This is a genomic window from Pseudohongiella spirulinae (assembly GCF_001444425.1).
In the GTDB taxonomy this organism is placed as follows: domain Bacteria; phylum Pseudomonadota; class Gammaproteobacteria; order Pseudomonadales; family Pseudohongiellaceae; genus Pseudohongiella; species Pseudohongiella spirulinae.
In genome coordinates this window covers 1,495,636-1,553,306 of the sequence record NZ_CP013189.1, presented here as the reverse complement: position 1 = coordinate 1,553,306, position 57,671 = coordinate 1,495,636, and the positions used below count along the sequence as shown (strand labels likewise).

The window sequence follows — 57,671 nt, the reverse complement described above, 5'->3', positions numbered from 1 at the left end:
TGTTTGTGCCTGCAGAATTAAAGCAGCCAGCGGCAAGTCTTCTGGATAGGTAATTTTAATATTGTGCCTGTGACATCGAACAACGACTGGAGAGTATCCTTGCAACTCCATGGCAGACGCTTCGTCGGTGACGTTGAGTCCTCGCAAGCGGCATTGCACAAGCGCATCCAGAAGCGCATTGACTCGAAACATCTGAGGCGTGCAGGCGGCCCAAACCCCGCTGCGATCCGGTGTCTCTTGCACATGACCTGATTCATCAACCCGTTTCAGAGTATCTGTTACTGGTACCGCCAATAAACCACCGCAAACTCCGGTCAATTCACACGCAGCAATCAGAGCTCTAATATCAGCGGACAGGACACAGGGTCTGGCTGCATCGTGCACCAACACCCAATCAGCGCCACACCCGCTATCATGCAGGTATTGCAGAGCGTTTGCCACACTCTGCCAGCGTTCCTGCCCTCCAGGCAATCCCCTGAGCAGCGTTTTATTATCCCGCGATAAACGTTCAACCAGTGCCGGGCCCTGTGTGTCGTCCGGATTCAGAACAACGGTCACCGAGGCTAGCTCAGGAATCTGCAACAGAACCTCCAATGTCCGCTCCAGCACCGACCTGCCCGCCAGATCAAGGTACTGTTTGGGGCTGTCCGACTGCATTCGACTGCCCTGGCCTGCCGCAGGCACTACTGCATGAATGGCCATACGCTATTCAATCAACATATAGAAGGTTTCACCTTCGCGAATCATTCCCAGGTCACTTCGGGCTCTTTCTTCTATGGCGTCAACGCCATTTTTCAGATCACGCACCTCATGCTCCAGCATCTGGTTACGTTGGCGAAGTTGCTCATTTTCTGCCTGCTGCGCCATCAATTGCTGTTCCAGCAGTCGATGCTCGCGGATACCTCCGTCACCTGCCCACAATCGCCATTGCAGCAGAATCAGTAACACTACCAGGCCGGAAACAAGCATCTTCATGTCGACCTCCGCGGGTTGACCGATGGTTTCAATTGAACTGACTGAACTCCTGTATGCCCCGATAAATCGCTCTGGCTCCCAGCTCCTGCTCAATTCTTAACAGACGATTATACTTGGCAACCCGGTCCGAGCGACACAAAGAACCTGTTTTGATCTGACCGGCACCCGTAGCAACAGCCAGATCAGCAATTGTCGTATCTTCTGTCTCACCTGAACGATGCGAAATAACAGCGGTGTAACCGGCTTCACGCGCCATACGGATGGCCGCCAATGTCTCGGTCAGGCTACCGATCTGATTGAACTTGATCAAAATCGAATTGGCGATTTTCTGCTCAATGCCACGTGCCAGAATTTCCGTGTTTGTCACAAACAGGTCGTCACCTACCAACTGAACACTGCTACCTATTTTGCGAGTCAGCAAGGCCCAGCCATCCCAGTCACTCTCATCCATACCATCTTCAATTGACAGAATATTGTACTGACGCGCCAGGTCTGACAAATAGTCAACGAATCCTGCAGCATCATAAACCTTATTCTCGCCCTTCAGGTTGTACTTGCCATCACGGTAGAACTCGGACGATGCACAATCCAGAGCAAGACGGATGTCACTGCCCATTTTCAGACCGGTCTTGTCAACGGCTGTAAGAATCGCATCCAGAGCCGCCGCATTTGAAGGAAGATCCGGTGCAAAGCCGCCCTCATCTCCAACTGCCGTACTGAGTCCCTGCGCTTTTAGCACCGACTTGAGACTGTGGAATATTTCCGCTCCATATCGCAACGCTTCAGCGAATGTTGGTGCGCCAACTGGCTGAACCATGAACTCCTGTATGTCCACATTGTTATCGGCGTGCTCCCCGCCGTTAATGATATTCATCATCGGCACAGGCAGCGACATGGCATCACGGCTGCCATTTAATTGCGCGATCCAGGCATACAAAGGCAGATTATTCGACTGGGCCGCCGCTTTGGCGGCCGCCAGTGACACGGCAAGAATTGCATTGGCACCTAAATTCGCCTTGTTGGGTGTGGCATCCAGGTCAATCATGCACTGATCAATCACCGACTGATGATCTGCATCGCGCCCCACCAACGCTTCACGGATTTCATTATTGATATGCCCCACCGCCTTCAGCACACCCTTGCCACCATAGCGTGATGTATCCTTGTCACGAAGTTCCAGCGCCTCTCGGGAGCCAGTGGATGCTCCGGAAGGCGCGCAGGCAGTTCCGATCACACCCGAGTCCAGCAGGACGTCTGCCTCGACGGTTGGGTTACCGCGCGAATCCAGAACTTCCCTTGCCTTGATATCTTTAATAATCGCCATAGTTTTTTCCTGATCTCTTAAAGCAATAAATATTTTAATTGGTATCCACAGCCGGGAAGGACTTCACCAGCTCATCGATAGCTTTGATCTGTTGTAGAAACGCTTCCAGTTTATTCAGTCGTAGTGCACACGGCCCATCACACAGGGCCTGGTCCGGATCCGGGTGAGCCTCAACAAACAGTGCAGCCAGCCCCTGTGACATGCCTGCTCTGGCCAATTGTGTCACGTCCGCCCGACGACCATCAGCACTGGTCGCCAAACCGCCGGGTTTCTGTAAGGCGTGAGTCACATCAAACATGACTGGATAGGCGAACTTTTTCATCACTGAAAAGCCCAGCATATCAACTACCAGATTGTTATATCCAAAGCTGGAACCGCGCTCGCACAGCATCAGTTTAGTGTTACCGGCCTCTTCGAACTTGCGCAGAATGTGTTGCATCTCCTGTGGTGCCAGGAACTGCGCTTTTTTAATATTAATAAAAGCACCTGTTCTGGCCATCGCAACAACCAGATCAGTCTGACGCGACAAAAATGCCGGCAACTGAATGATATCTGCCACTTGAGCAACGGCCGCCGCCTGCATGGGCTCATGCACGTCGGTCAATACCGGAACGTTAAAACGAGTTTTAATATCCTGTAAAATCTTGAGCCCGTTTTCCAGACCCGGACCACGGTAAGAATGAATCGAAGAGCGATTCGCCTTGTCAAACGAGGCTTTGAACACATAAGGGATGCCAAGCTTCTCGCACACCCGGACAAACTCATTAGCCACTTCCATCGCAAGCTGATGCGACTCAAGAACATTCATGCCGCCAACCAGCACAAACGGTAAATCATTACCAAAAACAACTGATTCGTTAAGACGCAAATGCTTTGCAGGCGAGTCCATGCTCATGACTTTTCCTTGGCCTGATGAGTCAGCGCTGCCTCTATGAAACCTTTAAACAGAGGGTGACCGTCACGTGGCGTGGAGGTAAATTCAGGATGGAACTGACAAGCTACAAACCATGGGTGATCTGGCACCTCTATCACTTCAACCAGACCACCGTCCATAGAACGACCTGCAATAATCAAACCGGCATTCTGAAGAGTGTCAAGGTAGGTATTGTTTACCTCATAGCGATGCCGGTGACGTTCGACGATCACATCTTTCCCATAACACTGATAAGTTGTTGATGTCGGCTCAAGACGGCACTGTTGCCCTCCCAGACGCATGGTGCCACCCAGATCTGAATTCTCATCGCGGGTTTCCACACCGCCTTCGGCCGTTGTCCATTCACTGATCAGCGCAACAACAGGATCTTTACAATCAGGTTTGAACTCTGAGCTGTGGGCGTCCGGCAAACCGGCTACGTTGCGGGCATACTCGATAACCGCAACCTGCATACCCAGACATATCCCAAGATAAGGGATGCGATTCTCCCGGGCGTACTGAACAGTCAGTATCTTGCCTTCCACACCTCGAAGCCCAAAACCTCCAGGAACCAATATGGCATGCACTCCATCCAGCAGCCCTGTGCCATGAACCTTGACGTCGCTGGAGTCAATATATCGAATATTAACCTTGGTGCGGGTCTGAATTCCGGCATGCGATACTGCCTCGATCAATGATTTGTAGGCATCCAGCAACTCCATGTATTTGCCAACAATGGCAATCGTGACTTCCTGATCAGGATGTAGTTTCGCATCAACAACCCGATCCCACTCTCGAAGATCTGCCGGTGGACAATTCAGGCCAAACTTCTTCACGACAATTTCATCCAGCTCCGCCGAACGTAATAGAGAAGGCACCCGATAAATTGTATTGGTATCAGGCAAAGAGACGACTGCCGGTAAATCGACATTGGTGAACAGCGCGATTTTACGCCGGGAGGATTCGGCAATTTCGTGCTCCGAGCGACAGATCAGAATATCTGGCTGTATACCAATAGAACGAAGCTCTTTGACAGAATGCTGTGTCGGCTTGGTTTTGGTCTCACCGGCCGTAGCAATGTAAGGCACCAGTGTAAGATGCATGAACAAGGCGTGTTGCGATCCCAATTCAACCCGCATTTGACGGACAGCTTCAAGAAACGGTTGCGACTCGATATCACCCACTGTGCCACCGATCTCTACCAGGGCCACGTCGGCACCTGCGGCTCCTTCCACCACGCGTCGTTTGATCTCATCCGTGATATGCGGAATAACCTGAATCGTTGCGCCCAGATAGTCGCCACGGCGCTCACGTCGTATCACCTCTTCGTAGACACGACCGGTAGTAAAGTTATTACGCGCCGTCATGGTCGTGCGAATAAAACGTTCGTAGTGGCCGAGATCCAGGTCAGTTTCTGCCCCGTCTTCGGTTACAAACACTTCACCGTGCTGAAAAGGACTCATTGTCCCGGGATCCACATTGATATAGGGATCCAGTTTCAGCATGGTGACTTTAAGACCGCGTGCTTCGAGAATTGCACCGAGCGATGCAGAGGTGATGCCTTTGCCGAGCGAAGAAACAACTCCACCGGTAATGAAAATATATCGCGTCATTAACGCCCCATCCTTAATCATTGATGGGGCTACAGATTACCAGAACAGCCCCTTATCGACAAACTAATTGTAACTTTTGTGGCTATTCTTTCAGCCAGACCGGCAGCCAGCCTGAAGCCTGCTCATGGCACAGAAACTGCTCATCAAAACCAACCCCTGCCACCCAGGCAAGTTGGTCATCCACCCACAAAAGGGGTAGTCGTTGTCGCTGAGAGACCGGCATCCTGGTCTCCTGTAGAATCTTTTTTAATGCCCGCTGTGGGCGTCCCGGCAGGCGGATTTTCTCACCGCCCTGCCGATAGGAAATACGGTACTGCCCCGCAGGTAAAGTCATCGCAGGTGTCGAAACCTGACGCATCTCCAGACATCCGTTACCTGGCAACACCAGGGGCGGGAAAAATCCATCCGTTGACCGAAGCCACCGCGTTGCCGAAGGTAACTGAGAATTCTCGTCCTGCTCCGGCATCAACAACAATTTGCCGAACTCCCGCCTCACTTGCCAACCCTGCCATTGCAGCGAGGGCTGGGCATGCTTTGACGCGGTCACGATCTCTTGCAACAGCGTTCTCAGCAGTTTCTGCGATGGCCACTTCCCTGCTGCCGACTCCAGCCAGTGTCGCAGTACCAGATACTGATGAGTTGTTGGCAGGCTCTGTAGCGCTCTGATATCAACAGCGCCATCTTCTGACACGACCCCATCAAGTCCATGTCGCGCGAGATCAACTGTCAGCCTGTCAAGATCACGACACAACTGTGCAGAACGACCGACGCTGCGCTGCCAATCCGGCCAATGTGTGCTCAACAGCGGAGCAATTGACTGCCTGATAAAATTGCGCCGGTACCGCCCGTCCAGGTTACTTTCATCATCAAACCAGCATAATTGCCTGCCCCTGGCGTATTGATCCAATTTGACGCTCTCGGCGTTCAGCAATGGGCGCCACACCCATGACTCTCCCAGTTCCCGGCCTTGCGGAATGCCGGCGAGGCCTCGCGGTCCACTGCCACGCAACAGATTGAGCAGCACCGTCTCGGCCTGATCGGCCTGGTGATGGGCCGTCAACAGGACATCATGCGGCCGCAGAAGCTCAATAAAACATGAATAGCGCGCATCTCTTGCCAACTCTTCCGGACTTTGTCCTGTCGATGTATCAAGCTGCAAATGCCTGACAGTCAATGGCACCCCATAGTTCTGACAAACAGTGTAGACATGTTGTTCCCACAATGCGGCGTTGACTGACCAACCATGATTAACGTGAATGGCCGACAATTCAAAGGGCAGACGATCGGCTAACTGCACACACAGATCAAGCAGCACCATCGAGTCACGACCACCACTCACAGCAATAGTCAGCCGTCGGCCGCACGGCCGAACGCGTGACAACTCATCAATACTGGATAGAAACAGCGCCTGCAGATCCATGCCCTGTCCTCACAATGAAACGCGTAGTCTGCAGTTTAACGGGGAAGTCAGTCTGAATCAGCTGCTGATGCCATAACTCATCAGGCGTCGATATCGACGCTCCAGCAGATTATCGATCTCCATATTCTGGAGTCGCTCTACCTGGTCGATGAGTGCTTCCTTTATTGAAGAAGACATCGCCTGAATATCACGGTGAGCACCGCCCATGGGCTCTGCAATCGTGGAATCAACAATGCCCAATTCCTCAAGGCGCGCAGAGGTCACGCCCATTGCTTCGGCGGCATCAGGGGCATGATCGGAAGATTTCCACAGAATTGTCGCGCAACCTTCAGGCGTAATCACCGTATAAGTCGAATACTGCAGCATATTAAGGTGATCTGCGATACCAATAGCGATTGCCCCGCCAGAATTGGCCTCGCCTGTCACTGTCGCAATCAGCGGTGTCCTGACGCGCGACATCATGGCCATATTCTCTGCGATAGCCTCATTAATGCCCCGCTCCTCAGAGTCGATCCCCGGATAGGCACCCGGTGTATCGATAAAGCTCAAAACGGGCATTTTGAATCTCTCAGCCATCTCGATCAGACGACGCGCCTTACGATACCCCTCGGGACGAGGCATACCAAAATTATGGCGAACTTTTTCCTTGGTACCGCGGCCTTTCTGGTGACCGATTACCATCACCGGCTTACCATCCAGACGAGCAACACCACCCACCAGTGCCTGATCATCAGCAAACAGTCGATCGCCGTGCAGCTCATCGAAATCCGTGAAGATATGTTCAATATAATCATAGGTATACGGTCGCAACGGGTGACGTGCTACCTGTGAAATCTGCCATGGCGTCAGATTGGCGTAAATCTTTTCAGTCAGCTTGCTGCTCTTTTCCTGCAATTTCTGAATTTCTTCACCAATATTGAGCTCATTATCATCACTGACAAGACGCAATTCATTGATCTTGACTTCAAGATCTGCGATGGGTTGCTCAAAATCGAGGTAGTTTGGATTCATAATGCAATAGACCAGCCGTTAACAATCGAATTACCGGCCATGATAGCAAAATTCAACTCTACTGATAAGCAATAGTCACCGTCCCCGGTGCACACAACTCGCTGAGCTCCTGCAACAGACTCTGCTCGGGTCGGACATACCATTGATCGCCTAACATCAGCCAGCCGGAGACATCGGCTCTCTCGTAACGAATGCGCACCTGGCAGGGTCTGGGCACATCGGCACGGTCGTCCGAATCCGGTTCAGAGGAATCCGACTCAACTGGCAGAAATACCTCGCAATACGGTCTCAGACAATCGGCAAGCCGGCGACTGAAATCCACAGCGAGGCGATCAGCCTGCACCGTCAACTCCAACGCACTGGCAAAACGCTGTCTCGCCTGCACAAGATTCAATACCTGTTTCGCACGGCCTCGCAAGCCGCCGCTGAATTCGTCGGCTGATACCTGACATTCGACCAGCAGGATAGCGTCCTTTTCAAGAACTTCTCGATACTGCTCATATTCCCGTGCAAACAAGGACACTTCCAGTCGCGCACTCCTGTCATCGAGAGTCAAGAAAGCAATTAGATCGCCGCGCTTGTTACGCATGGTGCGAACCCCGACCAGCAATCCGCCCACCCACTGTGCTTCGCGCTCCGGTTTTACATTAACAAGTCGATCTCTGGTCAATCCTGAAAGCTCAGACAAAAACTCATCAATCGGATGTCCACTCAGATACAATCCCAGGGTTTCTTTTTCTTCGCGCAACCTTTGCTGCTGGCTCCATGGTCGGGCCGACAACAAAGTTCCGGTATTTTCCTGATCGGCGACAGGGGAGATATCACCAAACATATCCAGCACACCGGCGTCTTTATTGCGAAGACTCTGTTCGGCGGCCTGCACAGTATCCTGCAATGAAGCCATCAATTGTGCACGCGCCTGATCAGGCATAGCATCTACAACACAATCCAGGGCGCCCGCTCGAATCAGGGCTTCAAGTGCCCGTTTGTTGACACTTCGAAGGTCAACACGGGAGCAAAAATCAAGAAAAGATGCAAATGGACCACCCTGCTCACGGGCATGTATAATCGCACTTACCGGACCTTCACCCAGCCCTTTGATCGCTCCGAGGCCATAAACAATTTCGCCCTGCTCATTGACCGTAAAATTATAGGCCCCTATGTTGACCGCAGGTGCCACAATAGGCAGTCCCATCTGTCGACATTCTTCAATAAGCGTTACTACCTTGTCGGTATTCTGCATATCAGCCGACAGAACGGCCGCCATAAAATAAGCTGGATAGTGATGTTTTAACCAGGCTGTCTGATAGGAAACCAGCGCATAGGCCGCAGAGTGAGATTTGTTAAAACCGTAGCCGGCAAATTTTTCCATCAGATCAAAAATAGAGCCGGCCAGGGCCGGATCCAGCCCGTTCTGCGCAGCTCCTTCAAGAAAGATACTGCGCTGCTTGTCCATCTCTTCCTGTTTCTTTTTACCCATTGCCCGGCGCAACATGTCCGCCCCGCCCAGGCTGTAATTGGCCAGAACCTGCGCAATCTGCATCACCTGTTCCTGATACAGAATAACGCCATAAGTGTTCTTAAGCACCGGTTCCAGGTCAGGATGGGGATAGGCAACATCGGCCCGACCATGTTTACGATTGATGAAATCATCAACCATGCCCGACTGCAACGGACCAGGGCGAAACAGTGCCACAAGCGCGACGATATCTTCGAAACAACTGGGCAACAGTCGCCGGATAAGCTCTTTCATCCCGCGTGATTCGAGCTGAAAAACCGCCGTAGTCTCAGCTCGCTGCAATAGCTGATAAACCTGCATGTCATCCAATGGGATAGAAGTAATATCCAGAGGTTGCTTGATGTGAGCAGGCTCCTGAGCGTTTATCATCTTAACCGCCCAATCGATAATAGTCAGCGTTCGCAACCCAAGAAAGTCGAACTTCACCAGACCAGCGGTTTCAACATCGTTTTTATCAAACTGGGTGACCAGACCCTCACCGTTCTCATCACAATACAGCGGTGAAAAATCGGTCAACACCGTAGGAGCAATCACCACACCACCAGCATGTTTGCCGACATTGCGGGTGATACCCTCCAGCTTGAAGGCCATCTCCATAATTTCCTGGGCGTCTTCGTCGGAATCTACAAACTCTTTCAGGGCAGGCTCCTGCTCCATCGCCTTGCTCAGAGTCATACCAACCTCAAAGGGAATCAGTTTGGACAGTTTATCTGCCAATCCATAAGATTTTCCTTGAACTCGTGCCACATCTCTTACAACGGCTTTGGCAGCCATAGTGCCGAATGTAATAATTTGAGATACCGCATCCTTACCATACAATTCAGCCACATGCTGAATCACACGGTCGCGGCCTTCCATGCAGAAATCTACATCGAAGTCGGGCATTGATACCCGCTCCGGATTAAGAAATCGTTCGAACAGCAAATCATATTTCAGAGGATCAAGATCCGTGATACCCAATGCATAGGCGACGATTGAGCCCGCCCCGGACCCCCTGCCCGGACCAACAGGAATATCATTATTCTTGGCCCATTGAATGAACTCCATAACAATCAGAAAGTAACCTGGAAAACCCATCTGGATGATAACGTCAAGTTCAAATTCCAGCCGTTCCAGATAAGGCTTGCGCCCTGCAAATATTTCATTCTCCGACATCCCCTCGACAGAAAAATCGCCTGCCAGACGCTGTTCCAGACCTTCCAGGCTCAGTTGCCGAAAGTATTCATCCATGGTCATCCCGGCAGGTACGGGATAATTAGGCAAAAACGGCTTGCCAAGTTCGATGTCGAGATTACACCGCCGGGCAATCACAACAGAATTTTCCAGGGCCTCCGGAATGTCAGAAAAAAGCTCTGCCATTTCGCTGGGCGACCGCAGATATTGTTGTTCGGTATAATGTCGAGACCTGCGTGGATCATCCAGTGTGCGTCGCTCATGAATACAGACTCGCACCTCATGAGCTTCAAAGTCGTCAGACTTCAGGAATCTCACGTCATTGGTAGCTACCAGTGGACAGTTATGCTTCGCGGACAACTCAATCACCGCCTGGATATACGCATCCTCACCTGGTCGGCCACAACGCTGAAGCTCAAGATAAAAACTATCCGGAAACAGTTTCATACTGTTATACAGTACTTCTGCAGCGCCCTGCTCATCACCATCGAGCAATAATCGGCCAATCTCGCCGTAATGTCCGCCAGAAAGCGCAATAAGCCCTTGCGACATGCCTTGCAGCCAGCTCTTCTGAATGACGGGTACACCCTGTCCCTGATTTTCAGTGTAGGCTCGCGAAATGAGCCTGGTGAGATTGCGGTACCCTGTCAGATCTTTAACCAGCAATACCATCGGGTATGGTCGATCAGGGTTGTCCGGGTTTTGCAGCATCACATCGCAGCCACAAATGGGTTTGATACCTGCCGAGATAGCACCACTGTAAAACTTGATCATGGCAAACAGATTAGTCTGGTCCGTCACCGCTACGGCTGGCATGCCCATTTCGGCAGCAGCCGATATCAGCGGCTTGACCCTGACCAGCCCGTCCACAATGGAATACTCTGTATGAACATGCAGGTGTACAAATTGCGGCGTATTCATACTTGAGAACTCAACTCCCTGACCGGTGCAAAACTCATACGGTGCGCCTCGCTGGGACCCAGGCGGTGCAAGGCTTCGAAATGTTGTCGGGTCGGATAACCCTTATGTCTGGCAAATCCATAACCAGGATGCGAGGCATCAAGCTCGAGCATAACATGATCTCTCGCCACTTTGGCCAGCACTGAGGCTGCGGCTATACACTGAAGTTTACTGTCACCCTTTACAACGGCTTCAGAATTATAGGGCCAGACAGGACACCGATTACCATCAACGAAAATCATCGATGGTTCAACGCCAAGAGATTCAACCGCCCTGTGCATGGCCAACATGCTGGCCTGGAGAATATTTATCCTGTCTATCTCGGCAGCTTGTACAAAAACAATCGAAAAACTGATGGCCTGCTCACAAATCTGCTCATATAAAACCGATCTCTTTTTCTCGGTTAGTCGTTTTGAATCGTCCAGCCCCGGAAGCTGGCAAGCAACAGGCAGTATAACGGCAGCCGCACTGACCGGCCCGGCCAGGGGGCCCCGCCCGGCCTCATCGACACCCACCACATAACCTTGTGGCAACTTTCCCCAGCGGGCCTTGAAGAATTCCTCGCCTGTGAGTAAACAATTTTTTTCCATCAGAGTGTTTGTAACTGTTCGTTAATCAGATTAACGATAGAATCAGCTGCCTGCTTGTCCGCTCCCAGCCGTATTGATTGATGTATACCAATGAACTTTTCACGTAAACCAGTCACTTGCTCTGGATTATCCAGCCAGTACTCCATCTCCTCCGACAATCGGCCAGCCGTCACATCATTTTGCAATATTTCCGGCACCAGACTCTCAGCCGCCAGCAGATTCGGCAGAGATATCCAGGAAACCGTTAACATGCGTGACGCCAGATGCCAGGTCATGGGTGCCAGCTTGTAGCAGACAACCATTGGACAGCCCAGCAACATGGCTTCCAGCGTCGCTGTCCCCGATGCCAGCAGGACGAGCTCACTGGCGGCCATCGCCTGGTGGGACTGGCCATCAAGAAGCGTTATTCTGCCAGCCAGTGCCGGATATTCAAGCACCGCTGCAGCCAGCAGTTGCTCAAATTGTTCACGACGTGCCGAATCGGAGCAAGGTGCCAGAAAACGGAGTTCCTGGCGTTTACTCAGCAATAATCCTGCAGCCTCCAAAAAAACAGGGGCCAGACGTTGAACCTCAGCTCGACGGCTGCCAGGCATCAGGCATATATATTGCCCTTCATGGTCCAGGCCAAGTTCTTCACGATTGCGCCTGACAAGCTGGCCATGGTCCGCCAGCGGCTGGATCCGATCAGCGAGGTGATGACCGACACAGACTGCGGGAATCTTATGCTGTTGATATATATCCAGCTCGAATGGGAAAAGTGTCAACATCAGATCAACACTCTGCTTTATGGAACGGATACGCCCCTTACCCCAGGCCCACACACTGGGGCTGACGTAATGTGCCGTTTTGATGTCGGCAGCGTGTAATTCTCGCTCCAGGCGCAAATTGAAGCCAGGGGAATCAATACCAATAAATACAGCGGGTTTTTCCTGGCGATATAGACATACCAGATCACGTTTCAGTCGCAGCAGCTCTGGCAAGCGTCCCAGCGGCTCGACAAAACCCATTACAGACAAGCGTTCCATGGGTACCAGGCTCTGAAACCCCAGGGCTATCATGCGTGGCCCGCCCACACCAACAAAGCGGGCCTGCGGATAGCGCTGCAACAGAGCCTGCATCAAGCCCGCACCCAGCATGTCTCCGGATGTTTCCCCGGCCACCATTCCAATCAGCATGATTTACCTGTTGGTTGTCAGAGAAGCGCTCTTGCCTCTTGATCGCCCATTAACGGTGGATTCCTTTCGCCGAGCCGGTTATCGACTTCAGAAATACGGCAATGGCGGGATTATCTGCAGCAATGGCTGCAATTTGCTGCCTGGCCTCTTCCAGACTCAGTCCTTTTTTGTAGACAGTCTTGAAGGCTGTCCTTATCAATCGCACTGTGTCTGCATCGAAACCCCGACGCTCAAGCCCGACCGTGTTTACACTGCGTACCGCCGCCGGAGCGCCACTCACGATTACATAGGCCGGCACGTCATGCGAAATGTGGGTCATTCCGCCTACCATGGCGTGAGCGCCGATTCTCAAGAACTGATTGACTCCGGCGAAACCACCCAGGATGGCCCAGTCGTCAACTTCTGCATGACCGGACAATCCGGCATTATTGGCGAACACTGTATTGTTACCAACAATACAGTCATGGGCGATATGCACATAGGCCATCATCAGATTACCGCTGCCTATTCGGGTGTATCCGCCCCCGGAACCTGTTCCCCTGTGCAGGGTACAACCTTCACGGATGATGTTGTTGTCACCAATTTCCAGCCAGGTATCTTCACCAGCAAATTTTTTGTCTGCCGGATCTTCGCCAACGGAAGCAAACTGATAAATCTGATTACCGCTGCCCATACGAGTATTGGCCTTTATCACAACATGTGAAGCAATCTCACAGCCGGCACCAATTTCTACATTTGGACCAATTATGCTCCACGGACCTACGGTTACGTCATCCGCGAGACGTGCGGACGGATCAATTATTGCTCGACTGTCGATCACTGTTCACGCTTCCTCTCTGCGCACATAATTTGCGCTTCACCCACTAATTCGCCGTCAACGGAGGCGCGACACTGAAACTTGTAGATACCACGTTTGCTGGTCAGAATTTCTGCTTCCAGTGTCAGGCGATCTCCGGGCACCACTGGGCGCTTCAGACGCACCTGGTCCGCACCCACGAAATAATAGAGGTAACCATCCTTCGGTTTCTTTTCCTGACTTTTGAAACCCAAAACCCCGGCAGCCTGAGCCAGTGCCTCGATAATCAACACCCCCGGCATAATGGGATAATCCGGAAAGTGGCCATTAAAAAACGGCTCGTTAACCGTCACATTCTTATAGGCGACAATGGACTTACCCAGCTCCATGCTCACCACCCTGTCTACCAACAGGAAGGGATAACGCTGCGGCAGGTATTCCTTTATTTCTTCAACATTCATCATATCTGATTTCCCGATTTCATCGCCTGTCATTCAGTCAGGCGCTTTTCAATTTGTCGCACTGTTTTCGACAGCCCAGCCAATTTTGTAAGAGCCACAGCGTTACGGCGCCATTGCGTGCTCTCCTGCACCAACGCACCCGAAGCATAAACGCCGGGTTTATCTATGGATTTAGATACCATGCTCATTGCACTTATACTGACCTTATCCACAATGCTGAGATGCCCGGTAATGCCAACACCACCACCGATCAGACAGTACCTGCCGACATGAGTGCTGCCGGCCAAAGCCGTGCAACCGCAAATCACAGTGTGGTCACCGACAGTGCAGTTATGACCAATCTGAACCTGATTATCAATTTTTACCCCGTTGCCTATGCGGGTGTCATCAAGAGCGCCGCGATCAATCGTTGTACCAGCGCCGATTTCAACGTCAGAGCCGATGAACACCGATCCCAACTGCGCGATTTTTACTGATTTCTGCCCATCGAATGCATATCCGAAACCGTCAGCACCGATCACCGAACCACTGTGGATTGTGACACGATCACCAATGTGCACAGAATCATAAAGCACAACATTGGCATTAAGTCGACAATAATCACCCAGCACAGCATTCGCGCCGATTGATACCCCGGCTCCAATTGAACAATGAGAGCCGATCACCACTCCACTTTCAATGACAGCGTGCGGCCCGATTCGGACATGATCGCCAATACAGGCCTCAGCACTGATAACGGCTGAGGGATGAACACCTGTTAATGCACTTTCGTCTGTGTTAACAACCCTCAGACCAGCGAACAATTGAGATGCGTGGGCATACGCAAGATAGGGTGATTCGGACAACAGGCAGGGTTTATCCAGCTGTTCTCCGATCTCCGGGGTAACGATAAAAGCAGAGGCATTAGACCGCGGCAATTGACTGGCATATTTCGGATTAGACAGAAAGCTCAACTGGCCCTGGCCAGCGCTGGCCAGGGTAGCAAGACCAACGACCTGCAGCTCTGAGGCTTTGTGGCCTGCCTCGTTAAGAGCCAGGCCCAGGTTCTGCGCCAGTTCAGCCAGCGTAATGGATGCCATTACCGCTAAACCGGACGATCAGCGAGCCAATTCGTTCAGTTTGGCAGTGACCAGCGCGGTGATATCAAAACTGTTGTTAAAATAGGCAACGGCTTCAGCGTTAAGAACAATGTCATAGCTGCCTTCCTGAACTACAGCTTCAATAGCCTGTCCCAGGAACTGGCGCTGACTTTCAATAAATTGCTGCTGGCGCTGGTTCCAGGCATTCTGCAGTCGCTCGGCGATAACCTGCATCTGCACCTGTTTTTCTTCGGCATCGGAATTCAATTGACGAAGCTCATCTTCGCTCATGATGGACTCGTCGCGCTGAGCTCGCTCGATGATTTCGCGCAATTCGCCATTAAGCCGCTCAAGCCGCTCTTCATCAGTACGGAATTGACTACGGGTGTTTTCTTCCAGCGCACGGGCGGCGTCAGTATTAAACAGCGCCTGCTCCAGGTTAATGATACCTATAACGGGCTGCGACTGAGCCCATACGCTGCTGCTTGCCAGCAACCACATTGCGACCAGTATCATCATCTTTTTCATTATACTCACCCTATTGCTTAAGCATTTAAACTGTGACTTTTCCCCGGCCGACCGACCGGTCGCGCATTATAACACTGTGATCAGAATCCTGCTCCAATGGTAAAGTCAAAACTTTTGGTCTGATCACGTTCGTCTCTGCTGAATGGTTTGGCAAGATAAAACGTCAATGGACCAAAAGGAGACAAATAAGTCACACCCACACCCACTGAATAACGCAACTGACCCACGTCAAAATCGCTGCAGCTATTGAAGCGCTGCTGTCGCAACGTGCAGTCCGTTGAGAAAACACTGCCAACATCAACAAAGAAGCTCGACCTGATTTGTCCGCGATCCTGAACAAACGGCATCGGGAAAAGCAACTCAAAAGATGCAGTTGTCAGAAGATTTCCGCCAAAATTGTTACGGTCACCATAAATATCAAAAGTCTCGGTCGCAAGCTGAACCTGCTGCAAGCCATTCTCATCCAGCACAGGCTGACCATTCTGATCAAAAACCGGCACTGTCAGATAACCACGGCTACCGTCATAACCAGCGGCCACGCCAGCTTCATTGACCCGAATCACACCGTTCTCGTCACGGGCAAGATTGGTGAAGTCTGTCCGGTACTGCACAGGAGGTGTACTCCGCGGCCCCAGGCTGTTCTCTTCAAACCCTCTAACCACGCCATTATAGGCTAGCCCGCCAGCAAAATAGTTCTGGAAAAACGGCAACTCTTTTGTGTCCCCGTAGCCATCGCCAAAACCAAGATTGGTTCGCACGTGAAACACCCAGCTATTGCCATAAATAGGTCGGTAATATTGGGTGTTATAACTGAGTCGGTAGTATTCCAGGTCACTGCCGGGCAAGGTCACCTCGGCAGATGCCTGCTGAAAACTGCCTCGGGTAGCCAATTGTCCCCGATTCAGAGTATTTCTGATCCAGTTGGTTGTAATCGTGAAGTTATCAAACGAGCGGCCATACTTATCAATGAAACCCGGATCCGTGCCCTGATTCAGGAACTCAGACGACAAATCTGACACACTGCGAGTGACCGCATCGCGAACAGGTCCTTCCCAGGGGTTCAGAATGGCAGGCTCGATAATATACCTGTCAACATTAGTCAGTAAGCGAGGCGACGCCTCGATTTCCTGAACCGAGAAACCGGAACCTGAAGTCAACTCAGTATGACTGTAACCCACCGTGTAGCCAATTTGCTGAATCTCGTTAATAGGATAGCTAAAGCTGAGCGAGCCGCCATAGGAAGTCGTAGAAAAGCTGGCAACGTTCTGGAAGGAATCCTGCTTCTGGGCGAACAGGCTAAATCCGCGGCTCACACCATCGGGCGTGTAATATGGATCGACATAGCTGAAGCGAGCGCTGGAGCTGAAATAGCTGCGGTTAAGCCCCACGGACACGGTACGACCGGTACCCAGAAAATTTTCCGCCTGCAGATCGGTGGCGATAAACCAGTCACCACCACCACCAGAACCGACACTGAACGAAATGCTGCCGAAATTCTGCTCTTCAACGTCAAATTCCACATCAATTTGATCCGTTGTGCCTGGTACCTCAACGTTTTGTACCTCTACCGTCGAGAAATAACCAAGCCGCTCCAGGCGTATTTTTGACAATTCTATCTGTTGACTGGAGGCAGGTGCACTTTCCAGCTGGCGCATTTCACGTCGCAGTACATCGTCTGCCGTGGACACATTGCCTCGATAGCTGATGCGGTTAACATATGTCCGGGCGCCAGGTTCAACGTAAAAGATCACTTCGACTGTTTGATCGTCATCATTGACTTCCGGTACACCTTCAACATTAGCGAAGGCATAACCAAGGTTACCCAGGATTTGCGTCATATACTCTTCACTGGCAGTAATCAGCGCCTGCGAGTAAGTCTGACCGGGTCCAACCAGCGTGTAGGCCCTTAATAGAGCTTCGGCATTAACCAGATCACCAACCAGGTCGACACGGCTGACCTGATATTGCTGGCCCTCGTTCACATTAATAGTGATATAAATGTTTTCATTATCCGGGGTTACTGAAACAGGCGTCGAGTCGATGTTGAAGCGCGCGAAGCCACTGTCCAGATAGTACGAGGTAATACGTTCAAGATCGCCTTCCAATTGTTCACGCGAATACTTGTCGCGACCGCTGAAAGGCAGATACCACGGCTTTACTCCCAGATCCATCAAATCCAGCAGCTCATCACTGTCATATTCGTTATTGCCAACCAGGTTAACGTTGCGGATACGGCTCTCCTGGCCTTCGTTGACCGTCATATCAATGGCTACCCGATTTCTGGGCTGCTCTGTCACTTCAATATCAACCGTCGTGCCATATCGACCCCGGGATGAATAAACTTCCTGAATACCCTGACGAATCGCTTCAAGTGTTGAGCGGGTAAAAATACCGCCTTCAACAATCTCGGCTGATGCCATATTGTTCAGAATATCCTCTGTCTGAAGTACCCGGTTACCTGAAATATTAATCTCACTGACTGAGGGGCGTTCCAGCACTGTAATGAGTATCACGCCGTCTTCACGGGCGACTTCCACTTCTTCGAAATACTGGGACTCGGTAATGGACCGTATTACTTCTGCAGCCATTCCGGGGCGAAACTCGTCACCGATGCTCACCGGAAGCAGACTGAACATGACGCCTGGCGATATCCTCTGCAGGCCATCAATACGGATATCGGTAATCTCGAAACTCTGTTGCTGGCTTTGAGCGAACGTAGGAAGGCTGATCGCCATTGCAGCAGTACCCGCCAGGGCGCTGCTCAACAAAACACTGCGGCAAATTCTAATCATGAAGTTCTGACAATTCCGGTCTTATTCTTGAAATTTGTAAGGTCCAGAGGCAGGCTTAGTCTCTTAAAGCAGCCGACTGACATCGTTATAAAAGGCCAACACCATGATGCCGCCGATAATTACCAGGCCGAGTTGCAGACCCATGGCCTGAATCCGCTCGGGAACAGGACGCCGTATGATAGCCTCTATGGTGTAATACAACAAATGCCCTCCATCCAACACCGGAATTGGCAGCAAATTCAACACGCCCAGACTGATACTCAGTATCGCCAGAAAACCCAGATATACTTCCAGACCATAGCTGGCAGTCTCACCAGCGACCTGAGCGATAGTGATAGGCCCGTTTATATTCTTGACTGATATCAGGCCGACCAGCATCTTCTTGATTGAATCAAGTACAAAAACCGACTTTTCCCATGTCTCCTGGATCGCAGCCGGCAGCGCCGACAGCGGATTATAAGTGACATCCCTGCGCATTTCCGGTGGCAGACTGGCAAACAAGTCAAATGGCTGGACACCTGCGCCGATCATACCAATCGTTGTACCATCAGCCAGATTGCTGATGCCTGGAATCACCTGCAACCGTACTTGATCCGACTCGCGTTGGACAACAACATCCAGTGGCAGTTCCGCAGAAGCCCGGATGATTTCAACCCACTGCATCCACCCCTGTACGGCCGTATTATTAACGGACACGATACGATCGCCCGGCTGTAGTCCTGACGCCTCGGCACTGCCACCCGGCACAACAGTGCCAATCACTGCGGGAATTCGAAACTGCACCAGACCAAGATCCCGCATAGGGTCTGGTTCAGCCTGACTGGACAGCCAATTGCTGACCGGCAGGGAGTAATCTACCGCCTCAGTCTGGCTCTCCGGTATCACTGTCAGCGTAATCGCACCGGTTTCCCCCAGTCGATTAAGTAACTGCATTGTTACCTGCTGCCAGATATCTACCGGCTCACCATCAACCGCGACAATCTCATCACCAGCCTGTAATCCCGCATACCAGGCTACCGAGTCTTCTCTTACATCCGCGATAACCGGTGCAATACCTTTAAGACCATAGGTGACGTTGATTACCCAGAACACCACGATAGCCAGTAGAAAATTGGCCAATGGACCTGCAGCAACAATGGCAAATCTCTGCCACAACGGCTTGAAGTTAAAAGCCTTGTCGCGTTCATCGTCAGGAATGGAGCTGCCAGCCGAGGTGTCCGTATCATCCTGGCCCAGCATTTTGACGTAACCACCCAAAGGGATGGGGGCTATCACATATTCAGTACCGTCCCTGCCTCTCCAACTTTTGACAGCCTTGCCAAAACCGATCGAAAATCTCAGCACTTTCACACCGCAGCGCCTGGCAACCCAGAAGTGACCGAATTCATGAATTGTCACCAGAATACCCAGTGTGACTATTAATGCCAGGATATTCAGAATTACTGTCTGCAACATAAACTACACCTGTCTGAACACGGCCACTAACACCAACTTCCAGGCCTGAAACCCAGAATCATATCTTCCGCCATCGCTCTGGCCTGACGATCAACTTCCAGAATCATATCCATAGAGACCGGTTCAGGACAACTTATTTGCTCAAGGCACTTTTCGACGATCTGTGGGATCTGCAAAAAACCGAGTTTTCTTTCGAGAAAACCGGCCACAGCTATCTCGTTGGCCGCGTTTAACACCACCGGCGCATGCCCGCCTGCTCTGGCGGCAGCAATCGCAAGTTCCAGACACGGAAAACGCTCCATATCGGGCTCCATAAACTGCAGATCAGGACTGGCAGCAAGATCCAGAAACGAGGCACCCGATTCAATGCGCTCAGGCCAGGCAAGCGCATGCGCAATTGGCACTCTCATGTCAGGGCTTCCTAACTGAGCGAGCACAGAGCCATCTATATACTCGACCATTGAATGAACGATACTTTGGGGATGAATCAGCACCTTTACCTGATCCGGGTTCAGATCAAACAGATAACAAGCCTCGATAAACTCCAGCCCTTTATTCATCATGCTTGCCGAATCGACTGAAATCTTTTGTCCCATCGACCAGTTGGGATGCCTGCAGGCCTGCTCAGGAGTAACCGACAACAACTGGTCAGGCGAAGCATGCAAAAAAGGTCCACCAGAAGCGGTCAGTACGACTTTGCGAACGCCTGATGGGGCAATCTGGTCATTACTCTGTTGACCGCGAAGCGGCAGACACTGAAATATCGCGTTATGTTCGCTGTCAATGGGTAACACGGTCGCACCGCTGTCTTTGGCAGCCTGGGTGAAAAGCCTGCCAGCCATTACCAACGATTCTTTATTGGCCAGCAGAACGGTTTTGCCTGACATTACCGCGGCCAGAGCCGACGGCAGACCCGCTGCGCCAACTATAGCAGCCATAACAATAGAGACCTCGCTGGCACTGGCTATTTCACACAAAGCCGTCTGGCCGGTGCCAACCTGCACATCAAGCTTCTCGTGTTTCAAGGCGGCCGCCAGCTGCTCTGCAGCCATTAGATCTTCCATCACCACGATCTCGGGACGAAACTCCCGACACTGCTCAAGCATCAACCGCCAATTACTGCCAGCTCCAAGCGCATACACAGATATACTCTGCTGACGTCTCAATACGTCGAGCGTACTAAGGCCAACGGAGCCGGTTGAACCCAATACAGTGATCCGCCTTGCTGTGATTTTCAAACTACCCCCGGCATACTCTGCAACACGATTAAAGCCAGAACAAAAACCGGTGTTGCAGCCAACAGACTATCAATACGATCCAGCACGCCGCCGTGACCGGGAAGACTCCGCCCACTATCTTTGACGCCTCGATGCCGCTTGAGCATGCTTTCGAACAGATCACCAACAACAGACATCGCTGCCAGCAGCACAGAAAAACACAACAATAGTATCCACAGCTCAATGGATAGGGGATATTGGCGTTGAACCAGAAAAAGAAGTACAACGCTGGCCGCCAGACAACTGCCCAGTCCACCCCAGAATCCGGCCCATGACTTCTTGGGGCTCAGCACCGGCGCAAGTTTTTTGTTACCCCAGGCACGGCCGGTGAAAAAAGCACCGATATCAACCACACTGACCAGTGCCACCAGCATAAGTACCAGAATGCCCGAGTCAGCGACACTTTTCAGGTAATACAAACCAACCCAGGCAGGCAACAGACACATCAACCCCATTGCAGCCATTTTCCATTGAGCCTGCCAGTGTTCACCACCGGCCGGAAACTGGCGGATCATCATGAACACCCACAGCCAGAACATCGCTGCCAGCAGCATGATCGCGCCTATCAGCCGCTTATCCGGCGGCTCCGGCGCCTGATACAGAATCCAGAGCAAAGCTGACAGCAAGAAAGTAAAAGACAACATCCAGGCAGCCTGTTGACGCAGACCATTGAGCCCCATCAATCGCCCCCACTCCCAGAGTGCGGGGAGTAAAATCAGGCTCAGAAACCCTCCAAAATAAGGCAACGGCAGCCAGGCTGTACCGGCATACAACACAAGCAATAGACCGACCGCTGTCAGTACACGCTGTCTTAACAATTAAGGCCTCTCATCTGTTCCTGATTCACGACCGAAGCGCCGCTTTCGCCCTCTGAAGTCTTCCAAAGCCAGCTCAAACTGTTGCTGATCGAAATCAGGCCAGTAACATTCAGTGAAATACAGCTCAGTATAAGCAAACTGCCACAACAGAAAATTACTGATACGTTGTTCGCCACCCGTACGAATACATAAATCAGGATCGGGGGTATCGCTCATAGATATGTATTGCTGGAGGGTATCGACATCTATCATTGCAGAGTCAATCTGTCCCTGTTTAACAGCTTCAGCAATGGCTGCGGCAGCCTGTGCGATATCCCAGCGCCCGCCGTAATCAGCCGCCACAGTGACAACCAGACCCGTATTATCCCGCGTCAGCTCTTCCACATCCCGCATGTGTTTTTGCAGTCGAGGCGAAAACGAGGATCTGTTACCAATGAATTTCAGGCGCACATTACGCTTGTGCATCATCTGAATTTCCTGGCGTTGCAGAACACTGAGAAATAACGCCATCAGCCCCAGAACTTCCTTTTTGGGCCGCAGCCAATTTTCGCTGCTGAACGCAAACAGAGTCAGGTATTCAATCCCTTTATCTGCGCATGAAAAGACCAGATCACGCGCCACTTCAGCCCCCATCCGGTGACCTGTTGCACCACGCTCTCCGCGGGCACGTGCCCAACGATTATTGCCGTCCATGATTACTGCTATATGCCTTGGCAGGCCTACGGTTGCCGGCTCGTTACCATCCGTGTTGTTCATAAACAGATCCGGGAAAGTTATCAGATCGACAACAAGTCTTTTTCTTTATCACCGTAAGCCGCTTCGACCGCCGCAATATACTTATCAGTCAGTTTCTGAATTCGGTCTTCGGCTTTGCGCTGCTCGTCCTCGCTGATTTCTTTATCTTTGAGCAAATCCTTGAACGTGCTGTTTGCATCACGTCTGATATTGCGAATAGCCACACGCGCGTTTTCAGCTTCCGCTTTAGCCTGCTTGGTATATTCGCGTCGCGTTTCTTCGGTCAATGCTGGCATGGGAACACGAATGGACTCGCCATTATTGGACGGATTGAGACCCAGGTCAGATTTCATGATGGCTTTTTCAATTTCACCGATCAACGGGCGCTCCCATGGCGACACCACCAACAGGCGGCCTTCCTCTACTGTGATATTAGCCAGCTGATTCAGTGGTGTATCGGCACCGTAATAACTGACCATTACCGAATCAAGGATGCTGGGGTGAGCACGGCCTGTGCGGATTTTGTTAAAGGCCATCTCCAGTGACTGCATGGATTTAGCCATGCGTTCTTCTGCGTCTTTAATCGTCTCGTTTATCATTCAATTAGCCTCTGTCAGTCGTCCGTGCGGACAACTCCGATCAATGTTCCGTCAGTCGTACCCATCACATTATTAAGCAGCGAGCCGGGTTTTTGCATATTAAACACACATACCGGAATGTCATGATCACGAACCAGACATATTGCTGTCAGATCCATGACACCCAGCTTTTTATCAAGCACTTCATCGTAGGTGAGATATTCAAACTTGACCGCATCAGGAACCCGCATTGGGTCTGCGGAGTAAACACCATCGACCTTTGTTGCCTTGAGAATCAACTGAGCATCGATCTCAATGCCGCGCAGACAGGCTGCCGAGTCAGTTGTAAAGAATGGATTGCCGGTACCCGCCGCAAAAATGACCACATCACCATTGCGCAAATGTCGCATGGCAGCGCGCCTGTCATAGTGTTCTACGACACCGCTCATGGGAATCGCTGACATTACCCGGGTTGAAATACCGGCCCGCTCCAGCGCATCACGCATAGCCAGGGCGTTCATCACTGTCGCCAGCATACCCATATGATCACCGGTTACCCTTTCCATGCCGGCGGCATGCAAAGCGGAGCCTCGAAACAGGTTACCACCGCCGATGACCATGCCAATCTCAACACCCAGGCCAACCAACTGCCCCACCTCAACGGCCATTCTGTCCAGCACTTTGGGATCAATGCCAAATTCAGCATCACCCATCAGTGCTTCGCCGCTCAGTTTCAGTAAAATACGCTTATACTTTTTATCTGATTTGGCCATTGCTCTGGTCTCTGCTTGCTAAGTATTCAGTAACAGGTCAGCAACGATACTGACCCGGGGTCGTCCGGAGCAAACCAGCAATGGCTGGCTCCGGACGCTCAGATCACGGACAGTTCGGATCTGACTCTTATTTCTTGGCAGCGGCGGCCTGAGCTGCAACTTCCTCAGCAAAGTCGACAACTTCTTTCTCGATGCCCTCGCCCACTTCGTAACGTACAAAGCCTACAATATCCGCACCCGCTTTCTTTAGCAATGCAGCAACTGTCTGATCAGGGTCCTTGACAAATGCCTGCTCAAGCAGCGTGATTTCAGACACATACTTACGGATACGACCCTCGATCATCTTGGCGATAATCTCTGCAGGCTTGCCGCTTTCCGCCGCTTGTGCGGTAAAGATTTCCCGCTCTTTATCCAGTACTTCCTGAGGCACATCGTCAGCACGCACGACCATCGGATTTACTGCCGCCACGTGCATCGCCACATCACGAGCCAGGTCTGCTTCGGCAGTTGTCAGGGCAACCAGGACAGCTATACGGTTATTACTGTGGACATAGGCATCTACCAACCCGCCAGCCGGCGCTTCAACGACCTGAATACGACGCAGATTGATGTTCTCGCCAATTTTCTGCACCAGCGCTTCCCGCTCGGCTTCCAGTCCGCCTGCCAGCAGCTCTGCAACATCAGACTGCTTACCGGCAAACGCAGTATCAGCGGCCTTGTTGGCAAAGGCGAGGAAATTATCATCGCGCGCCACAAAGTCTGTTTCACTATTAACTTCAACGACCACAGCGTAGCTGCCATCGTCAGCCACACGGGTGATTACCACACCTTCTGCTGCAGTACGACCGGCTTTTTTGGCTGCTTTGAGACCACTGGACTTTCGCAGGTCTTCAATTGCCTTTTCCATATCACCATCGGCTTCCACCAATGCTTTTTTGCAGTCCATCATGCCCAGTCCGGTGCGCTCACGGAGCTCTTTGACCATACCTGCGGTTATATTTGCCATAACTAACGCCTCAAATAATCGATTTCTAAAACACTAAAAATACGTTGAAAAAAAGGGGCGTCGCCCCTTTCTTTCAACCGGAGATTGTCATCAGGATGCGGATACCCGCAGCGGGCAGCCGGGCACCCGGCATCATCAGGCTGATGCGTCGCTTTGCTCTGCTGCTTGCGGAGCAGCGTTGACTGCCGGCTCATCGGCAACTTCGACGAAGTCACTGTCACCCACTTGATTGCCCTGCGTTTTGCCAGCGAGACAGGCATCAGCAACAGCACTTGCATAAAGCTCGATCGCACGAATCGCATCATCATTGCCCGGAATCGGGTAGTCAATGCCATCAGGATTGCTGTTGGTATCTACCACACCGATAACAGGGATACGCAAACTGTTAGCTTCAGTAATTGCAATGCGCTCGTGATCCACGTCAATCACAAAAAGTGCATCAGGCAAGCCAGCCATATCTTTGATACCACCGATGCTGCGCTCCAGCTTCTCTTTGCTGCGACGCAGCATTAATGCTTCTTTTTTGGTCAGTCTGTCCAGGGTACCATCAGACTCCTGAGCTTCCAGATCACGCAGACGCTTGATTGAGCCGCGAATCGTCTTGTAGTTGGTCAGCATGCCACCCAGCCAGCGATGATCAACATAAGGCATGCCAGCGCGCTGCGCCTGCTCCTTGATGATTTTACCAGCAGCACGCTTAGTGCCAACAAACAGAATTTTCTTGTTGCGCGACGCCAGGCTCTGAATGGCAGCCAGCGCTTCGTTAAAGGCTGGAACGGTGTGCTCCAGGTTGATGATATGAATCTTGTTGCGGGCACCAAAGATATAAGGCTTCATCTTCGGATTCCAATAACGGGTCTGGTGTCCGAAATGAACGCCAGCTTTCAGCATGTCCTTCATGGATACTGCAGTCATGATCTTTACCTTCTATGACGGGTTAGGCCTCCACGCACCCCATGATCCAACCCTTACAGATTCAACTCTGATCGGGCACCCAGGATTCATGTGCCGGTACGTGTGTGACATTAATTGATATAGCTACCGAACAGGAAAACTGCAAAGCCCCCTCGTTCAGCGCGCGCATTTATACCACAAAACCCTGAATGCATAAAGAAAAACCTAAGCAGATAAGTTAAGATCAGACTCACTTCCTAGTTGGCAACGCAGGTACCGGTGAATGACGCAGAAACCTCCCTTCAATTTACTCAGGCAGTGTATCGGATTTTCAAGCCTGGCTCTGGCACTCAGCGCGCCAGTCGCTCAAGCACAGCATGCCGTTATCACCATTTATCATCACGTATCGGAAAGTACACCAAGGTCAACCAGCCTGACTCCTGCTGAGCTTCGCACACAGCTTGAATATCTGCGGGACAACGATTTCGCCGTATGGCCTCTGGACCGGACGCTGGAGGCCCTGAGAAATCGACAGCCAATGCCAGAGAAAGTCGCCGTACTGACATTTGACGACGCCTATGAGTCCATCCACTCAACCGCCTGGCCAATGCTGAAAGAATTTGGCTTCCCGATGAGCCTGTTTGTCAGCACGCAACCGGTTGACGACAACCAGAACGGTTACCTGAACTGGGACCAGATCCGCGAACTGGCCGATGATGGAGTCATTATCGCCAATCACATGGTTCACCATCCGCACATGGTCGACGCATTACCCGGGGAAAACAATGCACAGCGCCTGCAAAGACTGCAACAGGAGCTTCTGCAGGCCGAACAGCGCATACATGAAGAAACCGGTCAATCTCACAAGATTCTCGCCTACCCTTACGGCGAGTATGACACCGAGATTCGCAATATGGTCACGGAACTGGGATTTACAGCCCTGGCACAGAATTCCGGCGCTGTTGGTTACTACTCAGATTTTGCTGCTCTGCCACGATATCCGCTGGCCGGTTTTTATGCCGATATTGAGTCAGCCGCCACCAAATTGAATTCACTTGCATTCCAGGTGCTGGAAGTGGATCCGGTGTCACCTATGACCGACAGTACCCGACCTGCCGTCACTCTGCAGTTAGCCGGCGATTTTAACGTCAATCAGCTGGGTTGTTATGCGGGTGGACAGGCTCTGGAGTTGGAATGGATCGACCGCGAAGCGGTGCACTTCAGAATTCAGCCCGGACAGGATCAGGAGTTCAGCATGCGCCGATTTGGCTACATCTGCACCGCCCCTCAGCGAGGGAGCAATCGGTACTACTGGTATAACAAATTCTGGACGCGATCAACGCCCGGCAATGCGGACTAGGAGTTATCCCGGTACTTTAACTGGTTAATGCGGATAATATCCTGCAATTCTGACACATAGGCCTGCCCGCGCTCTGAATAGCCGGTCAGTCCGCGAGCCAGCACCATGGAGTCGAGCGGCATATCCTGCATGCGCATTGCTTCCCTGAGCACCCGCAAATCTTCATAGCTGCGATGTGTATTGATGTTGCGAAAGTATGCCTTGACCGACGCCTCAACAGAAGCAAAGGCACGCACCTCATGACTGGCATCGCCACCCCGGCGCTCAGGAACCAGGCCACAACCTTCATCGAAACACCACTGCCCGAAGATGTTGTTCCCTTGCCGCGCAAAACGCGACATTCCCCAGCCGGATTCATTGGCAGCCTGTGCCAGCACCAGGGAGGCCGGCAAGACATCGACGCGCCTGATTAATTCCCTCACTAACTCATATTCCGTCATTTCTGCGTCAGCCAGCCGATACTCTGACGCGATGGCCTGCAAACGCGCCCGCTCGGTGGAGGACAGAGGCTGACTGCTCTTGACCACCTCCCACATGGGCAGCAATTCTTCGCGCTTGGCACGAATGGCGGCGTTCTCATCCTGCACGTAGCCAGCCAGGAATTCGAAGAATGCCGCTTTACGGACGTCGATATCACCGTAGGATTCAAAATCCGGTAACTCTGATGTTACGACGGACTCGGACGCAGAGTCGTCCTGTGATACCAGCTCGTCAAGATTCAACTCTTCCAGCAGATTGCCGGACTGACGATATTGAGCGAAGGCAGTGAATGTGAAGGCAGCCAGTACGCCAACCATGCCTGCCCGCGCAAGAACGGGTAATCGGGGATGTCGGAGTAAATCAAGCATCATTATCATTCCTCTGTATCTATTACCAGGCGAAGCTTTTGCCGGTCTTTGTCACGTTGCAGCGGCATTCAGGTCAGCCACCTTAAGGTATTGATAATTATTGTTTTACTCTCAAAAAATCTAAACTGAACAGTGCAGTTGGGCGGCACAATAACGGAATTTTTGCCAACTGACAAGCTTTATCCGGCCAGACTGCCGCCGCGGCAATCCGGAGAAAGTGGCACCTGATGGTCAGTTTGCGCCCATTCAGCGTCGGTGTACAGATGCATCGATAGCGCATGAACACCTCCTGCACCCAACTCGTCAGCCAGGGTCTGATATACCAGCTGATGCCGAGCCACAGGCCGGAGCCCCTCAAATTTGGCCGACACAACAGTCAGTTTAAAATGCGACTCAGTAGCCGGGCCACTGTGCTTATGGCTTTCATTTTCGATCTCAAGATGTCCGGGCGAAAAACCGGCAACCATTTTCTGACGGATAATTTGCTGCATATTAGCCATAATTGACGAACCACCTGTCGAATTATTCCAGAATCTGCTAACTGAATAACATCTTGATATCGGGCAGTATAGCATACCTTCATGCGGCAACGATCAACCATGGTATGATGCGCCCCGGCGCGGTGCCCCTGTCTGCCAGAGTTCAGCCAGCCCTATTCACCCCAGATACAGATTTTATAAGCATGACTATTGCCTGGTATCCCGGACACATGTTCAAGGCCAATAAAGAATTGGCCAAACTGATTCAACAGATAGACGTGATCATCGAAGTACTCGATGCCCGCATGCCGTCCGCCAGCAGCAACCCCCTGCTGCATAAAATGCGCCGTCAACATCACAAACCCTGCCTGCATATCCTGAATAAAAGTGACCTGGCCGATCCCGCTTCCACCGCCAACTGGGTGCGTTATCTGAACAGCCAGCCTGGCAGCCGGGCGCTCGCCAATGGCAAAAACAGCCTGCTCAGCACTCAACTGATACTGGCCGCCTGCCAAAAACTTGTCACGACGGAAAAACGGAAATATACAGCAGTAATCGCTGGCATCCCCAATGTCGGCAAGTCAACACTCATGAATCAGATAGCCGGACGAAAATTGGCCAAAACAGGTAACGAACCTGCGGTAACCAAAAACCAGCAACGGGTGAAATTGAACGACCAATGGTACTTGTTTGACACTCCCGGCGTGTTGTGGCCTCGACTGGAAGATCAGGCGGCAGCCTATCGACTGGCCGCTGCCGGTGCAATTCGCAACACTGCAATCGTCTTTGAGGATGTTGCGATGGAAGCTGCCGAATTCCTGTTGCGAGATTACCCCGAAGCACTGAAACGGCGCTATGGCTTCCAGCAGCTTCCGGACAGCGCAGAACAGTTTATGACCGAACTGGCTGAACGGCGCGCCTGTCGTGGGCGTTACGGCGTCGACTGGCACCGGGTCTCAGAAATACTGCTGCACGATTTCCGCGAAGGAAAATTGGGACCACTGACCCTGGAACAACCGCCTGAAGAAAGTCGTACACAATGAGCAACAACCTTTTTTTCGCAATGAATCAGCGCTGGATCAGCGACACAGAGCCGGAACTCGGACTTGGCATTATTACTGAAGTTGGGCACAGGACAATCACTGTAGCCTTCAGGGCAAGCGCTCAAACCCGCCAATACGCCACGGCCAATGCCCCGCTCAGCCGCCTGCGCCTGCATACAGGCGACCAACTGCTCTTGGGCAAGCAAAACGAGCAGTATACCGTTGTGCTTGTCGACGAAACCCCTGATCACACCTACATCTATCAGTTGGAGCACCCTGAGCACCTTACTCGCCGACTGCCTGAATCGCTATTGCCGGACACCCTGGGCACTAACAGCCCAAAAGAGCGCCTGTTCAGCGGCCAATTGGGCAGCCACCAGTGGTTTTATCTGAAACAACAGGCACTCAGATTGTTTGCTGAAGCCCATGCAAGCGGCCTGACCGGACTGACGAGCGCCAGAGTTGAGCTTATTCCCCATCAGCTCTACATCGCCAGTGAGGTTGCCACTCGCCATGCTCCTCGCGTCATGCTGGCTGACGAGGTGGGTCTGGGAAAAACCATCGAAGCCGGCCTGATCATGCAGCACCAGCTTGTCAGCGGACTGGTTAAACGAGTCCTGATCATCACGCCTGAACCGCTGATCAACCAATGGATGGTGGAGATGCTCAGACGATTTAATCTGCACTTTTCTATTCTCGATGCCGGGCGCTGTCAGGCGCTCAGCGACGGAACCGGGCTAAACCCTTTTCTGACATCGCAGCTGGTCCTGACCTCGTATAATCTGCTGGAAACGCAGCCTGAATGGGCCAGTGCTGCCAGTGAAGCAGGCTGGGATTTATGTATCGTTGATGAGGCACATCGCGCCGAACTCGATTCAGACAATCCACTGCAGCAACTCGGCCAGACAAGCAAAGGGCTGTTGTTGCTGACCGCAACCCCGGAACAACTGGGAATGCAACGCCATTTTCGACTGTTGCAATTGCTTGATCCCTCCCGCTTCAGTAGCTTCAGTCAGTTCGAACAAGAACAGTCCGATTACCAGCACCTGGTTCAACGAATAAACAAGCTGCCAGCCGGAGAACAGTCACGAATACTGACTCGAGAGCTTTTGGATCAGGCTGGTACCGGCCGCATTCTGTTTCGCAACACCCGTCGTGCGTTAAAGGGTTTTCCGGGACGCAGCCTGTTCAGCTACGCATTAGACGCCACCAGCATCAACCCAGAGGAGATGACCGATGATGCTCGGGTGCGATGGCTTGTCGACTGGATTTCAAACCTGCCGGAGCGTGAAAAGGTCCTGCTGATCTGCACAGAGGATGCAAGTGTCATCGCACTGGAGAAGTATCTTCGGCGGCGCGCCGGTATCGCCTGCAGCGCCTTCCATCGTGGCATGAACCTGCTGGAGCGTGACCGCGCCGCAGCCTATTTTGCTGATACTGATAATCCCGGCAAAGTGTTGATCTGCTCAGAGATTGGCAGCGAAGGACGCAATTTTCAATTTTGCCGCCATCTGGTTTTATTTGACCTTCCGGAAAATCCTGAGTTGCTGGAGCAGCGCATAGGAAGGCTCGACCGCATTGGGCAGAAGACACACATCAGTGTTCATGTGCCCTACCTTAGAGGTAGCGCGCAAGAGGTGCTTTTCAGATGGTACCAGCAGGGACTTGATGCTTTCGAGCAAGTGTCTCCTGCCGCATTTCGGCTGTGGCAGGAGCATGCTTGCGAACTTGCCGGCTTTATCGAACGCCCGGAAACGATGAAAGAGCCGGGCTTTCAGGCCTTGCTTGAAAAAGTCTGCCAACAACGCGCCACCTTGGTAGCAAATCTTGAAAAGGGACGTGACCGCCTGCTGGAGCTCAATTCCTTTGATGCACAAAAAGCGGCGACCATAAAACAACAAATTGTCGCTTTTGAACAACAGTGCGACCTCAAGCCCTGGATGATCACCCTGCTTGACCAGTTTAATATCCATCATGAGACGAACAGTGACGGCAGCCTGAGTATCGTACCCAGCGAGGATATGCTGATACCTTGCTTCCCGGGTCTGGCGGATGACGGCATTGAAGCCTGCTTCGACCGCCAGTGCGCCCTGCTCCGTGAAGATCGGGCTTTTTTGAACTGGCAGCACCCGATGATTCTGGGCGCCTATGACCTGACTCTGACTGACCCACTGGGCAAAGCCTGCGTTTCCGGAAGCAAGATGTTGCCTGAGGGCTGTCTGTTGCTCCAGTGTCTATACCGACTCAAGATGACATCTTCGTCAGCCATACAGGCACAACGATACCTCACGCAAAGCAGCTGGACTGTGAGCGTTCCGCACAATAACACTGAACAATTAACCGAACTCAATATCGATGAGGATGAACTTCAACGAAGCGTCAAGTCAGTAAACAAGGTTGTTGCCGCGCAGCTGATCGCTGAGCAGCAGAGCATCATTCACTCGCTGCTGCGTGACGCTGAGTCATCTGCCGGCAAAATCGCTACCGGCCTGATTGCAAAGGCCAGTCAAACCATGCTCAGCTCCCAGACCACCGAAATCAAACGCTTACTTGCATTACAACAACGCAACCCCAATATCAGACCCGAAGAAATTGATTTTTTGAAAAACCGGACACTGGCATTACACGACTGCCTGTCACAGGCAGTCCCAGAGCTGGTCGCCATCCATCTGGTAATCGGCATATAGCCGAAACAGGAACATGACCACGTTATGACATCAACCTCCGAGCCATCTCCCGCATCTCAAAGCCACCCTGCGTTTCATTGGCTGCGCAGCCACAACATTGCGTCACTGCAACTGGAAATGCATGAGTTTGAACACCGACGCACAGGCGCCAGACACTATCATCTGGCAGCGGATAACGACGAGAATGTGTTTCTGGTCGCCTTGCGCACTCTGCCAATGGATTCAACTGGCGTCGCTCATATTCTTGAGCACACGGCCTTATGCGGCAGCGAAAAATACCCAGTTCGCGACCCGTTTTTCATGATGATCAGGCGTTCGTTAAATACGTTTATGAATGCCTTCACCAGTAGCGACTGTACCGCTTACCCATTCGCCAGCAAAAATAGAAAGGACTTTAATAACCTGCTCAAGGTATATATGGATGCAGTATTTTTCTCAAACCTAAACGAGCTGGATTTTGCCCAGGAAGGCCATCGACTGGCGTTCAGCGAAGACTCCGATGCCAATAGCGACCTGGTTTACAAAGGCGTGGTCTACAATGAAATGAAAGGGGCAATGAGCTCCACCACGGCCCGGCTGTGGCAAACATTCAGCAGCTACCTGTTCCCGACCAGCACATACCATTACAACAGCGGCGGCGAGCCCTCGCATATACCCGATTTGAGCTACGAACAACTCAAGCGCTTTTACGAGACACATTATCACCCAAGCAACGCCATATTCATGACCTATGGCAATATCCCTGCGAATGAACTTCAGACCAGCTTTGAAGAACTGGCACTGAAACGCTTTGATCGCCTGCCAATGACATTCAGCGCCACAGACGAAAAGCGCTATCTGTCCCCGGTCAGGGTTCAGGAATCGTTTGCTGCCGAACCAGACGAGCAGAGCACAAACAGCACGCACGTTGTTGTCGGCTGGCTGCTGGGTCAGAGCATGCAACTGGACGAGCTGTTCAGAGCCCACCTGCTCAGCGCCGTCCTGCTCGACAATAGTGCCAGCCCTTTGCTGGCAGTGCTTGAAACGAGCGAACTTGGCAAGTCACCCTCTCCGCTGTGCGGCCTGGAAGACAGTAATCGGGAAATGAGCTTTATATGCGGCCTTGAGGGTTGTGCAGATGACGCCACCTCGGCGATTGAACAACTGATTCTTTCAACACTGGAAAAGATCAGCGAACAAGGTGTTGATCAACGCCAGATCGAAGCGGCCCTGCACCAACTTGAGCTGAGTCAGCGTGAGATTGCCGGAGACAGCTATCCATATGGCCTGCAACTGATCATGGCCGGCTTATCGACGGCTGTGCATCGTGGAGATCCGATCAAACTACTTGATATCGAACCTGCCCTGAGTCAGTTGCGCGAGGACATCAAGGATCCGGATTTTATTCCGGGACTGGTTCGCAAGCTGCTACTGAACAACCAGCATCGGGTGACATTGACCCTGACACCTGACTCTGAGCTGGCCACCCGCGAGAAGAACGCCGAAGCACAGCGTCTTGCGGCCATCAAAGAACAATTGAGCGACGCTGAACGGGAGCAGATCATCCAGTTGAATGCCAGGCTTGCACAACGTCAATTGCAGCAAGACGACCCTGACGTGCTGCCTAAAGTCAGTCTGCAGGATGTGCCGGCTGAGCTACCACTTATTACCAGCGAGCAGCATACTTTGCACAACTGCCCACTAACCTGGTACTCGCAAGGAACTAACGGCCTGGTCTATCAACAAATCATCGTCGACCTGCCTGACCTTGAAGCGGAACTACTGGAGGTTCTGCCCTGGTATACCACCTGCTTCACCGAACTGGGCATTGGCGAACGAGACTATACTGAGGTGCAGACCTGGCAATCCGCAGTATGCGGCGGCATCAGTTGTTATACCAGCGCCCGTTCGGCCATAGACAATGAACAGGAGCAAAAAGCGGTCCTGGTGCTGTCTTCAAAGGCGCTGGCAGACAAGCACGCCGAAATGACGGAGCTGCTTTTTGAGACCTTCTTTAATACGCGCCTGGATGAAAACAAACGTATCTCCGAGCTGCTCGAACAGGTCAATGCCAGACAACAAAGCAGTATTACCGGCCGAGGTCACACAATGGCCGTCTCACTGGCCTCCAGCGGCATGAGCCCAACCGCGCAACTCAGCCACCAATTCTCTGGCCTGCAGGGTATCAAGTCGCTCAAGTCGTTTCTGAGCGCCCAATCCGGGGTGAGCATCACTGATCTGTTATCCCGCTTTCAACAAATCCACAAGCGCATTATCAAGGCACCCAGGCGTTTCCTGCTGATTGGAGAGGCTACCCACCGGCACGATTATATCGACGCTCTCCGAAACCAATGGCAAGGCGCCCCGACGATTGATAATACCCAGGCAGGATTATCATTGGCACCGGTCCGTCAACCAGTCAGAGCTCTATGGACCACCAACACACAGGTTAATTTCTGCGCCAAAGCGTATCCCACAGTACCAGGCGGTCATGCCGATCATCCGGTCCTGTGCGTGCTGGCTGGAGTTCTGAGAAATGCTTATCTGCATCGCGCCGTCCGTGAGCAGGGCGGCGCCTATGGAGCGGGTGCCGACCAGGATGCGGGCTCAGCCTCTTTCCGCTTTTATTCCTACAGGGATCCACGACTGAGCGAAACACTGCATGATTTTGACGCCTCAGTTGACTGGTTGTTAAACCTGACAGATGCCGACCACCTGGTGGAAGAAGCGATCCTTGGCGTGATATCCGGCATGGATCGCTCCGTATCCCCATCGGGCGCGGCCCGTCAAGACTACTACAACAGCTTGTTCGGCAGAACCCGTGAAAAACAGATGGAATTCAGAAATGCTGTGCTCAAGACCCGATTCGCCGACCTGAAACGCGTAGCCCTGAAATACCTGAAACCCGGCAACGCAAGCATTGGGGTACTCTCCAATACTGAGCAGCGAGCTGTCGCTGAACAACTGGGATTGGCGGTAAACAGCATTTAAGTGATTTTTTTACGGGAAGCGGGAACTTTCAGTCTGAGCCTCAGTCTGAGTAAGTGTAGGTAGATTGCAGACAAAATTGTGGGTTTTGTTTCATTTATCTCTCCCTTGATAGTAGTATGACTCCAGGCCCGGCTTTCATTAAAGCCGGGCTTTTTTTTGCCGCCCGCCTGCCCATAAGGCCAATGCCATCCCGGCAATCAAGCCTGACGCATCGGCCAGAACATCGAGTACATCACCCGAACGTCCCGGAATAAAAACCTGCGCCAGTTCAGTGAACACAGCAAAAACTGCCAGCATCAGAGCGAGAGCAGGCAAAGAGCACTCCCCCAGCCAGGCCCGGGTAACTGCATAAGCGCAGAGCGCAAATACCAAACCGTGAACGAGCTTATCTACCTGCCCTGCGCCCGGAGGTCGTGATTCCGGCCGCCAGGGTAGCATTTGCCTGACCCAGTCACTGGCAAATTCAATCACCGCCCCCGGGATCAGCATGACAAACAGAGTCATCACGATGCACAATGCGGCCAGCTTTTTTTCAGACATCGTATAATCCGCGCTACCAGACCATAAGTCCGGTAATTCCGGCTTCCAGTATTTTCATTCAGCGATCCCTGCCCCGCGCTCCGGAAGTTCAGGCTATCACGCCTGCTCCTGAGTACTGGCCTGATCGATCAGGGTCTGTAATTCACCTTTCTGATACAGGTCAGTGATGATATCGCAGCCGCCGATCAGCTCACCATCAATCCACAGTTGCGGAAATGTCGGCCAGTTGGCGATGCCCGGTAACGTAGCCCGAATCTCGGGATTTGCCAGAATATCAACATAGGCAAATCGCTTGCCGCATCCCATCAGGCATTGCACTGCCTGGGCGGAGAAACCGCATTGCGGTTGATCAGGCGATCCCTTCATGTAAAGAAGAATATTATTGGCACTGATCTGATCGCGGATGGTCTGTTCGACGCTCATAAAACTCATACCTGTCACAATGAATTGAGAAGAGCGGCTATTCTACATGAATTACAAAGGGACCGATAATTGCCCCGCATGTAAAAAATGATACTATTAGGGACTTTTCCGGAGGGTGGCGCTCGCTGCCCTTTTTAGTTTTTGAATTGGATTAGCCATGAGCACTCGACACTTTTTGACGTTGCTGGATCTGACACCTGATGAATTACATCACATCATTCATCGGGCCATTGCTCTGAAAAAGAGCCCATCGCTGCGTGAGGAAACACTGAAAAACAAAACCCTGGCAATGATTTTTGAAAAATCATCAACACGCACCCGGGTCTCTTTTGAAGTCGCCATGACTCAACTGGGCGGCGCGTCACTGTTTCTGGCACCGGCTGACACTCAGCTTGGCCGCGGCGAAAGTATTGAAGACAGTGCCAGAGTTCTGTCGCGCATGGTTGATGTTATTACGATCAGAACATACGAGCACCGCAAGCTGGAGCTGTTTGCGAAGCACTCCAGTGTGCCCGTCATCAATTCATTGACTGATGATTTCCACCCCTGCCAACTGCTGGCCGATATGCAGACGTTTTTTGAACATCGCGGGGATATAGCCGGTCGCACAGTGGCCTGGGTGGGAGATGGCCACAATATGTGTAACTCCTACATCAACGCCGCCCGGCAGTTTGATTTTGAGCTGCGCATTGCCTGCCCGGAAGGTTTTGAGCCGGATGCACAATTAGTGGAAGCAAATAAGGACCGGGTTCATTTGGCCCGCGATCCGGTCAAGGCGGTCGAAGGCGTATCACTGCTGGCTACGGACGTCTGGGCATCAATGGGGCAGGAAGAAGAGCGACGTCTGCGCATAGAAAAATTCAGCGACTATCAGGTCGACTCTGAATTAATGTCCCATGCCGCTCCCGATGCCCTGTTTATGCACTGCCTGCCCGCCCACCGCGGCGAGGAAGTCAGCGCTGAAGTGCTTGATTCTGAAGACAGCGTGGTCTGGGATGAAGCTGAGAACCGACTGCATGCCCAGAAAGCGCTGCTTGAATTTCTCTGCTCAGATCGCTGATTTTCCGGCCCACCATACACTTTCTGTCTACATGTCACACCTGTCCCTGGCAGGTGTGACACTATATCTTGTGCCCATTCTCCGGGCTGATCACAACTTATCCACAAGCTATCCACATAAAAAGCACTTGCAATAACACACACACCGCACTATCTTGTGCTTTGTCAGGCAATTTGACCCATATATAGTGTATTTTTCAGTTGTCGCCCCCAAATATAAAATTCATGGAGATCATGGAGAATCCAATGCAAACCAATACTCCCAGTTATGGCAGCGCTGCGACCAGTCCGAGACCGGAACCCAGGATCAAAGAAGACCTGCCCGCCACTGCTCCTGGACAGTTGCGCGTCATCAAGCGTAACGGTGCGGTTGTTACCTACGACGAGTCCAAAATCGTGGTGGCCATCACCAAAGCCTACCTGGCTGTAGAAGGCGGTACTGCAGCCGCCTCCGCCCGTGTTCGCGAAACAGTTGCAAAGATGGCGGTGCAGATATCCACTATCTTCAAACGCCGCATGCCCTCAGGCGGCTCCATCCATATTGAAGAAATTCAGGACCAGGTAGAACTGGCCTTGATGCGTACCGGTGAGCATAAAGTAGCACGAGCCTACGTGCTGTATCGTGCCGAACACACCCGCCTGCGCGAACAGCAGCGGGCACGTGAGCAAACACAGGAGTCATCATTACAGGTCACCTACCCTGACGGCAGTCAGGCACCGCTGGATACCGAACGCTTACGCACTGTGATTGACGAAGCCTGCGCCGGTCTGGAAGGAGTCTCGGCCGATGCCATCTATGAAGAAACCCTCAAGAACCTCTATCCCGGCGTAAAGCTGGAGGATGTGCGCACCTCCGCCGTTATGACAGCACGCACACTGGTTGAGCAGGATCCCAATTACTCCTATGTGACTGCCCGCCTCTTGCTGGACACCTTGCGTTCTGAGGCTCTGGGTTTCCTGGGTCTGACTGACAGCGCCACACAAAGCGAAATGAACTACCGCTATCCCACGGTTCTGCGCCCCTATATCGAAAAAGGTGTCGAGCTGGGACTGCTTTCTCCGCACCTGCTGGAATACGACCTGGACGTTCTGGGCGAAGCTCTCAAGGCTGAACGTGATACGCAGTTCACCTATCTGGGCCTGCAGACGCTTTATGACCGCTACTTTATTCACAGTAATGGCACGCGCTTCGAGTTGCCGCAGATCTTTTTTATGCGGGTCGCCATGGGCCTGGCCAGCAATGAAACAGATCGCGAAGCGAGAGCCATTGAGTTCTACAACCTGATTTCCAGCTTTGACTACATGGTATCTACGCCGCAACTGTTCAACTCGGGCACCCTGCGCCCCCAGCTGTCTTCCTGCTTCCTGACTACAGTACCGGACGATCTGCACGGCATATACAGTGCGATCAAAGACAACGCCATGCTTTCAAAGTGGGCCGGCGGACTGGGTAACGACTGGACACCCGTTCGGGCTCTTGGCGCGGGCATCAAAGGCACAAACGGCAAATCGCAGGGCATCGTACCCTTCCTGAAAGTTGTAAACGATACCGCCGTTGCCGTGAACCAGGGTGGCAAGCGCAAAGGCGCGGTATGCGCTTACCTGGAAACCTGGCACCTGGACATTGAAGAATTTCTGGAATTGCGCAAAAACACCGGCGATGACCGCCGCCGTACACACGACATGAATACAGCAAACTGGATTCCCGATTTGTTCATGAAACGAGTGTTTGAAGATGGCGAGTGGACGCTGTTCTCACCGAATAACGTGCCTGAGCTGCATGACCTGCACGGGAATGCTTTTGAGCAGGCCTATGAAGAGTATGAGCGCAAGGCGGCAGCCGGCGAAATGGAAATCTACAAAACCGTCCGGGCCAAGGATCTTTGGCGCAAGATGCTGTCCATGCTGTTTGAAACCGGCCATCCCTGGATCACCTTCAAGGACGCCTGTAATGTTCGCTCTCCACAGCAGCATGTCGGCACCATTCACTCATCGAACCTGTGTACTGAAATCACGTTAAACACCAGCGCCGACGAGATTGCCGTCTGCAACCTCGGCTCCGTGAATCTGGTCAATCACGTCACTGAAGCCGGTCTGGATACCGAGAAACTGCAGCGCACCGTAAAAACAGCAGTACGTATGCTGGATAACGTAATCGACATCAACTACTACTCCGTGCCACAGGCTGAAAACTCCAACCTGAAACATCGCCCGGTAGGTATGGGTGTTATGGGCTTCCAGGATGCCCTGTATGCGCAGCGCATTGCTTATGGCTCAGAGCAGGCTGTTGAGTTTGCCGACCGCTCCATGGAGGTCATCAGCTACTATGCCATTCAGGCGTCAACAGATCTTGCAGAAGAGCGCGGACCATATCAAAGCTACAAAGGCTCCTTGTGGGACCAGGGCATTCTGCCGATTGACTCACTGAAAATGTTGCAGGAAGTACGCGGTGAAAAATACCTGGAAGTGGACCTTAGCCAGACCCAGGATTGGGAGGCTCTGCGCCAGCGTATCGCCCAGACTGGCATGCGCAACTCCAATGTACTGGCCATTGCACCAACGGCCACCATCGCTAATATTTCCGGCGTTTCACAGTCCATTGAGCCCACTTACCAGAACCTTTATGTGAAATCCAATCTGTCCGGAGAGTTCACCGTTGTGAATCCCTACCTGATCCGCGATCTCAAAGCGCTCGATCTGTGGGACAACGTCATGGTGAATGACCTTAAATACTACGATGGCAGCGTTCAGCAGATTGACCGCATTCCGCAGCACATTAAAGAGCTGTATGCCACGGCCTTTGAAGTCGAACCACGCTGGCTGGTAGAAGCTGCCAGTCGTCGCCAGAAGTGGATTGATCAGGCTCAGTCGCTGAATCTGTACATTGCCGGTGCCAATGGCAAAAAACTGGACATTACCTACAAGATGGCCTGGTTGCGGGGTCTCAAGACTACCTATTACCTGCGTTCCCTGGCGGCCACCAGTACAGAAAAATCGACTGTCGCAGGCAGCAAGTTGAATGCGGTATCCAGCACGCCAGAACCGGCACCCGTACCGCAGGCCTGTTCCATTGACGATCCTGACTGCGAAGCATGTCAGTAAATCAGTATTAATAAAATCAGGGGGATACAATGATTTCTTGGGATGAATTCCACGACGATCCAACTAACCTGGATGCTGATAGCAATAAGCAGCAGACTCGCAGTCAACCAGCACAGGCAGCCCGCAGCATTGCGGCTGCCAGTGCAGCGGCACCGCGAATCAGTGAGCAGGCAGCACACAGTTATGCAGACGCCGTGGCGGCAGCCAAAACGATGACAGCCATGGACATGGCAGCTGCAGCTGAAGCGCCTGTAGCAGAACCTGCAGCAGACGAATCCGGTCTCGGATCCGATGCCAAGGCTGAAGCCAATAACCAACGCGTTATGGCGCAGGCTCAGGCGCAACTCGAGAACCTGGATGTGACCGCCGGGATGGCTGAACTGGACGAGTGGACCGATCGTGTGTCCGTTGACGACAAACGCATGATCAACTGCCGTGCGGACCTGAACCAGCTGGTACCGTTCAAGTACGACTGGGCCTGGCAGAAATACCTCGATGGCTGCGCCAACCACTGGATGCCGCAGGAAATCAACATGAATGCGGATATCGCATTATGGAAAAACCCCAACGGTCTGACGGCCGATGAGCGCCTGATCGTCAAGCGCAACCTGGGCTTTTTCTCCACGGCCGACTCGCTGGTAGCCAACAACCTGGTGCTGGCCATTTATCGCCTGATCACCAACCCGGAGTGTCGCCAGTACATTCTGCGACAGGCCTTTGAAGAAGCTATCCATACGCACGCCTACCAGTACTGCATCGAGTCACTGGGCATGGACGAAGGCGAAATTTTTAACATGTATCACGAAATTCCCTCGGTCGCCAAAAAAGCCTCCTGGGGGCTCAAATACACTCAGGAGTTAAGCGACCCCAACTTCACCACCGGAACACCGGAAACCGACAAGGCTCTGCTGAAGAATCTGATCGCCTTCTATTGCTGCCTGGAAGGCATTTTCTTCTACTGTGGCTTTACGCAGATCCTGTCCATGGGTCGTCGCAACAAGATGACCGGCACCTCGGAGCAGTTCCAGTACATTCTTCGTGATGAGTCCATGCACCTGAACTTTGGTATCGACATGATCAATCAGATCAAGATCGAAAATCCGCATTTGTGGGACGACGCCATGAAGCGCGAGGCCACACAGATGATCCTGCAGGCCACTCAACTGGAAATCGAATACGCACGCGACACAATGCCGCGCGGCGTACTGGGCATGAACGCTGTCATGATGGAAGAATATCTGCAGTTTATCGCCAACCGGCGTCTTGTTCAGATTGGCTTGCCGGAGCAATTCAAGGGTGTCAAGAACCCCTTCCCGTGGATGTCTGAGATAATGGACCTGCGCAAAGAGAAAAACTTCTTTGAAACGCGCGTCATTGAATATCAGACCGGCGGCGCACTGAGCTGGGATTGATCAGCACGGACGCAACAATGCCAACAGTCGGAGCTATTGTATTGGCGGCTGGTTTCAGTCGCCGCTTCGGTAGCGTCAAGCTCAATGCCCGCCTCCCGGGCGGGCATAGCGTTCTGGAGCAAAGTCTCCTCAAGCTGCAGGCATCAGCAGTCAGTGACATCATTGTTGCAGGTCGACAGGAGCTGGCGGCTCTTGGCTGCTATGACTGCATGTTACAGCTGCGTAAACCCTGTCGTCTGGTGATAACAGAACATTCCGAACTGGGTATGGGTCATTCACTGGCAGAAGCCGCAAAAGTGATACCTGAGCATTGGGGCGCAGCCCTGGTTTGCCTGGCAGATATGCCCTACATCAATCCACAGACAGTGGATAAACTGATAAAACACAGCCGATCCGATCGTATTATCGTCCCTGTCTATCAAGAACATCGTGGTCATCCTGTGTGTTTTGGAGCAGATTTTTTCCTGGAAATAGCCAATAGCCAGGGTGACTCAGGAGCTCGCCATGTGCTTGGCAGGCATGTTACCCGCACTGAAACGCTGGAAGTTGATGATCCTGGCATCATCAAAGATATCGACCGCCCCGGTGATCTGGAATAAAATCCCGGCATGATTCAAAAATTGATAATTAGCAGCCTGCTGATAATTGCCTCGAACATTGTCTCGGCACAAACACCCGTTCAGCAGACAGTTACCGATAACAACCTGCTCCGAAGTCAGATGGAGAACCCCCGCAATCCCGCTTTACGGGCATATACATCGCTGGGTGAATTTTACATTGAGCTCTACCCGGAAGCGGCTCCCCTCAACGTCCAGCGGGTTCTGCAACTAGTGGGCGTCTCGCCGAATGAAGCTTATTACAACGGCCTGACCGTGCACCGAAGCGTACCTGGTGTTCTTATTCAATTCGGAGATGCGGAGCGGGCCGGCAGACCAAGACCCGACAGTCCGGTCGCCGATGAAATAAATGCCCGGGGGCTTGGCCTTGAGCAACAAACCCTCCTGGATATTGAGGGTAAACCCCACCCCTGGTTGAATATTGCAGATCAGGCTGACTTTCAACGAGTGGTACTGGCACCCCTTTATCGCGCCATGAATATCAATGATAAAGAACAGCTCCGGCAACAGCAGCAGACCGTGTTGTCACGTTTACAAAATATGAACCTGATGCAGTTATTCGAGCTGCGCGGCTATCGCTACGACGGCGGACTGCCTTCCAGACGCCCGACAGCGGGCAGCGTACTGATGGCTAATTACGGTCCAGGCACGAACGATGGCGAATTGGTTATTCTAGCTGATAACGCACCCTGGTTGACCGGCAGCCACACAGTAATCGGTCGGGTATTCGCTAACCCCGAATTAATAAACCGGATAAGTCGCGAACCGCAGACAAGTGTGCGTATATACGAAATAACGGAGCTTGACTGATCATGAGTAAAACAAAACGTCGAAAACGCAAACACAATAAAAAAACTGACTCTGTGCTGCCATTGAGCCTGACAGCAGGTGTTTTTCTGGGCTTCGGACTAGGCGCATTGCTCAGCAATATTGTGCTTGTTACCCTGATCGGTGCTGCAGCCGGAGCCGGCATAGGCTACTTATTTGACAGAAAAAAAAGCTGACTCAGACACTCACATTTAACTGCCGTGTAAACGGCGGCAGAGAGTCCAGTATATCCTTGCCGTACCGTCGCGTGATCAGCCGCGGATCAAAAATTGTAATACGGCCACTGTCCGTTTCACTGCGCAACAGACGACCGGTAGCCTGTACCAGGCGGAATGCCGCTTCCGGCACGGACAGCGTCATAAACGGGTTTTTACCACTCTCTTCAAGCCATTGTGACAGGGTCGATTCGATCGGATCATTGGGCACCGAAAAAGGTATTTTGGCGATGATCACATGCCGACAATAATTCCCCGGCAGATCGACACCTTCCGCGAAACTGGCAAGGCCAAAAATGACACTCCCCTCACCCTTATCGACCCGCTGTCGATGCAACGTCAATAGCTGCGCCTTCTGATAATCATCCTGACACAGAATTAATGAATGCCAGTCAGACTCCAGCCCAGAGAGCACATCCTGCATCTGACGTCTTGAGCTGAACAGGACCAGAGTGGCCTCTTGCCGGTCAATCACGCGCGGCAGAGACTGAATAATGGCTTCAGTATGTGCTGCACTGTTGCCGGGGTCACAGTTCATGCGCGGAACCGCCAGAGTCGCGGCACCCGCATAATCAAAGGGACTTTCAATGCGATGATAAACCGTATGTTCGGGTAGACCTGCGCGCATCCGCAGGACATCGAAATTTCCCAGGGCGGACAAGGTCGCCGAGGTTAACACAGCGCCTGCACAACGCGACCAGAGATGCTCCTGCAATGTCCTGTCAGCTAACACCGGGCTGCTGTTTATGCTCAGATCCTCAATTTCCCCATAGCTGATTCGGGAAAGCCAACGTGCCACCGGCGCGCCCTGTCCGTCATCTTCGCTGGCAAAGGACTGCCATAGCCGATTATTGTCCTCAGCCCGAGTGGCCATCGCGCCCAGCACCGGAAACCATTGTTCGGCCTGCTGCCGCTGCTCCAGAGTGTCAGCCTGTTCAATCAGCTTTCTTAGCTGTGCAACAATTTCCTTCAATCCTCTTACAAGGCGAAAATTTTGCGCGGCCAGTTGCACTGACAGCTCCCGAAGCTCGCCTGGCAGGACTCCCAAGGGGTAACGTTTGACACCCTCTTCACTGAATTTATCGACTGTCTCTGAAAATGAAGCCTCAAACAATAACAAGGCATCATTCAGGTGTCCGGTCAGCTGCTTGCAGACTGACTCCAGTTCCGACGCCTCCCGGCTGATACCGGGAATCCCTGACAGTTTTTTGTCCACTGCCAGTCGCTGCAGAGTCTTGTTTACGGTATCCATCCATTGCACGGACCCCCGCAACCGGGTACTGGCGGAAAAATGCTGGTTCGCCTTTATGGGTAAATGATGTGCCTCATCAAAAATGTAGATTGTATCTTCGGGGGCCGGCAGCACAGCGCCGCCTCCCAGTGCCAGATCCACCAGCACAAGGTCATGATTGGCAACAATGCAATCAACACTCTGGACCTGCTCCCGAGCTTTATAAAAACAACAGCGACTGAAATTGCTGCACTTCTGACCCGCACATTGACCGGCCTCTACCGTAACAGGTCGCCACTGTTCCTCACTGAGAAGCTCATCCCAGTCATCGCGGTCCCCCTGCCAACTGCCGTCGCCAATGCTGTCAAGCATAGTTTGATAAAGTGCCTTGTGGGCACCAGCGGCTGATGCTTCGGGGATGACCTCGCCAAACAGTTCCAATAAAGCATTCTGACTGGCATTTTCCTGCAATAGCTGATCCAGCCTGGATAAACAGACATAGCGTCCGCGACCTTTGGCGAGTGTCGAGCTGAAACTCAGTCCGCTATATTTACAGATATCCGGCAAATCACGCTGGGTTACCTGCTCCTGCAGGGCAACTGTCGCGGTAGCCAATACCACTTTTTTGCCCAGATGCCTGGCCAGCGGCAAAGTGCCGAGTATATAGGCCAATGTTTTACCCGTCCCTGTGCCGGCCTCGATGACACACACGGGTCCCTCCGCTTCCTGCTCACTCTGTGAGGATTCATCATTGTCGATAGCAGACAGAGAACGGGCGATTTCAGCAATCATCAGCCTCTGCCCCAGACGGGGGCGCAACTGCTTTTCCGCCACTATTCGTTTGTAGGCGGTCTGAATTTCATCCTTGATTGCAGGAGATAGCATGAGATAACAACTTCCTTAGACTGTGCTGTGATTATAGCACCTGTCTGGTATTATACCTGCCGACCAGGGAGAGCCGTGATTTATGACATCCTCTACGCAAGATCCAAAGCCTGTAGAAAACAGCCTGCGAGAACAATCAAAATCGCCTGAGGCGAGTGCAGGTGTTGCCGCCCCCATGAGCGAAAAAGAAAAACTGCAGCGCGCTATACCAGGCACATCCTACCGGGACCTGCCAACCCTTACTGTTCTGCAGGCCCGGATATTGGCGCTGCTGGATGATGCAAACGACGATGCAGAACTGCTGGGGCTGCAAGAACTGCTGCGCGAACGGATGTCACAGCATGAACAATGGCAGAAATCAATTATCGGCGAAGTAGAGAGCTCTGTTGCACAACTGGAACTGCTGCTCACAGAAGGTCGTCTACGCGAAGCGCAAAGCCTGTGGGACAAAAATCAGAATACACTCAAACGTATCGGAGAAACAGACCAACAGCGGCTGCAGGAACTGCTGCAACCACACAAGGCTGAGCTGACAAAGCTTCTGGACTGGAAACGTTTTGCCGCCTCTGAGAAGAAGCGCGAACTGATTGAGAAAATGACGGCACTGATCAGCGAAGAGATCCCCCCTGCCACAAAAGCCCGACAAATTCGTGAGTTACAGGATGAGTGGAAATTACTGGGCCACTCCGATGACAATGACACACTGTGGGTCCAGTTCAGTGAACTGTCAAAAACCGCCTTTGAGCCCTGTAAAATCTACTTTAAAGAGCGCAAAGAGAAGCAGGCTGCCAACCTGATTGCCCGCACTAATATTTGTGAGCAACTAGAAGCCTATGTTTCCAGCCTGCAGGAAAGCGAGGTTGATCTGGCCGAAGCGGCGCGGCTCGAGCAAAAGGCGCGCGCCGACTGGAAAACATTTGCCCCCGTAGCCCAGAACAAAATCAAGAACCTGCAAAGCCGCTTTAACAAGGTTCTTGCTGACCTGAAGCAACAAAAACGTAGCGCATTACTGGCTCATAATGCCAAAAAACAGGCACTGATCGACCAGGCAAAAACCCTGGTTGATAGCGAAGATCTGGCCGCCGCCATTAACACGGCTAAACGTCTGCAAAGCGACTGGAAATCCCTGGGTCCCGGCTCTTTCAAGGATGACCGCAAACTCTGGTCGGAATTTCGCGCGGCCTGCGATGCGCTGTTTGCCCGACGCGATGATCAAAGCCGCGCTCAAAAGCAGGAATCCCGCAAAACGAACAGCGCCGCACGTGATCTGGTCAGGCAGATTTCTGATCTGCTGACTCTTGAAGACGAAGCCTTTATTGATTCCAGAGCTGAATATCAAAAACTGCGCAAGTCCTTCCGTGAGACACTGGCCAGCGATCAGAAAGCAAATCAAAAGGCGCTGCTGGAACAGTTCAATAAAGTGACACGGCGTTATGAACAACGCCTGAAGGCAGCCCCCGATAAAAAGGCGCTGCAATTGGCGCAACAGATTACTCAAAGAGCCGAACTGTGCCGTCAGGCTGAAGAGCTATTGTTGGCCGGCAGACCTGTTTCAGAATCTGAGCACACAATAAAACAGCAATGGTCAGAACTTGAGCCGGTAAGCGATGCAAATTGGGCCACATTGTTGGAACAACGCTTTACTCAGCTGCTTGATTGGATGGCCTCGCCGGCTGACAGCGCAACATCAATCGCCAATGCTGCCCGCAAGTTGACCGAACGGATGCGGGAGCTCTGTGTCGACACCGAGATCATTTGTGGCGCCGACACCCCGCTTGAAGACAAAGCGATTCGGATGCAGCAACAATTGAACCAGTTACAGAAAGGTCTCGGTCGTCTGCCCCCAACGCTCAAAGAGCGGCTGGAAAAGATCCAGGAAGCTGAGATGCAATTAAATTGCAGCGGTCCATTGAGCGCCCAGTCAAGAAGCTCTTTTTCGCAACGACTGCAGAAAGTCCGTCAGAAAGCCTGATCAGCGAAACGGCTCAGAACGGGATTGGCATACATACGCAGGGCCAGCGGTCGAATCTCAGCTGGCATAGCCGCTATGCGCTGATTGAATCTGTCGGCTACCTGGCGATCAACGGCGAAGTCAGCCAGTAGCTGCTCCCCTTCGTCGCTCAACACTGGCAGGTCATTATCAGGCATCGCCCGCAATTGCTGCAATGCCAGGACATTGGTAGTGTGCAGGCGATAATTGCGGATCACCTGCGCATCAATGGCGCGGGCGGCCAACTCATCATCATCGCTATCAAGATCAAGTGGCTCACCAAAAGCAACATGCACCCGACCTTTAAACCCCACCATTCCAGTGACAATGCTCTGGATGTCGCTCTGGTCAGTCTTCACGAAAGCTCCGGTTGTCTGCTTCTGATGTAACTCATCAGCTTTAAGGCTGTCACAGGGGTCAAATTCGTAGGAAATCGAGACCGGCACAATATGTAATTGATTCAGTGCGGCTGCCAGGCCCTCGCCGCGTCTGGCCATTGCCAGCATTTTCAACAGCGCCGTTTCTGTCCTGTCCAGACCATCTTTGGCGCGCCCCTCGCGCTGAGCGATCCAGACATTGCGATGCTGCCCGACACAGTGGTGGATATACTCAGATAACTGCCTGGACGACTTCAGTAGTTCCCGTCCCTTGAGCGATCGTTTAACGATAAAACTCTTGTTTAACCGCATCAGATCGGTAACAAACGGCTTTTTTAGCAGATTGTCGCCTATGGCAATGTAGAGAGTCTCGAACCCGGCATGGTAGAGCATGTAGTTAACAAAGGCCGGATCCATGGCAATATCCCGATGATTACTGATAAACAGGTACGAGCGACTCTTTGACAGACCATCGAGACCACTGTGTGTCAACTCGGTTGTGGTTCGCTCGATCATTTGATCCATATAACCCGCAATCACATCCTGCATGCTGGCTACACTGTTGACGTCTTTCAGTTGCTGGCGTAATTTGCGCCGGGCCAGGGATTTCAGCAGGGTCGGAAAAAACCGGTAAAAACGCGGGTAATTAAACTGGGAAATGCTGCTGACGAATCCATCGTCCGATAAAAGATTATCCAGTACAGGCCGGATTTCATCATCGTTGTAAGGACGGATATCGTGAAAAGGATCATCGAGCGGTGTATCAGTCATGATAGTTTCAGCGCCATACCGGAGACGAGTTGCGCGCGATTCTACTCATTTTGCCAAGTGCTCGCAAATAGCCTGAACCCATTCCTGTAATTCATCAAGCACATGCCGGTCACTTTCCGTCAGTCCTGGCTCCTCAGACAGGGCCTTTACCTGCTCAAGACACTGCGTGGCTGTCAGTCCGGCCGGACTACCCGCATCGGGCGCCTCAGGCAGCAAACGTCGACGACATAAATCCTGCCAACGTTGTTTTTCAGCCACTGACAAGGTCTGAGGGAAGTTACGGGCCCGATATCGGAACAAAAGCTCCGGTAGTCGTGCATCAAGAAATGCATTCGAAACAGCAGAGGACTGATCAGCCAGTTGCACCGCATCCATACTGCGAATCCGGGTCATGAGCCGCTTGTCTGCCTCGCTGAAAAAACCACCGCTGTAGATCATAAAATCCGGATCGTCATCTGCGTCCGCCTCTGCGCCGCCCTGCATGGCCAACGTCAACCGTCTGACAAAATCAGGGTGCTCGTGAATCAGATGCCAGTGCCTGCGCGCCGTTGCCAGATCAAAACCCAAAAACTTCATCCGCTCTGTAGTCATGACCGGTAAAGGTGCCAGCATGGGAGAGCGGTTGATATGCACTACTGATACTGGCAGACGGATCTCATCCGCAGCTCTTTGCTCGCGTGGCGTAAACAGCGAAGCCCGCATCTCCTCTTCTGACTGACTTAGCCAGGGAGAGGGATCAGTTTGCAGGTCATAAAAAAGCACGCCGTTATTATCAAGCGGATGACGAACCAGTGGCATAACGATCGCGCTAGAGCCCCGACTGGCCGGATACATCGCGCTGACATGCACAAGAGGTTTCCGACGCTCCAGATCAATAACACTTTGCACCTGTTTTTTCAGACGCATGTCAAATGCGTAGTCATACAGCTTTGGCTGTACCTGTTTGACAAGCTTTGCCAGCGCTATGGTGGCCCGCACATCGGACAGGGCATCGTGTGCATCTTCATGGCTGATGTCATTGGCCGCACTCAACAGCTCCAGTCGGAACGATGGACCACCCCGGTCACCATCTGGCCACTGTATGCCTTCTGGTCGAACCGCATAACAGAGCCGCAGCATGTCAATAATATCCCAGCGTGAATTACCGTTTTTCCACTCCCGTTCATAAGGGTCATAAAAGTTGCGGTACAACAACTGACGGCTGAGCTCATCATCAAATCGTATATTGTTGTAACCAGCCGTGCAGGTGCCCGGACGACTGATCTGTTCATGAATGCGCCTGATGAAATCAGTTTCCGGCAGCCCTTGCTGCATCGCGAGTTGCGGTGTGATACCAGTGATCAGACAAGCCTGGGGATGTGGCAGATAATCAGGTGCCGGCTGACAATAAATCACCAGCGGCTCATCAATTTCATTCAACTCAAGGTCAGTCCTGATACCTGCGAACTGACTGGCGCGGTCGCGCCGGGCGTTTGCGCCAAAGGCTTCGTAGTCGTGCCAATATATAGTTGAGCGGGGTTTCATGGTCAGGCACTATAACATGAAGTGCGCTTAGTTCAGGCTCGTGATCTGTAGTAAACTTGCGTAAAACCAGATCAATCCACCACAGCGGGACCCAGCCACTATGCAATTTCCGGGAGCTCACATTCTGAGCGTGTCACAATTTGAACGCAGCGATGTTGAACGAATCTTTCAGGTGGCCGATGCCATGCGCCCGTATGCACATCGCGAGCGGATGACCAAAGTGCTTGACGGCGCGATTCTCGGAAACATGTTTTTTGAGCCCAGCACCCGCACCAGGGTCAGTTTCGGATGCGCTTTCAACCTGCTGGGTGGAGAAGTTCGTGAAACGACAGACATCAAAGCCAGTTCTCTGACCAAAGGCGAGTCGTTGTACGATACCGGAAGGGTCATGAGTGGCTACAGCGATATCATCGTTATGCGCCACCCTCAGGCCGGTTCAGTCGCCGAATTTTCCCGTGCCAGTCGTGTACCGGTACTGAACGCAGGCGACGGCCCCAATGAGCATCCAAGTCAGGCCCTGCTGGATCTGTACACTATTAAAATCGAACTGAAATCGCGTCAACAGCATATCGACGGCATGCACTTGGCCATGGTCGGCGATCTGAAGCACGGACGCACCGTACACTCCCTGTCGCAATTGGTCAGCCTGTACAGCAATATCCGCTTCACAATGATTTCTCCCAAAGAGTTGCGTATGCCCGAAGAAATCACTGAAGATCTCAGACGGCGCGGCCATGAAGTGGTCGAGACCGAGGATATGGAAACCGGCCTGACCGGCAATGACATTGTTTATCTGACGCGCATTCAGGAAGAGCGCTTTCAGAGCAAACTGGAAGCCGACCTGTACCGCGGCCGCTTTCGCCTTAACCAGGCAATCTACACGCGCTACTGCCAACCCAATACGGTGATTATGCATCCTTTGCCGCGTGATTCACGCGAGGATGCCAACGAATTGGATAATGACCTGAATCAGCATCCCAATCTGGCCATCTTCCGTCAGACCGATAATGGTGTATTGGTGCGTATGGCTTTGTTCGCACTGACTCTGGATGTTTGCGAGCAGGTTGACAGGCACTCTAGAGAAGTTAACTGGTACACCGAGCGACGATTCTGACAGACCGGAGAAAGCACTCATGGATCTACGCACACTGCTCAAACAGATGATCGACCAGGAAGCATCTGATCTTTTCCTGACTGCAGAACTGGCGCCAAGTATAAAAGTTTTCGGTCACATCAAGGCGTTCGATGAGTCCCGACTCAGTGCCGCTGATGTGCAGAAAGTAGCAGCCGCGATAATGAATACTGAGCAGCAGGAGCAGTTCAGGCATGATGCGGAAATGAATCTGGCCATCGAAGAATCCGATATCGGGCGTTTCCGGGTCAACATTTATCGTCAGCGTGGTCAGACTGCCATGGTTTTCCGGCACATCAAAACCGATATACCTACACCGGAACAACTCGGACTGCCTGATTTGCTGAAAACCATCGTGATGGAAAAGCGCGGGCTGATTCTATTTGTTGGTGGCACCGGCACCGGTAAATCAACCTCGCTGGCTGCTCTGATTGGTCATCGCAATCGCAACAGCGACGGTCATATCATCACTGTTGAAGATCCGATTGAATTCATTCACCCACATGCACGCAGCATAGTCAGTCAGCGTGAAGTGGGCATCGATACTTTGAGTTATGAAAATGCCCTGCAAAACACCCTGCGCCAGGCACCGGATGTCATTCTGATTGGCGAAATACGTAGTCAGGAAACCATGGACCATGCCATAGCGTTTGCCGAAACAGGTCATCTTTGCCTGGCGACATTGCACGCCAACAATGCCAATCAGGCGCTGGATCGCATTATCAATTTCTTTCCGGAAGAGCGGCATCAACAATTATTAATGGATCTTTCGCTGAATCTGAAAGGTCTGATTTCTCAACGTCTGATTCCCTCATTGGACGGCCGCCGGGCCGCTGCCTTTGAGATTCTGCTGGGCACCCCACGGGTGTGCGACCTGATAAAACAGGGCAAGGTGGACGACATTAAGGAAGTCATGGAAAAGTCTGAAGAACAGGGCATGAGGACCTTTGACTCTGCGCTGTATGAGCTGGTGCAGCAAGGGAGAATCTCTCAAGACGAAGCACTGCGCAACGCCGACTCACGAAACAATCTCAGGCTGAGAATGGAGTTGGCACAGAAAATTGATACAACTTCAGAAAACAATAACAGCTTTGACGGATTGGCTCTGCGCCCCAAAGATTGAAGCGCAGTTCACAACCCATTTTTCAGAGATCCCGGGCAATCAGCAACTTCATGATTTCATTGCTGCCGCCATAGATTTTCTGGATTCGGGCATCGATGTACATTTTGGCGATCGGGTATTCCATCATATAGCCATAGCCGCCAAAAAACTGCAGGCACTCATCAACAATTTCGCACTGCTTTTGGGTAGTCCACCACTTGGCCATGGCTGCGGTGCTGGCATCCAGCTTGCCTTCCAGTAATTTCATGGCACAGTCATCCACAAATACCCTTGCGAGGCGTGCTTCCGTCTGACGCTCAGCCAATTTGAACTGGGTATTCTGAAAGTCCAGAATACGTTTACCAAATGCTTTTCTTTCCTTCACATACTCAATGGTATACTCCAGCGCCCGCTCAATTGCCACACAGGCGCTGACAGCAATAATCAGACGCTCCTGGGGAAGCTGCTCCATCAACTGCACAAACCCCAGACCTTCGCGCTCTCCCAGCAGATTGACGGCAGGCACCCGCAGATCATCGAAAAATATTTCTGAGGTGTCCTGCGCCTTCAGACCAATCTTGTCCAGATTACGTCCGCGTTTGAATCCACTTGGCGCCAGATCAGTTTCCAGCATAATCAGTGAGACACCTTTGGCTCCTGCTGCCGGGTCAGTCTTGGCAACAATACAGATAAGATTCGCTAACTGACCATTGGTCAAAAAGGTCTTCTGACCACTGATGACATAGTCATCACCATCTTTTTTGGCCTGAGTAGCTATCGCCTGAAGATCTGAACCGGTACCTGGTTCTGTCATGGCAATGGCACCCACCAGTTCGCCACTGGCCATCCTGGGCAGCCACTTCTGTTTCTGCTCCTCGCTGCCATAATTAAGAATGTAATGCGCCACAATACCTGAATGCACCGAATTACCGATACCCGTCACCCCGGCCCTGGCCATTTCTTCCTCAATGATCATTTCATGCCGGAAATCACCACCGCCTCCACCATACTCAACGGGTATTGATGCACACAACAGCCCTGCCGAACCGGCTTTGTTCCAGGCATCACGATCCACGATGCCCTGTTCGTCCCAGCGTTTAACATGCGGTACAAATTCTTTCTGAAAAAATCGCGCGGTGTGATCACGCAAAATGTTTAACTCTTCATTCATCCATGGGGATTCATGATGCATGAGAACTGACTCCTGTTATTTGTTTAGCGGGCCGACATGCGGATGCCGGCATCCAGACGAATAACCTCTCCATTAAGATAATTGCACTGCACGATGTTCAGAGCCATGTCTGCAAACTCGGATGGCGCGCCCATGCGCTTGGGAAACTGAATCATATCCACCAATGCGTCTTTAACAGGCTGTGGTGAAGCTTCCATCAAGGGTGTAGAAAAGATGCCCGGTGCAACGGTTACCACCCGGATACCACTACGTGCCAGGTCACGCGCAATCGGCAAGGTCATCGACACGATACCGCCCTTGGAAGCGCTGTAGGCTGCCTGCCCCATCTGACCATCGTAGGCGGCTACTGAGGCTACATTAACAATCACACCTCGCTCGTTGTCGTCATTAACCGCTGTCTGGCTGGCCATCTGCGCAGCACAGAGGCGCAGCACGTTGAAGGTGCCTATCAAATTGACGTTGATAATGCGATTAAACTGAACAAGCGGCAACGGACCCTCTCGTCCGACAGTCTTGCCAGCGCTGCCAATACCGGCGCTGTTAACATTAATATGGATGGCACCAAACTGGCTGACCGCTTTGTCTATCGCCGCTTTTACATCCTGTTCATTACTCACATCGCCGGAGGCCCAGCCTGCCCTGTCACCTAGCGCCCTGGCCTGATCGCTGACCCGCTCAGCATCCAGATCAAACATAAATACCCGGGCACCTTCAGCTACAAAGCGCTGCGCGGCCGCCAGACCCAAACCCGAGGCGGCCCCGGTGATAAAAGCTGTTTTTTCTCCAATCTGCATGGTAAAACCTCATTTATTGTTATCCCCCAAGAATGAAAGAAGCGGAATTCAAAAGCAAGGAGAAAGTTGTCATGCCAGGACCATTGCATGGACTAAAAATAATCGAAATGGCAGGCATCGGTCCTGCGCCCCTGTGTGGCATGATGCTGGCTGATATGGGTGCAGATGTCGTCAGAATAGACCGGAAAAACTCCACGTTGATGGCAGCACAGAACCCGGTTAATCGCGGTCGCCGCTCAATTGCACTGGACCTGAAAGATCCGCAAGACATCAATACGGCACTGGCTCTTATCAGCAAGGCTGATGTATTGATTGAGGGTTTCCGGCCCGGCGTGATGGAGCGACTGGGGCTGGGTCCCGAGACCTGTATGCAAAACAATGTGCGCCTGATTTACGGCCGCATGACCGGCTGGGGGCAGCATGGGCCTTTGGCGCATGCGGCCGGTCATGACCTCAACTATATTGCACTGAGCGGTGCACTGCATGCGATGAGCCATGACGGGCAGCCGCCGCGCCCCCCGCTCAATTTGATCGGTGATTATGGCGGCGGCGGCATGTTGTTGCTGGCAGGCGTTCTCGCGGCACTGTATGAGACTGCCAGATCAGGTAAAGGACAGGTGATTGATGCCGCAATGACAGACGGCACCGCCAGTCTCATGACCATATTTTACGGATTGCGGGCAGCAGGCCAGTGGCGCGATGAGCCCGGCAGCAATATGCTTGATGGCGGTGCTCACTTTTATGATTGCTATCGCTGTTCTGACGGCAAATGCATCAGCATCGGCCCGATTGAACCGCAGTTCTATACTGAGCTGCTGAGACGCTGTGAACTCGACCAGGATCCCGACTTTGCCGAACAGATGAACGCCAGACGATGGCCTATGCTCAAGCAAAAGTTGCAACAGCTTTTTGAGACTCGATCCCGTGCCGAGTGGTGTGAATTGCTGGAAGGCAGTGATGTCTGCTTTGCGCCGGTATTAAGTATGGCGGAAGCCCCACTGCACGCGCATAATAAGGCCAGGGCAACATTTGTCACTGTTGATGGTGTGCAGCAGCCTGCACCAGCCCCCAGATTCTCCAGAACACCGGGAGAATTGACAACTCCGCCGCCAAAGACCGGGGCGCATCAGCAGCAAATCCTCACCGATTGGGGCATACACCATGGCACACAACAGTAACTGTGATCCACAGGCTTTGCAGCGCAGGGCGGCGCTGGAGCGATATCACATTCTGGACTCTGAGCGAGATCAGGCATTTGATGACATCAACTGGCTGGCCGCCACAATCTGTGACACGCCGTTTGCAGTCATCAATTTTATCGATACGGATCGTCAATGGTTCAAATCCGAGATCGGCTTTGGCATTACGCAAACGGAACTGGATGTGTCGATCTGCGCCCACGCCATATTGCAGCCCGGTCTGTTTATTGTGCCTGACACACTGAAAGACCGTCGATTCGACAGTAATCCGCTGGTTACCGGCGATCCCCAATTACGTTTTTATGCGGGCGCGCTTCTGGAAACCCCGGATGGCATCGCACTGGGAACGCTGTGCGTGCTTGATAAACGGCCACGCCGCCTGTCTGAAAAACAAAAGCAATCGTTACTGAAACTCGCCAGTCAGGTAATGCAACTGCTCGCCTTGTATCAGACCAATGAATCCCAGAAGCTCATGTTGCAGGAGCTCGATAAGACACGCGCTCAACTTCGTGTGCTTGCAGCCACCGACCCGTTAACCGGCCTGCTCAACCGCCGCGCCTTCAATGAACGCCTGCAACAGGAAAGCGCCCGTATAAAACGCAGCAAGCAGACGTCTGCGCTGCTGATGGCAGATCTGGACCACTTCAAGGCCATCAACGATCGTTTCGGTCACAGTGCCGGTGATCAGGCGATCAAGATTTTTGCCGATATCTGCCGCAGGGTTTTCCGCCAATCCGATGTCATCTGTCGCTGGGGCGGCGAAGAATTCATGGTCTTGTTGCCAGACACAGAAAAACATCAGGCTGGCCGGGTCGCTGATCGTCTGCATCAGGTTTTATCGGTCACTGAAATCCCGGGCACTGCAGATGACATCCATCTGACAATCAGTGTCGGCATTCTTGCTCTGGAGCCAACACGGGATATTGACTCGGCCCTCCTGCAGGTCGACCAGCTCCTGTACGATGCAAAACACAGCGGTCGTAACATTACGGTGCTTAATTGACGCGGGAAGAAAACCCAACGATGTACTGCACTTGAAAAGGACACTGACGTAAGGAACCAGACATGTTGAATGCCGAAGAATTCCAGAAACACGATGCCGTCGGACTGGCCGAGTTGAGAGCCAGTTCTCAAGTCTCCGCCGTTGAACTGTTGCAATCGGCCCTGCAACTTGCTGACAAATTGAATCCGGCATTAAACGCTATTGTTTACCGGGATGATGAAGCAGCGCTGAAGACTGCCCGGCGACTGGACAAAGATGATGAACATGGACGATTGACGGGTGTGCCCTTCCTGATCAAGGAGGTCAATGCCGTCGCCGGCTGGCCGCATACCCGCAGTATGACACTGTACCGTAAGCAGATCAGTGAGACAGACAGCCGTGTTGTACAGCGTTATCGCAGCGGCGGGCTGGTGCCCTTTGGAAGCACCAATACGCCTGAATTGTGCCTGACGATAAGCACCGAACATTCGCTGTTTGGTCCCTGCAAAAATCCACACAGCCACGGCCATTCCGCGGGCGGCTCCAGTGGTGGCGCGGCCGCCGCTGTTGCCGCGGGCATCGTACCCGCTGCCGACGCCAGTGACGGGGGCGGATCCATCCGCGTACCGGCCGCATGCTGCGGACTGATCGGACTTAAACCCAGCCGTGGCCTGACCGTGGTAGAGCCGGATATGGGCAGCGCCTGGAGCGGCATGAGTGTCAGCCACGTCGTGACACGCAGTGTGCGCGACTCAGCCGCATTTCTGGACTTGCTGAAACTGGACAGAGCAGACCTGTTTGCGCTGCCTGCTGCAGACACTCCGTTTTTCGATCACTATGAGCGGGCAACCGGACCACTGAAAATTGCCTTCCAGACACAATCTCCGGATGGCAGCCCGTTACATCCTGACTGTCTGCAGGCAGCAGAGCTGGCAGCCAGGCAATGTGAGTCGCTGGGCCACCATGTGGAGCCTGTCACGCTGCCTATCAATTACCAGGAAATCGGGCAGGCTATGTCGACCCTTATCGGCATCCATGTGGCGC

48 protein-coding genes (2 of these 48 only partly in view) are annotated in these 57,671 nt (G+C 52.4%); 16 read left to right on the top strand and 32 right to left on the bottom strand.

Features of this window, described 5'->3' with window-relative positions:
* The 23 genes from ispD to rpsB all read right to left on the bottom strand — a co-directional run.
* A protein-coding gene (gene ispD / locus PS2015_RS06975) for a 2-C-methyl-D-erythritol 4-phosphate cytidylyltransferase (RefSeq protein ID WP_058021540.1) crosses the window boundary here: on the bottom strand, positions 1 to 702 show its 5' portion. It extends 45 nt beyond the left edge of the window; only the first 702 of its 747 coding nucleotides appear in the window; its start codon is at positions 700 to 702; its stop codon lies off the left edge, out of view.
* Between the two features lie 3 nt (positions 703 to 705).
* A complete protein-coding gene (gene ftsB, locus PS2015_RS06970; protein WP_058021539.1) occupies positions 706 to 975 on the bottom strand; it encodes a cell division protein FtsB in 270 nt (89 codons plus the stop codon).
* A 28-nt stretch (positions 976 to 1,003) separates the two neighbouring features.
* Positions 1,004 to 2,299 (bottom strand): phosphopyruvate hydratase, encoded by a 1,296-nt coding sequence (gene eno / locus PS2015_RS06965; RefSeq protein ID WP_058021538.1) that lies wholly within the window; start codon positions 2,297 to 2,299, stop codon positions 1,004 to 1,006.
* 34 nt (positions 2,300 to 2,333) lie between these two features.
* Positions 2,334 to 3,188: a 3-deoxy-8-phosphooctulonate synthase gene (kdsA, locus tag PS2015_RS06960; protein WP_058023192.1), complete on the bottom strand. Its 855-nt coding sequence runs from the start codon at positions 3,186 to 3,188 to the stop codon at positions 2,334 to 2,336.
* Between the two features lie 2 nt (positions 3,189 to 3,190).
* Positions 3,191 to 4,825 carry a CTP synthase gene (gene pyrG, locus PS2015_RS06955; protein ID WP_058021537.1) on the bottom strand — a complete coding sequence of 545 codons (1,635 nt, stop codon included), beginning with the start codon at positions 4,823 to 4,825 and terminating at the stop codon, positions 3,191 to 3,193.
* 82 nt (positions 4,826 to 4,907) lie between these two features.
* Positions 4,908 to 6,245, bottom strand: a complete 1,338-nt coding sequence (tilS, locus tag PS2015_RS06950; RefSeq protein WP_058021536.1) for a tRNA lysidine(34) synthetase TilS — start codon at positions 6,243 to 6,245, stop codon at positions 4,908 to 4,910.
* 57 nt (positions 6,246 to 6,302) lie between these two features.
* Entirely contained in the window at positions 6,303 to 7,256 is a 954-nt protein-coding gene (locus PS2015_RS06945; RefSeq protein WP_058021535.1) for an acetyl-CoA carboxylase carboxyltransferase subunit alpha, read from the bottom strand.
* 58 nt (positions 7,257 to 7,314) lie between these two features.
* Positions 7,315 to 10,869: a DNA polymerase III subunit alpha gene (gene dnaE, locus PS2015_RS06940; protein ID WP_058021534.1), complete on the bottom strand. Its 3,555-nt coding sequence runs from the start codon at positions 10,867 to 10,869 to the stop codon at positions 7,315 to 7,317.
* Positions 10,866 to 11,498 (bottom strand): ribonuclease HII, encoded by a 633-nt coding sequence (rnhB, locus tag PS2015_RS06935; protein WP_082628018.1) that lies wholly within the window; start codon positions 11,496 to 11,498, stop codon positions 10,866 to 10,868. Before rnhB ends, dnaE begins: the two co-directional genes overlap by 4 nt.
* The gene (gene lpxB / locus PS2015_RS06930; RefSeq protein ID WP_058021533.1) at positions 11,498 to 12,673 is read right to left on the bottom strand and encodes a lipid-A-disaccharide synthase; all 1,176 of its coding nucleotides are present in this window, start codon (positions 12,671 to 12,673) and stop codon (positions 11,498 to 11,500) included. The genes rnhB and lpxB overlap by 1 nt, the downstream gene beginning before the upstream one ends.
* A 49-nt stretch (positions 12,674 to 12,722) precedes the next feature.
* Positions 12,723 to 13,493, bottom strand: coding sequence for an acyl-ACP--UDP-N-acetylglucosamine O-acyltransferase (lpxA, locus tag PS2015_RS06925; RefSeq protein WP_058021532.1), 771 nt, complete (start codon positions 13,491 to 13,493; stop codon positions 12,723 to 12,725).
* On the bottom strand, positions 13,490 to 13,933 hold the full coding sequence (gene fabZ, locus PS2015_RS06920; protein ID WP_237113402.1) for a 3-hydroxyacyl-ACP dehydratase FabZ: 444 nt from the start codon (positions 13,931 to 13,933) through the stop codon (positions 13,490 to 13,492). Before fabZ ends, lpxA begins: the two co-directional genes overlap by 4 nt.
* A 26-nt stretch (positions 13,934 to 13,959) precedes the next feature.
* A complete protein-coding gene (lpxD, locus tag PS2015_RS06915; RefSeq protein WP_058021531.1) occupies positions 13,960 to 15,009 on the bottom strand; it encodes a UDP-3-O-(3-hydroxymyristoyl)glucosamine N-acyltransferase in 1,050 nt (349 codons plus the stop codon).
* Between the two features lie 18 nt (positions 15,010 to 15,027).
* Positions 15,028 to 15,537 (bottom strand): OmpH/Skp family outer membrane protein, encoded by a 510-nt coding sequence (locus PS2015_RS06910; protein WP_058021530.1) that lies wholly within the window; start codon positions 15,535 to 15,537, stop codon positions 15,028 to 15,030.
* An 80-nt stretch (positions 15,538 to 15,617) separates the two neighbouring features.
* Complete coding sequence (bamA, locus tag PS2015_RS06905) at positions 15,618 to 18,329, bottom strand: outer membrane protein assembly factor BamA (protein WP_058021529.1); 2,712 nt, start codon at positions 18,327 to 18,329, stop codon at positions 15,618 to 15,620.
* 63 nt (positions 18,330 to 18,392) lie between these two features.
* Positions 18,393 to 19,784: an RIP metalloprotease RseP gene (gene rseP / locus PS2015_RS06900; RefSeq protein ID WP_058021528.1), complete on the bottom strand. Its 1,392-nt coding sequence runs from the start codon at positions 19,782 to 19,784 to the stop codon at positions 18,393 to 18,395.
* Positions 19,785 to 19,810: 26 nt separating this feature from the next.
* The gene (ispC, locus tag PS2015_RS06895) at positions 19,811 to 21,016 is read right to left on the bottom strand and encodes a 1-deoxy-D-xylulose-5-phosphate reductoisomerase (protein WP_335338268.1); all 1,206 of its coding nucleotides are present in this window, start codon (positions 21,014 to 21,016) and stop codon (positions 19,811 to 19,813) included.
* 2 nt (positions 21,017 to 21,018) lie between these two features.
* Positions 21,019 to 21,879: a phosphatidate cytidylyltransferase gene (locus tag PS2015_RS06890; protein WP_058021526.1), complete on the bottom strand. Its 861-nt coding sequence runs from the start codon at positions 21,877 to 21,879 to the stop codon at positions 21,019 to 21,021.
* Positions 21,880 to 22,635, bottom strand: coding sequence for a polyprenyl diphosphate synthase (uppS, locus tag PS2015_RS06885; protein WP_058021525.1), 756 nt, complete (start codon positions 22,633 to 22,635; stop codon positions 21,880 to 21,882). It lies immediately after the preceding gene.
* Positions 22,636 to 22,655: 20 nt separating this feature from the next.
* The gene (gene frr / locus PS2015_RS06880) at positions 22,656 to 23,213 is read right to left on the bottom strand and encodes a ribosome recycling factor (RefSeq protein WP_058021524.1); all 558 of its coding nucleotides are present in this window, start codon (positions 23,211 to 23,213) and stop codon (positions 22,656 to 22,658) included.
* 14 nt (positions 23,214 to 23,227) lie between these two features.
* Entirely contained in the window at positions 23,228 to 23,965 is a 738-nt protein-coding gene (pyrH, locus tag PS2015_RS06875) for a UMP kinase (protein ID WP_058021523.1), read from the bottom strand.
* 127 nt (positions 23,966 to 24,092) lie between these two features.
* A complete protein-coding gene (tsf, locus tag PS2015_RS06870; RefSeq protein WP_058021522.1) occupies positions 24,093 to 24,971 on the bottom strand; it encodes a translation elongation factor Ts in 879 nt (292 codons plus the stop codon).
* A gap of 135 nt (positions 24,972 to 25,106) precedes the next feature.
* On the bottom strand, positions 25,107 to 25,886 hold the full coding sequence (gene rpsB / locus PS2015_RS06865; protein WP_058021521.1) for a 30S ribosomal protein S2: 780 nt from the start codon (positions 25,884 to 25,886) through the stop codon (positions 25,107 to 25,109).
* Between the two features lie 262 nt (positions 25,887 to 26,148).
* Between rpsB and PS2015_RS06860 the strand changes: the two genes are divergently transcribed.
* On the top strand, positions 26,149 to 27,225 hold the full coding sequence (locus tag PS2015_RS06860) for a polysaccharide deacetylase family protein (protein ID WP_058021520.1): 1,077 nt from the start codon (positions 26,149 to 26,151) through the stop codon (positions 27,223 to 27,225).
* Here the strand turns inward: PS2015_RS06860 and PS2015_RS06855 are convergent.
* Both PS2015_RS06855 and PS2015_RS06850 read right to left on the bottom strand, forming a co-directional pair.
* Positions 27,222 to 28,076 carry a glucosaminidase domain-containing protein gene (locus PS2015_RS06855; protein ID WP_058021519.1) on the bottom strand — a complete coding sequence of 285 codons (855 nt, stop codon included), beginning with the start codon at positions 28,074 to 28,076 and terminating at the stop codon, positions 27,222 to 27,224. The genes PS2015_RS06860 and PS2015_RS06855 overlap by 4 nt on opposite strands.
* Positions 28,077 to 28,252: 176 nt before the next feature.
* Positions 28,253 to 28,573: a BolA family protein gene (locus PS2015_RS06850; RefSeq protein WP_058021518.1), complete on the bottom strand. Its 321-nt coding sequence runs from the start codon at positions 28,571 to 28,573 to the stop codon at positions 28,253 to 28,255.
* 182 nt (positions 28,574 to 28,755) lie between these two features.
* Here PS2015_RS06850 and ylqF point away from each other — a divergent pair, with 182 nt between their 5' ends.
* Genes ylqF through PS2015_RS06835 form a run of 3 tightly spaced genes read left to right on the top strand, consistent with a single transcriptional unit; the run spans position 28,756 to position 35,252 of the window.
* Positions 28,756 to 29,595, top strand: a complete 840-nt coding sequence (gene ylqF / locus PS2015_RS06845; RefSeq protein ID WP_169792279.1) for a ribosome biogenesis GTPase YlqF — start codon at positions 28,756 to 28,758, stop codon at positions 29,593 to 29,595.
* A complete protein-coding gene (locus PS2015_RS06840) occupies positions 29,592 to 32,282 on the top strand; it encodes an SNF2-related protein (protein WP_058021516.1) in 2,691 nt (896 codons plus the stop codon). Before ylqF ends, PS2015_RS06840 begins: the two co-directional genes overlap by 4 nt.
* 24 nt (positions 32,283 to 32,306) lie before the next feature.
* Positions 32,307 to 35,252 (top strand): insulinase family protein, encoded by a 2,946-nt coding sequence (locus PS2015_RS06835; RefSeq protein ID WP_058021515.1) that lies wholly within the window; start codon positions 32,307 to 32,309, stop codon positions 35,250 to 35,252.
* A 138-nt stretch (positions 35,253 to 35,390) separates the two neighbouring features.
* Here PS2015_RS06835 and PS2015_RS06830 read toward each other — a convergent pair whose 3' ends face one another.
* Complete coding sequence (locus tag PS2015_RS06830) at positions 35,391 to 35,792, bottom strand: VanZ family protein (protein ID WP_058021514.1); 402 nt, start codon at positions 35,790 to 35,792, stop codon at positions 35,391 to 35,393.
* A 96-nt stretch (positions 35,793 to 35,888) separates the two neighbouring features.
* Complete coding sequence (gene grxD / locus PS2015_RS06825; protein ID WP_058021513.1) at positions 35,889 to 36,215, bottom strand: Grx4 family monothiol glutaredoxin; 327 nt, start codon at positions 36,213 to 36,215, stop codon at positions 35,889 to 35,891.
* Between the two features lie 157 nt (positions 36,216 to 36,372).
* Between grxD and argF the strand changes: the two genes are divergently transcribed.
* The 6 genes from argF to PS2015_RS06795 all read left to right on the top strand — a co-directional run bounded on the left by argF (position 36,373) and on the right by PS2015_RS06795 (position 43,409).
* Positions 36,373 to 37,275: an ornithine carbamoyltransferase gene (gene argF / locus PS2015_RS06820; RefSeq protein WP_058021512.1), complete on the top strand. Its 903-nt coding sequence runs from the start codon at positions 36,373 to 36,375 to the stop codon at positions 37,273 to 37,275.
* A gap of 245 nt (positions 37,276 to 37,520) precedes the next feature.
* On the top strand, positions 37,521 to 40,376 hold the full coding sequence (locus tag PS2015_RS06815; RefSeq protein ID WP_082628016.1) for a ribonucleoside-diphosphate reductase subunit alpha: 2,856 nt from the start codon (positions 37,521 to 37,523) through the stop codon (positions 40,374 to 40,376).
* A 29-nt stretch (positions 40,377 to 40,405) separates the two neighbouring features.
* Positions 40,406 to 41,788: a ribonucleotide-diphosphate reductase subunit beta gene (locus PS2015_RS06810; protein WP_058021511.1), complete on the top strand. Its 1,383-nt coding sequence runs from the start codon at positions 40,406 to 40,408 to the stop codon at positions 41,786 to 41,788.
* 17 nt (positions 41,789 to 41,805) lie between these two features.
* Complete coding sequence (locus tag PS2015_RS06805; RefSeq protein WP_058021510.1) at positions 41,806 to 42,387, top strand: nucleotidyltransferase family protein; 582 nt, start codon at positions 41,806 to 41,808, stop codon at positions 42,385 to 42,387.
* Positions 42,388 to 42,396: 9 nt separating this feature from the next.
* Entirely contained in the window at positions 42,397 to 43,215 is an 819-nt protein-coding gene (locus tag PS2015_RS06800; RefSeq protein ID WP_058021509.1) for a peptidylprolyl isomerase, read from the top strand.
* A gap of 2 nt (positions 43,216 to 43,217) precedes the next feature.
* Positions 43,218 to 43,409 carry a hypothetical protein gene (locus tag PS2015_RS06795; protein ID WP_058021508.1) on the top strand — a complete coding sequence of 64 codons (192 nt, stop codon included), beginning with the start codon at positions 43,218 to 43,220 and terminating at the stop codon, positions 43,407 to 43,409.
* A gap of 1 nt (position 43,410) precedes the next feature.
* Here PS2015_RS06795 and dinG read toward each other — a convergent pair whose 3' ends face one another.
* Positions 43,411 to 45,564: an ATP-dependent DNA helicase DinG gene (gene dinG / locus PS2015_RS06790; RefSeq protein ID WP_058021507.1), complete on the bottom strand. Its 2,154-nt coding sequence runs from the start codon at positions 45,562 to 45,564 to the stop codon at positions 43,411 to 43,413.
* Between the two features lie 175 nt (positions 45,565 to 45,739).
* On the opposite strand from dinG, the gene PS2015_RS06785 reads away from it, so the two are divergent.
* Positions 45,740 to 47,536, top strand: coding sequence for a DUF349 domain-containing protein (locus tag PS2015_RS06785; protein WP_058021506.1), 1,797 nt, complete (start codon positions 45,740 to 45,742; stop codon positions 47,534 to 47,536).
* Here the strand turns inward: PS2015_RS06785 and PS2015_RS06780 are convergent.
* Both PS2015_RS06780 and sbcB read right to left on the bottom strand, forming a co-directional pair.
* On the bottom strand, positions 47,524 to 48,702 hold the full coding sequence (locus tag PS2015_RS06780) for a 1-acyl-sn-glycerol-3-phosphate acyltransferase (RefSeq protein WP_058021505.1): 1,179 nt from the start codon (positions 48,700 to 48,702) through the stop codon (positions 47,524 to 47,526). The genes PS2015_RS06785 and PS2015_RS06780 overlap by 13 nt on opposite strands.
* Positions 48,703 to 48,747: 45 nt before the next feature.
* Positions 48,748 to 50,226, bottom strand: coding sequence for an exodeoxyribonuclease I (gene sbcB / locus PS2015_RS06775; RefSeq protein WP_058021504.1), 1,479 nt, complete (start codon positions 50,224 to 50,226; stop codon positions 48,748 to 48,750).
* 100 nt (positions 50,227 to 50,326) lie between these two features.
* Between sbcB and PS2015_RS06770 the strand changes: the two genes are divergently transcribed.
* Both PS2015_RS06770 and PS2015_RS06765 read left to right on the top strand, forming a co-directional pair.
* Positions 50,327 to 51,340: an aspartate carbamoyltransferase gene (locus PS2015_RS06770; RefSeq protein WP_058021503.1), complete on the top strand. Its 1,014-nt coding sequence runs from the start codon at positions 50,327 to 50,329 to the stop codon at positions 51,338 to 51,340.
* Positions 51,341 to 51,359: 19 nt separating this feature from the next.
* On the top strand, positions 51,360 to 52,481 hold the full coding sequence (locus tag PS2015_RS06765) for a PilT/PilU family type 4a pilus ATPase (RefSeq protein WP_058021502.1): 1,122 nt from the start codon (positions 51,360 to 51,362) through the stop codon (positions 52,479 to 52,481).
* A 22-nt stretch (positions 52,482 to 52,503) separates the two neighbouring features.
* Here PS2015_RS06765 and PS2015_RS06760 read toward each other — a convergent pair whose 3' ends face one another.
* Together PS2015_RS06760 and PS2015_RS06755 are read right to left on the bottom strand one after the other, a co-directional pair.
* Entirely contained in the window at positions 52,504 to 53,652 is a 1,149-nt protein-coding gene (locus PS2015_RS06760) for an acyl-CoA dehydrogenase family protein (RefSeq protein ID WP_058021501.1), read from the bottom strand.
* Positions 53,653 to 53,675: 23 nt separating this feature from the next.
* Positions 53,676 to 54,446: an SDR family NAD(P)-dependent oxidoreductase gene (locus PS2015_RS06755; protein WP_058021500.1), complete on the bottom strand. Its 771-nt coding sequence runs from the start codon at positions 54,444 to 54,446 to the stop codon at positions 53,676 to 53,678.
* 71 nt (positions 54,447 to 54,517) lie between these two features.
* On the opposite strand from PS2015_RS06755, the gene PS2015_RS06750 reads away from it, so the two are divergent.
* The 3 genes from PS2015_RS06750 to PS2015_RS06740 form a co-directional block, all read left to right on the top strand.
* Complete coding sequence (locus PS2015_RS06750) at positions 54,518 to 55,624, top strand: CaiB/BaiF CoA transferase family protein (protein ID WP_058023188.1); 1,107 nt, start codon at positions 54,518 to 54,520, stop codon at positions 55,622 to 55,624.
* Positions 55,608 to 56,648 carry a sensor domain-containing diguanylate cyclase gene (locus PS2015_RS06745; RefSeq protein WP_058021499.1) on the top strand — a complete coding sequence of 347 codons (1,041 nt, stop codon included), beginning with the start codon at positions 55,608 to 55,610 and terminating at the stop codon, positions 56,646 to 56,648. The genes PS2015_RS06750 and PS2015_RS06745 overlap by 17 nt, the downstream gene beginning before the upstream one ends.
* 62 nt (positions 56,649 to 56,710) lie before the next feature.
* On the top strand, positions 56,711 to 57,671 hold the 5' portion of the coding sequence (locus tag PS2015_RS06740; protein ID WP_058021498.1) for an amidase. The gene runs 461 nt beyond the window's last position; 961 of the gene's 1,422 nt are visible here — the first part of the coding sequence; its start codon is at positions 56,711 to 56,713; the stop codon falls past the right edge of the window.

Coding starts and splice junctions, on each gene's coding strand:
- ftsB (WP_058021539.1), bottom strand. CDS start 975: ATGAAGATGCTTGTTTCCGGCCTGGTAGTGTTACTGATTCTGCTGCAA.
- eno (WP_058021538.1), bottom strand. CDS start 2,299: ATGGCGATTATTAAAGATATCAAGGCAAGGGAAGTTCTGGATTCGCGC.
- kdsA (WP_058023192.1), bottom strand. CDS start 3,188: ATGGACTCGCCTGCAAAGCATTTGCGTCTTAACGAATCAGTTGTTTTT.
- pyrG (WP_058021537.1), bottom strand. CDS start 4,825: ATGACGCGATATATTTTCATTACCGGTGGAGTTGTTTCTTCGCTCGGC.
- tilS (WP_058021536.1), bottom strand. CDS start 6,245: ATGGATCTGCAGGCGCTGTTTCTATCCAGTATTGATGAGTTGTCACGC.
- PS2015_RS06945 (WP_058021535.1), bottom strand. CDS start 7,256: ATGAATCCAAACTACCTCGATTTTGAGCAACCCATCGCAGATCTTGAA.
- dnaE (WP_058021534.1), bottom strand. CDS start 10,869: ATGAATACGCCGCAATTTGTACACCTGCATGTTCATACAGAGTATTCC.
- rnhB (WP_082628018.1), bottom strand. CDS start 11,498: ATGGAAAAAAATTGTTTACTCACAGGCGAGGAATTCTTCAAGGCCCGC.
- lpxB (WP_058021533.1), bottom strand. CDS start 12,673: ATGCTGATTGGAATGGTGGCCGGGGAAACATCCGGAGACATGCTGGGT.
- fabZ (WP_237113402.1), bottom strand. CDS start 13,933: ATGATGAATGTTGAAGAAATAAAGGAATACCTGCCGCAGCGTTATCCC.
- lpxD (WP_058021531.1), bottom strand. CDS start 15,009: ATGGCATCCATTACGCTGGCTGAACTGGCGCAGAACCTGGGCCTGGCT.
- PS2015_RS06910 (WP_058021530.1), bottom strand. CDS start 15,537: ATGAAAAAGATGATGATACTGGTCGCAATGTGGTTGCTGGCAAGCAGC.
- bamA (WP_058021529.1), bottom strand. CDS start 18,329: ATGATTAGAATTTGCCGCAGTGTTTTGTTGAGCAGCGCCCTGGCGGGT.
- rseP (WP_058021528.1), bottom strand. CDS start 19,784: ATGTTGCAGACAGTAATTCTGAATATCCTGGCATTAATAGTCACACTG.
- uppS (WP_058021525.1), bottom strand. CDS start 22,635: ATGAACAACACGGATGGTAACGAGCCGGCAACCGTAGGCCTGCCAAGG.
- frr (WP_058021524.1), bottom strand. CDS start 23,213: ATGATAAACGAGACGATTAAAGACGCAGAAGAACGCATGGCTAAATCC.
- pyrH (WP_058021523.1), bottom strand. CDS start 23,965: ATGGCCAAATCAGATAAAAAGTATAAGCGTATTTTACTGAAACTGAGC.
- tsf (WP_058021522.1), bottom strand. CDS start 24,971: ATGGCAAATATAACCGCAGGTATGGTCAAAGAGCTCCGTGAGCGCACC.
- rpsB (WP_058021521.1), bottom strand. CDS start 25,886: ATGACTGCAGTATCCATGAAGGACATGCTGAAAGCTGGCGTTCATTTC.
- PS2015_RS06860 (WP_058021520.1), top strand. CDS start 26,149: ATGACGCAGAAACCTCCCTTCAATTTACTCAGGCAGTGTATCGGATTT.
- PS2015_RS06855 (WP_058021519.1), bottom strand. CDS start 28,076: ATGATGCTTGATTTACTCCGACATCCCCGATTACCCGTTCTTGCGCGG.
- PS2015_RS06850 (WP_058021518.1), bottom strand. CDS start 28,573: ATGGCTAATATGCAGCAAATTATCCGTCAGAAAATGGTTGCCGGTTTT.
- ylqF (WP_169792279.1), top strand. CDS start 28,756: ATGACTATTGCCTGGTATCCCGGACACATGTTCAAGGCCAATAAAGAA.
- PS2015_RS06840 (WP_058021516.1), top strand. CDS start 29,592: ATGAGCAACAACCTTTTTTTCGCAATGAATCAGCGCTGGATCAGCGAC.
- PS2015_RS06835 (WP_058021515.1), top strand. CDS start 32,307: ATGACATCAACCTCCGAGCCATCTCCCGCATCTCAAAGCCACCCTGCG.
- PS2015_RS06830 (WP_058021514.1), bottom strand. CDS start 35,792: ATGTCTGAAAAAAAGCTGGCCGCATTGTGCATCGTGATGACTCTGTTT.
- grxD (WP_058021513.1), bottom strand. CDS start 36,215: ATGAGCGTCGAACAGACCATCCGCGATCAGATCAGTGCCAATAATATT.
- argF (WP_058021512.1), top strand. CDS start 36,373: ATGAGCACTCGACACTTTTTGACGTTGCTGGATCTGACACCTGATGAA.
- PS2015_RS06815 (WP_082628016.1), top strand. CDS start 37,521: ATGCAAACCAATACTCCCAGTTATGGCAGCGCTGCGACCAGTCCGAGA.
- PS2015_RS06810 (WP_058021511.1), top strand. CDS start 40,406: ATGATTTCTTGGGATGAATTCCACGACGATCCAACTAACCTGGATGCT.
- PS2015_RS06805 (WP_058021510.1), top strand. CDS start 41,806: ATGCCAACAGTCGGAGCTATTGTATTGGCGGCTGGTTTCAGTCGCCGC.
- PS2015_RS06800 (WP_058021509.1), top strand. CDS start 42,397: ATGATTCAAAAATTGATAATTAGCAGCCTGCTGATAATTGCCTCGAAC.
- PS2015_RS06795 (WP_058021508.1), top strand. CDS start 43,218: ATGAGTAAAACAAAACGTCGAAAACGCAAACACAATAAAAAAACTGAC.
- dinG (WP_058021507.1), bottom strand. CDS start 45,564: ATGCTATCTCCTGCAATCAAGGATGAAATTCAGACCGCCTACAAACGA.
- PS2015_RS06785 (WP_058021506.1), top strand. CDS start 45,740: ATGAGCGAAAAAGAAAAACTGCAGCGCGCTATACCAGGCACATCCTAC.
- PS2015_RS06780 (WP_058021505.1), bottom strand. CDS start 48,702: ATGACTGATACACCGCTCGATGATCCTTTTCACGATATCCGTCCTTAC.
- sbcB (WP_058021504.1), bottom strand. CDS start 50,226: ATGAAACCCCGCTCAACTATATATTGGCACGACTACGAAGCCTTTGGC.
- PS2015_RS06770 (WP_058021503.1), top strand. CDS start 50,327: ATGCAATTTCCGGGAGCTCACATTCTGAGCGTGTCACAATTTGAACGC.
- PS2015_RS06765 (WP_058021502.1), top strand. CDS start 51,360: ATGGATCTACGCACACTGCTCAAACAGATGATCGACCAGGAAGCATCT.
- PS2015_RS06760 (WP_058021501.1), bottom strand. CDS start 53,652: ATGCATCATGAATCCCCATGGATGAATGAAGAGTTAAACATTTTGCGT.
- PS2015_RS06755 (WP_058021500.1), bottom strand. CDS start 54,446: ATGCAGATTGGAGAAAAAACAGCTTTTATCACCGGGGCCGCCTCGGGT.
- PS2015_RS06750 (WP_058023188.1), top strand. CDS start 54,518: ATGCCAGGACCATTGCATGGACTAAAAATAATCGAAATGGCAGGCATC.
- PS2015_RS06745 (WP_058021499.1), top strand. CDS start 55,608: ATGGCACACAACAGTAACTGTGATCCACAGGCTTTGCAGCGCAGGGCG.